The following is a 57,671-nucleotide window of genomic DNA, read 5'->3' on the forward strand; positions in this document are numbered from 1 at the left end:
TTCGCGGAGATGCTTTTATTACCGCAGTTCAGCAAATGACGGAAGCAAACGAATAAAAGATAAGGAGCAGCAATTATGGACAAAGTGATTGACATCGAAGAACGCATCCCGACGCTACGAGAGCGCCGGCAAAAAAGAACCAATCGCAAGTTCGTGGCGCTGCTGTTCATTTTTCTTACTTTGCTTGCCGTACTTTTATACAGCCAGTCGAGGTACAGTGAAATTCAAACCATCACTATTGAAGGAGCTGTCCTTTTTGACCAGGAAAGCTACCAGGCAGCAAGTGGATTAAACATCGGCGACTCGATGTGGTCTTTTGATGCAAGAGCTATTTCGCAACAACTGGAAAACCTGGAGTGGATTGAAGAAGCATCGGTCAAAAAGAACTGGTTGACCGGCGTGGAAATCCACTTAAAGGAATATGTTCAGATGGGCTACCTGGATCGCGGCAACAGCTATCAGGTTGTCCTGTCGAATGGACTGGCTCTGGACCAACCCGTTACCAATGTTGATGGAGCTATTTACTCAAATTTTGAAAACGAAGAAAAACGAGAAAAGCTGATTGAACAATTAATCCAAATCGATTCTGAAGTTCTTCAGTTAATTTCACAAGTGATTCTGGATCCGGAAGAAGAAGATGCGGATTACGTCACTTTGTACATGAATGACGGAAACGAAATTCGTGGGATTTTAAGTACCTTAGCTGAAAAGATGAATTATTACCCATCAGTCATTGCCCAATTGGAAGACGGCCAACAAGGGGTAATTGATATGGAAGTCGGTATCTTTTTCCGTTCCTATGCAGATGTTTATGGTTTTGCAAAGGAAGGTGCTGAAGATGAAGCAATCGAAGAAGAATAGCCGAAAAAGTTTCAGTAAATCCATTGTGTTTTCATTAGTCTTTTTAGTATTGGGCTTTATCATGGCCTATTCCTATAGTTTATCCAGTGCCAACAAAGAGACAGAAGAATTTACTGGAGGCGCATTTTTCGAAGAGGAAGAACAAAATCGAAAAGAATTAATTGAACAACAAGAACGCAATAAAGAGTTGCGAACCGAGCTGCAGAAGAAACAAAGTGAAGTTCAGGAATACGAACGATCTTTTGCTGATGGAGAAAATCGGTATACGGAATACGCTGCCGAAGCAGAAGAGCTGCGAAGATTTTTAGGGCTGGTGCCTGTTCAGGGAAACGGTTTGAAAGTGACGCTGCAGGATGGCGGCTATAACCCTGATTCTGTTAATCCTAATGATTATATTGTTCACGAAAGCCATGTGTTTCAAGTGATCAACGAACTGTATATATCTGGTGCCCAAGCCATCTCAATTAATGGCCAACGAATCCATGGAAATTCGTATATTGTTTGTACGGGGCCGGTTATTACTGTAGATGGTATACAATATCCAGCTCCGTTTGTTATTGAGGCGATTGGGGAGCCAGACGTGCTTACTTCTTCAATGGAGTTGACAGGTGGAATCATGGATCAATTGATCAATGATAATATTATTGTGACCTTGGATGACGGTCAGCTGATCAAGATGCCCGCCTTGCTGACAGAATCATGATTAAGGGGGAATTCATGTGAAGAAAAGGATTCTTACCCGGTTCACGGCAATTATGTTTATCATTGGTTTGATGGCAGCGATCCAATACAATACAATCAATGAACCCAATCTCCGCGATACACGGGATGTATGGGAAATCAGGCAGGAATTGGCCAGAGAAAATCAACTTCACTCTCAACTTTTGTCTGAAATAGCATCACTTGATGATACCTTGGAGAAATACGGAGCGGCTTCAGATGCCAGTCCGGAACAAGCTTTGCGGGAAACTGCTGTCGAACTGAGAAGTGCTGCAGGTTTGTCAGAAACGACGGGTCCAGGAATTGAAATTTCTGTCGAACCTTCTTTGGAAGCGGTTGCGATGGGATTGCAAATTGAAGGGATTTCACCAAGCTTGCTAGTTCGACTCGTCAATGAAATCAACCGCAATAATGCGCTTTATATTTCCATTGACGGCAACCGTGTCATTAATACAACTGCGATTCGGGATATAAACGGCCAAACTACTGTGAATGCGAAGCCGGTGAATACGCCGCCTTTTTCAATAAAAATTGTTTCTGATTCGATGGAAGACACGGAAAAGCTGTATAATCATTTATTAGCGTCTCGTATTCTCGATGACTTTTATATCGACAACTTAACTTTGACGATTTCAGAGCCGACAAACGAGCTGGTGATCGAGGCATACGATGACGTTGTGAACACCAATTATTTACAGGCGTCAGAGGAGGAATAGCGATGTGGCTGTCAATTTTAGGTTTGATTCTCGGAATATCGCTTGGACTTCTTACGGATATCCAAATTCCGCCTGAGTATGCCAATTATTTATCAATTGCAGTACTGGCATCACTCGATACTCTTTTCGGTGGAATACGGGCTCACTTGCAGCAAGTATATGATGACAAAGTATTCGTTTCCGGGTTTTTCTTCAATATTATTTTGGCAGCGGGGCTTGCTTTTCTTGGCGTCCATTTAGGTGTAGATTTGTACTTGGCCGCAATTTTTGCATTCGGTGTTCGTTTGTTTCAGAACATTGCAGTCATCCGCCGCATAATTTTAGTAAAATGGACCGAAAAGAAAGAAGTTAGAGAAACAATTTGAACAATCAAAGGAAATTTTTCTAAGTTTTGCGATTTTCTTAGACAAGGTGCATAATTTACAATAGAATATAAGTACAGCAGTTTAATAAGGAGGTGCCACGAATTGAGTCAATCAGAATTATACGTAAGTCTAGATATCGGTTCGTCATCCGTTAAAGTTTTAATCGGGGAAATGGCCAACAAGTCGCTTAATGTAATTGGCGTCGGGAATGTAAAATCTAATGGGATAAAAAAAGGTGCGATTGTTGACATAGATGCAACGGTGCAGTCCATTAAGAAAGCTGTCGATCAAGCAGAGCGCATGATTGGCAAATCAATCCACGAAGTCGTTCTTGGAATTCCGGCAAACAAAGCTGTGCTTCAACCCGTCAAAGGAATTGTTGCCGTAAACAGCGAAAATCGGGAAATTACCGATGATGATTTGGATCGTGTATTGGAAGCGGCTCAAGTGATGTCAATTCCGCCTGAACGGGAATTGGTCAACATTATTCCAGAACAATACGTAGTTGATCATTTGGGTGAAATCAAAGATCCGCGAGGCATGATTGGTATCCGCCTTGAAATGGATGGTACAATGGTGACAACTTCAAAAACCATTCTGCACAACGTCTTGCGTTGCGTAGAAAGAGCAGGGCTTGAAATTCGTGATATATATGTCCAGCCGCTTGCTGCAGGAAGCTATGCATTAACTGAAGACGAGAAAAATCATGGAACGGCATGTATCGATATCGGTGGAGGTTCTACTTCTATTGCCATCTTCCAAGACGGCCACTTGACCGCTTCTTCTGTTATTCCAGTTGGAGGCGACCACGTTACAAAAGATTTGTCCATCATTTTAAAGACACCGACAGATCAAGCCGAAAAAATTAAACTCGAACATGGCCATGCATTTTTTGAAGATGCTTCAGAAGATGACGTCTTTGAAGTTCCGGTTATTGGATCGGATTCAACTGAACAGTATAACCAAAAATACATATCTGAAATAATCGGGGTTCGCCTGGAAGAACTTTTCGAACTGATTTTAGATGAATTTTATCGCCTCGGTGTCCAAGACCTGCCAGGAGGAGTCGTTTTAACTGGTGGTATGGCTAAATTAGATGGCTTGCCGGAGTTAGCCCGCAACATTCTGCAGACACGTGTCCGTTTGTTCACTCCAGAATTTATTGGAGTACGTGAACCGCAATACACGACAGCTGTTGGGTTAATCCAATATGCGTACATGGAAGACGTTTTCTATGGTCGCGTTGGAAATGGTGGAGCTGTTTCTGGAACTGCAAAAATTGAGCATCAGGAAGTACAGCAGCCTAAGAAACAAAAGCAGCCAAAACAAAATTCCGATGGTGTTGTAACTAAAGCCAAGAAGATGTTTGATCGATTCTTTGAATAAAATCAACATTGTATCTAGCTTGCATAATAAAAGCTAAGCAATTTTAGGAGGAAAAAGAATGTTAGAATTTGATACAAATATTGACGCACTGGCCGTAATAAAAGTTATCGGTGTAGGCGGCGGCGGTAACAATGCTGTTAACCGAATGATAGAGCACGGAGTACAGGGTGTAGAATTTATTGCTGTAAACACAGACGCACAAGCTTTAAACTTATCTAAAGCGGAAGTGCGCCTTCAAATTGGCGGAAAACTTACGCGTGGACTTGGTGCCGGAGCTAACCCTGATGTAGGGAAAAAAGCGGCAGAAGAAAGCAAAGAGCAGATTGAAGAAGCTCTTCGTGGAGCAGATATGGTTTTCGTCACTGCTGGAATGGGCGGCGGTACTGGTACTGGTGCAGCACCTGTTATTGCTGGAATAGCTAAAGAGCTTGGCGCATTAACTGTAGGCGTTGTAACACGTCCATTTACTTTTGAAGGTCGCAAGCGTTCTACACAGGCAATCGGTGGTATTTCAACTATGAAAGAATCTGTCGATACATTGATTGTCATTCCAAATGACCGTCTTCTTGAAATCGTCGATAAAAACACGCCAATGCTTGAAGCATTCCGCGAAGCGGATAACGTGCTTCGCCAAGGTGTATCTGGTATTTCTGATTTGATCGCCGTACCTGGATTGATTAACTTGGATTTTGCCGATGTTAAAACAATTATGTCCAACAAAGGATCTGCATTGATGGGAATCGGAGTTTCTTCAGGAGAAAACCGTGCTTCAGAAGCGGCTAAAAAAGCTGTTTCCAGTCCATTGCTTGAAGTTTCCGTTGATGGAGCTAAAGGTGTCTTAATGAATATCACAGGTGGTTCAAACCTTAGCCTTTATGAAGTGCAGGAAGCAGCGGACATCGTAGCTTCAGCATCTGATGAAGAAGTAAATATGATTTTCGGATCTGTTATCAACGATAACCTAAAAGATGAAATTATCGTGACGGTTATTGCTACTGGTTTTAATGAAGAGCAGTTGCAGCCAAGAACGCCTAGAGGATCTGGATTGAATTCAAGCCGAGTTCAATCGATTCAACAGCAGTCACCGGCACCTTCAATCCGTGATGCACGCCGCGAAGACCAACGCCGCGACGAGCAGCGTCGTGAAGAACAGCCTCCTTATTACAATCAGGAACCGCAAAGACAGGAAAAAAATAATGATGATGCATTAGATATTCCTACGTTCTTACGCAATCGTCAAAAAAGACGTTAATCCGAACAGCTGCCGGTTGGCAGCTGTTTTTTTTTAGGCAATGGGCTCGATTGATAAATTAGCCAAATCTTGTTACAATAGACTGGACTTCTATAGAAAAGTTGTGAATGTATGAAACCAATAAAACCAGTGTTTGAAGAAATAACTGAGCAGCTAAATGCCGTGAGAGATGGTATACAGGTTATTGCTGTTACTAAACAAGTAGGCTTAGAACGTACGAAAGAAGCAATCCAAGCTGGAATTCACCATTTGGGAGAAAATCGCCCCGAAGGTTTGACGCAAAAACATGAAACAATTGTCGAAGATGTGTCATGGCACTATATCGGCAATTTGCAAACAAGAAAAGTAAAAGATGTCATTGATAAAATTGATTACCTGCACTCATTGGACCGTTTAAGTTTAGCTAAAGAAATACAAAAACGGGCAAGCAGTCAAATCAAATGTTTTGTGCAAGTAAATGTGTCAGGTGAAGAGTCGAAAAGTGGACTTTCACCTAGTGAGACTTTGGACTTTATCGAATCCTTAAAACCTTATGATAAAATTCAGGTAGTCGGATTAATGACGATGGCACCAAATACAACGGACGAGCTTGAGATTCGTGAAGCTTTCAAAGGATTAAAATTACTCCAACTCCAAGTATCAGAAAAACAATGGAACCATGCACCATGCACAGAATGCTCCATGGGCATGTCCAATGATTACTTAATTGCTGCACAAGAAGGGGCAAGTTTTGTCCGGATTGGAACAGCGTTAGTCGGCTCGGAAAGTGAGGCAAAACAATGAGCGTTAAAAACAAATTCAAAAATTTCTTTTATTTAGATGAGTATGAAGAAGAACAAGTGCGGGAACAGCCTGCACCTCAACAAAAGCCAGCTCCTAGGTATGAAAAACCGGCCCCCGCAATACAAGAGCCGAAAAAAGCACCGAAAGAACGGCGCCAGAAAGTGGAGGAGACCATTGTGCCTAATTTAGTCAGTTTGCAGAGTGCTTCAAAATCTTCAAAAGTCAGTTTGGCAGAGCCAAGAGTTTATGCAGAAGCACAGGACATTGCAGAGAGCTTAAAAAGCAAGCAGGCTGTGGTTGTTAATCTTCAACGCATCGAAAAAGATCAAGGTCTTCGGATTATTGATTTTTTAAGCGGAACAGTCTATGCCCTTGGCGGAGATATTCAACGCATTGGAACCGACATCTTCTTATGCGTACCAGACACTGTTGAAGTGGACGGCGCCATTTCAGATTATTATTACGATGATCAACAATAAGAGGGGTGCCATAAAATAATATGCTATTTCTTGTAGAGCTATTACTTTCAGCTATTAACATCTATTTCTTTATTCTCATTATCAGTGTCTTTATGAGCTGGGTGCCAAGCATCAAAGAGTCGAGCTTTGGCCAGATGATTTCCAAAATCACGGATCCCTATTTGGATATATTCAGACGTTTTATTCCACCAATCGGCATGATCGATATTTCTCCGATTGTGGCAATTTTTACGCTTAGATTAGCAAGCCAAGGAATTGTTGTCCTGGCTAATTATTTTCTTCTTAATTGACCTCACGTTATGTGAGGTCTTTTTCTTGAAGAATGGACTAAATGCGAAGGAGAATTTACATGGAAGAGATATTTCAGCATTTTAGAAAAGAAGAACAACAGTTTATTGAACAGGCATCCGGATGGCTTCGTGAAGTGGAAGACCGCTATTCACCTAAATTGACCGATTTTCTGGATCCTCGCCAGCGTTTTATCGTAGAGGCCGTGATGGGGTCAAGTGAGGTAAAAATGATGGCTTCGGGAGCTTTCAAAGAGGCTGAAAGACAGCGGGTGCTGCTCTACCCTTCTTATTTTGAACCTCAGCAGGAAGATTTCAATATGACAGTTTTCGAATTAAAATACCCGTCAAAGTTCGTCAATTTACGCCACCCTGATATTTTAGGGTCATTAATGTCGCTCGGACTCGATCGCAGTAAATTTGGAGATATCCGGATCGACAACGAACGTGTCCAGCTTGCGGTCATGAATGAAATCAGTCCGTATTTGCAAAGCAATTTCATCAGTGCTGCGAAAGTGAAAGTTCATTTGAATGAAGTGACTGAAGTCAGCGATTTGATTGAGACGAGCGAAGAATGGACAGAAGAGTCGTATACAGTCAGTTCAATGCGATTGGATACGGTGATGAGTTCGGTTTATAATATTTCCCGTCAAAAAGCGTCTGCACTGATTCACGGCGGAAAAGTGAAAGTCAATTGGACCTTACAGGAACAGCCATCGTTCGAGCTGCACGAATCGGATATGATTTCTTCGAGAGGTTATGGACGAGTCCGCTTAATAATGATCGAGGGCCGCACCAAAAAAGACAAAGTCCGGCTGCAAGTCGGCCGCCTGGAAGCAAAAAAATAGGCGGCTTTTAAAAAATCCGAAATAATACTGAAATTTCGAGTCATGAACGGTATAATAGGAAGATAAGATGACAAGTTAAGGAGAGGTTTACTCAATGCCATTATCCCCGTTAGATATACATAACAAAGAATTCAGCCGAGCATTCCGAGGATATCAGGAAGATGAAGTAAATGAATTCCTGGAACAAATCATGAGAGATTATGAAATTCTGCTGAAAGACAAGTCGACTCTGGAAGAGCGGTTGCGGACAACCGATGAACGGGTTGGACATTTTAATACAATCGAATCAACATTGCAGAAATCGATTTTTGTGGCTCAGGAAGCGTCAGAAGAAGTTCGACGCAACTCACAAAAAGAAGCAGAATTGATCATCAAAGAAGCAGAAAAAAATGCGGACCGCATCGTCAATGAATCATTGACAAAAGCACGCCGCATCGCTCAAGAAATCGAAGAGCTGAAAAAACAATCACGCATTTTCAAAAACCGCTTTAAAATGTTGGTCGAAGCCCAATTGGATTTGATCGAAACAGATGATTGGGAAACCTTGTTGGAATACGACATTGATACACAGAATCTCGAGAAGATTGAGAAGGACAAAGAAGAGTCGAACTCTTGACTCTGAGGCTTTCTGCTTCTATAATTACGACATACAAAAAAACGCGCTGATAGAGACAGTAAGCTATGCTGAACGGTAAAGCGAACCAGGAACAGTGAAAGCCTGGCACGAAGGCATGGATGAAAATCACTCTTGAGCAGAATTGGTGAACGCCAGTATCCAATTCCGTCTACGCCACGTTACGGCGATCGAGTGGCAGCTATCTAGCTGCAACAAGGGTGGTACCGCGAGTCTAAGCTTCTCGTCCCTTTCCAGGGATGGGGGCTTTTTATTATGCCTACAGGAGGAATGGAAATGGAATACAAAGATACGTTATTGATGCCAAAAACAGATTTTCCGATGCGCGGCAATTTGCCGAACCGGGAACCGGAAATGCAACAAAAATGGGAAGAGATGGACATTTACAGGAAAGTATTGGACCGGACAAAAGGCCGCCCATTCTTTATTCTTCATGACGGGCCTCCATATGCGAACGGCGATTTGCATATGGGCCACGCACTGAACAAAGTATTAAAAGACATGATCGTCCGTTCGCGTTCCATGATGGGTTTCCATGCCCCTTACGTTCCGGGCTGGGATACACACGGATTGCCGATTGAGCAGGCTTTGACTAATAAAGGCGTAAACCGCAAAGAAATGTCATTGGCAGAATTCCGCAAACTATGCGAAGAATATGCTTACCAGCAAATCGACAACCAGCGCTCACAATTTAAAAGAATTGGCGTTCGCGGCGATTGGGAAAATCCCTATGTAACATTAAAACCGGCATATGAAGCACGCCAAATCGAAGTGTTCGGCAAAATGGCCAATAAAGGCTATATCTACAAAGGATTAAAACCGGTTTACTGGTCCCCGTCAAGCGAATCATCACTTGCGGAAGCAGAAATCGAATACCATGATAAAAAATCTCCATCGATTTACGTATCTTTCCCTGTCACTGACGGCAAAGCCGTATTGGCAGAAGGCACGAACTTGGTCATCTGGACAACAACTCCATGGACCATCCCGGCAAACCTGGGGATATCTGTGCATGGCAAATTGGACTACGCAGAAGTATCTGTAAATGGTTCTCTTTATATCATCGCGCAGGAACTATTGAAGGAAGTTGCGGAAGAATTGGGCTGGACAGATTACGAAGTTGTCCGGGTATTGAAAGGTGCCGAAATGGAACATATCTTAGCGAAACACCCGCTTTATGACCGGACCTCACTGGTTATGCTTGGCGATCATGTAACCACTGACTCAGGTACAGGCTGCGTCCATACAGCTCCTGGCCACGGGGAAGATGATTTCTTGATCGGTAAGAAATACGGTTTAGATGTTCTTTGTCCGGTCGATGAACGCGGAGTCATGACAGACGAAGCGCCTGGGTTCGAAGGCGAGTTCTATGACAAAGCAAATAAATCAATCACGGAAGCGCTCGACAATGCAGGCGCTCTTGAGAAGCTTTCTTTCATCACCCACTCGTATCCGCATGACTGGCGGACAAAAAAGCCGGTCATCTACCGTGCCACGGCTCAGTGGTTTGTATCAATCGATGCTTTCCGTGATCAAATCTTAAAAGCCATCAAAGAAACGTCATTTACACCGGCATGGGGCGAAACGCGCCTGTTCAATATGCTGCGTGACCGCGGCGATTGGAATATTTCGCGCCAGCGCGTATGGGGCGTTCCGATTCCTGTGTTCTACGCCGAAAATGGCGATCCCGTGATCACGGAAGAAACGATTGCGCACATCGCTGATTTGTTCCGTGAAAAAGGGTCGAATGTTTGGTTTGAGCGTCCAGCTGCAGAACTATTGCCGGCAGGATTCACACATCCAAGCAGCCCGAACGGCTTGTTCACGAAAGAAATGGACATCATGGATGTTTGGTTCGATTCCGGATCATCTCACCAAAGCGTTCTTGATGAACGTGAAGATCTTCAGTATCCGGCTGATTTGTATTTGGAAGGATCTGACCAATACCGCGGTTGGTTCAACTCATCACTCACCACAAGCGTCGCCATCAATGGCATCGCACCTTATAAAGGCATCTTAAGCCATGGCTTCACGCTTGACGGCAATGGCCGCAAGATGAGCAAATCACTTGGAAACGTCATCGTGCCTGCAAAAGTAATGAACCAAATGGGAGCAGATATTTTGCGACTTTGGGTTGCTTCTGTTGATTACACAGCGGATGTTCGGGTTTCAGACGAGAACTTCAAGCAAGTGTCGGAAGTTTACCGCAAAATCCGCAACACGCTGAAATTCCTTCACGGGAACTTGGCTGACTTTAATGAACAAGAGCACCGCGTAGCATTTGAAGATATGCGTGAAATGGATCAGTACATGGCGATGAAATTGCAGAAGATGGTGGAAACTGTGCGTAAAGCATACGAAACCTACGAATTCTCGAGCATCTATCACGCATTGAACAATTACTGCGCTAATGATTTGAGCTCGTTCTACCTGGATGTGGCGAAGGATGTCGTGTATATCGAAAGTGCAGATAACCTGCACCGCCGCGCCATGCAGACGGTTATGTTCGATTCATTGATGGCGATCTTGAAGCTGTCTGCACCGATTATTCCGCATACAGCTGATGAATTGTGGTCATACTTGAACTTTGTTGAAGAAGAAAGTGTCCAGTTGACTGACTTCCCAGAAGCAGTACTAAATCCAGCGTTTGAAGGCTTGAATGAAAAATGGAGCCGCTTTATGGATGTTCGCGACGATGTGTTAAAAGCATTGGAAGAAGCACGTGCTGCTAAAACAATCGGTAAATCCCTTGAAGCAAAAGTGACCGTTTACGGAAACGACGAACTGGCGGCGTTGCTCGCTTCTACGGATGAAAACCTTGCCCAATTGTTTATCGTATCAAAATACGAATACGGCGGTACGCAAGATCAAGCACCAGAACATGCTGTCAAACTGAACGAAGTTTCAGTGACAGTTGAAAAAGCACAAGGCGAAAAATGCGAACGCTGCTGGACGATTTCAGAAGAAATTGGCACAAGCGAAGCACATCCGGCATTATGCCCGCGCTGTGCAAGTGTTGTAGAAAAACAATACGCTTAACACACAGAGCGGTTCATGTAGAGTAGAGGTCTGGAGAACCGGCATTCCGGTTTTTCAGACCTTTACTTTTTTCAATGATATTGTGTTAAAATAGATTGACTGATGAATTGACGGAGGATACGGATGTTTATTTATTATGGAATCGCGTTATTGATAATTGCAGTGGATCAATGGACAAAATGGCTGGTCCTGAAAAATATGGAATTGGGCGAACGAATTCCGGTAATTGAACCTTATCTCGGTTGGCTGTCGCACCGGAACCGCGGCGCCGCTTGGGGAATGCTTGAGGGACAGATGTGGCTGTTTGGCATCATTACCGTGGCAGTCATCATTGGGATTCTTTACTATTTTCATAAACACGCACAAGGGCAGCCGCTGTTCCAGCTAAGCTTGATGATTCTCTTAGGCGGAGCGATCGGCAACTTTATCGATCGGATGCTGCGCGGGGAAGTCGTCGATTTTGTCGATGTGCTGATTCCGGTGATCAATTACGAGTTTCCGATATTTAATGTTGCGGATGCCGCTTTAACAATCGGTGTCGTGTTAATGATTATTTATATTATTTATGACGAAAAACAACAAAAGAAAAAGGTGTCTTAATGGAAGATTTAACGATTGAAATTTCAGAAGAAATGGCCGGCGAACGAGTAGACAAAGCCGTGTCATCGATAGATGAAGAATGGTCGCGTTCGCAGATCGCCAATTGGGTCAAAGAAGGCGCGGTAAAAGTTAACGGCATTACCGTAAAGCCAAACTACAAAGTACGCTTGCAAGATATTATCATTGTCACCCCTCCCGAGCTTGTAGAGCTGGATGTTGTGCCTGAAGACCTGAATTTAGAAATTGTCTATGAAGACGAAGATGTTCTTGTCGTCAACAAACCGAAAGGCATGGTTGTCCACCCTGCTCCGGGACATGCTAATGGAACATTGGTGAATGGCTTAATGCATCATTGCCAGGATCTTTCCGGTATTAATGGCGTAGTACGCCCTGGAATCGTCCATAGAATTGACAAAGATACATCCGGGTTGTTGATGGTCGCGAAAAATGATGCTTCCCATACGTCATTGGTTGACCAATTGGTGAAAAAGACTGTTACCCGTAAATACGTAGCATTGGTACATGGACATATTCCTCATGACAAAGGAACAATTCAAGCACCAATTGCACGCGATCCAAAAGAGCGCCAGAATATGGCCATTGTCGACAAAGGAAAGCATGCGGTTACGCATTTCCGCGTATTGGAACGTTTCGGCAACTTCACGCTTGTGGAATGCCGTCTGGAAACAGGAAGAACCCACCAAATCCGTGTCCACATGAAATACATTGGCTATCCACTTGTTGGCGATCCAAAGTACGGACCGAAAAAAACGATGGACGTTGGCGGACAAGCTCTTCACGCAGAAGTCATCGGATTTGTTCATCCAAAAACGGCAGAATACCTGGAGTTTTCTGCAGAGCCGCCGGCTGAATTTGCAGAACTCCTAGAATCTCTTCGCGACAAGGATTGACAAACCCGAACGTCTTTCTTTATACTTAAAAAAACGAACCGAATAATGAACACCTTTAATAACAGTCCTGAGAGGCTGAGAAGGTATTTACGCAAGCCGGAAGCCTGTCTTCCGTGCTGAATTTTTCTGCGCATCTATCCTCTTGCCTCTTGGGCAAGAGGTTTTTTATTTGTAAAAAAGGAGCGGAACTCATGGTGGAAAAAGCGGATATTTTGGACGAACAAGCAATCAGCCGGGCTATCACCCGAATCGCGCATGAAATTATTGAACGCAACAAAGGCATCGATGAGTGCATACTGGTCGGCATCAAAACGCGGGGAGCTTTCATTGCAAAGCGCCTGGCGGAGAAAATAGAAAAAATCGAAGGACGCCCGATTATGAAAGGCGAACTTGATATCACTCTTTACCGGGACGACCTGAGCATTAAAACAAAAAATCAGGAGCCTTTGGTCCAGCAAGTGGATATCGAACACAGCATACTCAATAAAAAGGTTATTCTTGTGGACGATGTGCTTTATACAGGACGGACAGTCCGTGCGGCGATGGACGCCGTGATGGATCTTGGCAGACCTGCCCAAATTCAACTGGCTGTGCTCATTGACCGGGGCCATCGCGAACTGCCGATCCGGGCAGACTTTGTCGGAAAAAACATTCCGACATCGAGCGATGAACGGATAGTCGTGCAAATGATCGAAAGCGACCGGGTTGACCGGGTAGCCATTCACGAATAGAGAGATAGAGACAGGGGAGAATGGACAGTGAGCGAAGCAATTTTAGATGTACAAGATAAACCGAAAGCAGCCCAATGGATTTCATTAAGTTTGCAGCACATGTTTGCGATGTTTGGCGCGACGATCCTGGTGCCGCAGCTGGTCGGCTTGAGCCCTGCCATTGCGCTGTTGACAAGCGGAATCGCCACGATCATCTTCATCATTATTACGCAGTTTAAAGTACCAGCTTACCTGGGTTCTTCATTCGCCTTTATTGTACCAATCACGATTGCCACTGAAACTGGCGGCATCGGCTCGGCGATGATCGGTGCGATGTTCGTGTCAGCAGTTTACGCCATTGTTGCGCTGATCATTTGGAAAACGGGCTATCAATGGCTGATGAAGCTGCTTCCACCGATTGTGGTAGGACCTGTCATCATTGTTATCGGACTTGCCTTGTCAGGAACGGCAGTAGACATGGCGATGAATATTCCTGTCGGCAACGGATCGGAATACAGCTTGATCCATTTCTCAGCTGCCATTGTCACGTTGTTGACGGCAATCATTTGCAACATCTATTTCAAAAATATCATTTCACTGATGCCCATCTTGATTGGTATCATCGTAGGCTATGTATACTCAGCTGCGATTGGCATTATTGATTTTACGGCCATCGGCGAAGCAAGCTGGTTCGCTGTACCGGAGTTTCTGATTCCGGGAGTGGATTACTCGTTTCAAGTAACGCCGACCTTGCTGTTCGTCATGGTGCCAATTGCCATCGTGACCATTTCTGAACACATCGGCCATCAGCTGGTGCTCGGCAAAATCGTAGACCGCAATTACATAAAAGATCCCGGCCTGCACCGCTCGATACTGGGCGACGGCATCGGAACCTTTATTTCTTCCTTGGTCGGCGGTCCGCCAAAGACCACATACGGCGAGAACATTGGCGTTCTGGCCATAACGAAAGTATTTTCAGTTTATGTAATCTTAGGAGCTGCAGTGTTCGCCATTGCGTTTTCATTTCTGGGCAAACTGATGGCGGTGATCGAGACCATTCCGACAGCAGTGCTTGGCGGAATTTCGATCCTGCTGTTCGGCATTATCGCTTCTTCCGGATTGCGCATGCTGGTGGACAACAACATTGACTTTGGCAACAACCGCAACTTGGTCATTTCCTCTGTCATCCTGGTGATCGGCATCGGCGGAGCCAAGCTGGAATTCAGCGAGTCCTTTGCGATTGAAGGAATGGCACTTGCCGCAATCGTCGGTGTCATCCTTAACCTGGTGCTGCCGGGTCTGAATAAGAACGAGTTAGACGACGGAACTGAATAATTACCTTTTAATGAATGTCCAGAGAGGCATGGAAAGGGTTGAAAATTGGGGTGGACTCTGCCCTTTTTTCCTCACACCTTCCTGCCCCTGGGAAGGTGTTTTTTTATAGCGGATGAAAGGGAGAGATGATTTTGGCAAACTTACTATCGATGAACAACTTAAAAAACCAAACCATCATGAACTTGCTGGAACGTGCGGAAAAATTTCGCAAAGGCGAAAAAGCACCGATAGATGGAACAGTCGTTAACTTGTTTTTCGAACCGAGTACGCGGACCAAAATGAGTTTTGAAATGGCCGAGCACAATATGGGGCTGGCAGTCCTGCCATTTGAAACAGCTTTCTCAAGCATTTTGAAAGGAGAAACACTGTACGATACGGTCAAGACGATGGAAGCGATTGGAGTGAACGCAGTCATCATTCGCCACGAGGAAGAGGAGTACTACCAGCAGCTTGAGGGTTGCAAGGTTGCGGTCATCAACGGTGGGGATGGGTCGGGACAGCATCCAACACAATCGCTGTTGGATTTGCTGACCATCTACCAAGAGTTTGGACGAGTCGAAGGCATTCACGTCACGATCGTCGGAGACATTGCACACAGCCGCGTCGCAAAATCGAATGCCGCGGCACTCAAACAGCTGGGGGCGGAGGTAACATTTATCTGCCCGGAAGAATGGAGCGGAGAGTACGATTCCTCGGAACACTTGGACGACTTTATTGAAAAGACAGATGTCGTCATGATGCTGCGGGTCCAGCATGAACGCCATGCGGTATCGGCCCTGTTTTCAAAAGAAAACTACCACGAGCAATACGGCTTGACGATTGAACGGGAAAAGCGGATGAAAGAGGGGGCTATCATTATGCATCCCGCGCCGATCAACCGCGGTGTGGAAATTGCAGACAGCCTCGTTGAATGTGAACGCTCACGAATTTTCAAACAAATGGCGAACGGAGTATTTGTCCGAATGGCCGTACTTGAATACGCATTGAAAGGGAGAGATTAACTTGAATTTATTCATAAAAAACGTAAACATACTGCAACATGGAGAACTTGCACCAACCAATATTCGCATCACAGATGGCAAAATCGATGAAATCGGCAAAGATTTAAAAGTGAAAGACGAAACGGAAATTGACGGCAAAGGCCGGATGATCGCACCAGGATTTGTTGATATCCACGTTCACTTGCGTGAACCAGGCGGCGAGCAGAAAGAAACAATCGAAAGTGGAACAAAGTCAGCGGCAAAAGGCGGATTCACCACCATTTGCGCGATGCCGAATACGCGTCCTGTTCCCGACACGAAAGAAAATCTGCAGCTGGTCAACGGTTTGATCGAGAAAAATGCGCTTATCCGAGTTTTGCCGTATGCTTCCATCACCATCAGAGAAGCCGGGAAAGAACGCACAAACTTGCAGGAGTTGAAAGACAACGGCGCCTTTGCCTTCACCGATGACGGTGTTGGCATCCAGCAGGCAGGCATGATGTACGAAACGATGCAAGATGCAGCAAAAATTGACATGGCGGTCGTCGCACATTGTGAAGACAACAGCTTGATTTATGACGGCGTCATGCATGAAGGCAAACGCAGCAAAGAGCTAGGGTTAAAAGGCATTCCGTCGATTGCAGAGTCTGTGCACATCGCACGCGACATTTTGCTGGCCGAAGCGGCAGGGGCACATTATCATGTCTGCCACGTCAGCACAAAAGAATCGGTGCGCATGATTCGCGACGCAAAGCGTGCAGGAGTCCGCGTGACGGCTGAAGTGACACCGCACCACTTGTTATTGACAGAAGATGATATTCCAGCAGATGATGCAAACTACAAAATGAATCCGCCGCTCCGTGCCAAAGAAGACTGGGAAGCACTGCACGAAGGCTTGCTTGACGGAACACTGGATTTTATCGCGACGGACCATGCACCGCATACAGCTGCAGAGAAAACCAACGGCATGAACGGATCGATGTTCGGCATCGTAGGATTTGAAACAGCGTTTCCGCTGCTCCACAGCAAATTTGTCAAGACAGGCGTGTGGACGCTTCAGCAACTGATCGACTGGTTGACCATCAAGCCGAGTGAAACCTTCAACTTGCCTTATGGCACGCTGGAACTTGGCCAAACGGCGGACTTAGTGCTCTTGGATCTGAAAAAAGAGCAGCCAATTCAGGCTGAGGCGTTTGTATCAAAAGGCAAAAATACCCCGTTTGACGGCTGGAACTGTACAGGATGGCCGGCAATGACCATTTTTGGAGGAGAAATCGTATGGCAGGAGGAGAAAAATTGATGAAACGCTATTTGATCTTAGAAGACGGTACGGTATTTGAAGGAACAGCATTCGGTGGCGAAGATGCCTCGGTAGGAGAAATTGTTTTTAATACGAGCATGACCGGCTACCAGGAAATTTTGTCCGATCCATCTTACTGTGGGCAGATTATTACCATGACTTACCCGTTGATTGGCAATTACGGCATCAACAGCGATGACTTCGAATCGATTGAACCGGCAGTCAAAGGAATGGTGGTCCGTGAAATCGCTGAGTTCCCCTCCAACTTCCGAAACAATTTAACCTTAGATGAATTGTTCAAGATCAAAGGTATTCCCGGGATTTCGGGGATCGATACACGCAAACTGACTCGCCTGATCCGCTCAAAAGGGTCCATCAAAGGGGTTTTGACGGCAGCAGGCGAAGATATTCAAATAGAAGAAGTGGTCCAGATGCTTCAAGCAACGGTTTTGCCAAGAAACCAAGTGGCACAAGTGTCAACTGCACGCCCTTATCCAAGCCCAGGCCGCGGCAAGCGGGTGGTGCTCATTGATTATGGCATGAAGCACGGCATTTTGCGTGAGCTCAACAACCGCGATTGCGACGTGATTGTCGTACCTTATAATACGCCGTCAAAAGAAATTTTGGCCTGGGGACCGGACGGCGTCATGCTGTCAAACGGCCCTGGAGATCCGAAAGACGTGGAAGAATGTGTAGAAGTCGTGCGGGAACTGCTCGGGGAAGTTCCAATCTTCGGCATCTGCCTGGGTCACCAATTGTTTGCAAGAGCATGCGGAGCGGACACCTTCAAGCTGAAGTTCGGCCATCGCGGCGGCAACCATCCAGTCCGTGACTTGATTACTGGAAAGATCGAAATTACTTCCCAAAACCATGGTTACGCAGTAGATGAAGAAACGCTGCAAGGCACGAGATTGAAAGTGACACACAGCGCATTGAATGATGGAACGAACGAAGGACTGGCGCATCTGGACTTTCCAGCCTTCACTGTCCAATACCACCCAGAATCTTCACCGGGACCAGAAGACTCGAACTACTTGTTCGATCGCTTTATCGATGTAATGAACGCAACTCGAAAGGAGCAACAACATGCCTAAAAGACAAGATATTCAAAGTATACTCGTAATCGGTTCGGGACCTATTGTCATCGGACAAGCAGCAGAGTTCGACTATGCCGGCACACAAGCTTGCCTGGCGTTGCGAGAAGAAGGCTATCGCGTCATCCTGATCAACTCTAATCCAGCGACCATCATGACGGATACCGAAATTGCAGATAAAGTGTATATCGAGCCAATCACCCTGGAATTTGTCAGCCGCATTTTGCGCAAAGAGCGTCCGGACGCACTGCTTCCGACACTGGGCGGCCAAACAGGGCTGAACATGGCCATCGAACTGGACGAATCCGGAATTTTGGACGAGTTGAATATCGAAATCTTAGGGACCAAGCTGGAAGCCATTCATAAAGCGGAAGACCGTGACTTGTTCCGAACTTTGATGAACGAACTGGGAGAACCGGTTCCGGATTCGGACATTATCCACAACATGGCAGAAGCGGAGAACTTTATTGCACGCGTCGGCTATCCTGTTATCGTCCGGCCAGCCTTTACATTAGGGGGCACAGGCGGCGGAATTTGCAATAACTACGAAGAACTGCAGGAAATTGTGGCCAGCGGATTGAAATACAGCCCGGTAACGCAATGCTTGCTTGAAAAATCAATTGCCGGTTTCAAGGAAATCGAATACGAAGTGATGCGCGACAAGAACGATACGGCAATTGTTGTCTGCAATATGGAAAACATCGATCCGGTCGGCATTCATACGGGTGATTCGATTGTTGTGGCCCCTAGCCAAACTTTGTCTGACCGTGAATACCAGATGCTGCGCAACGTGTCGCTGAAAATTATCCGCGCATTGAAAATTGAAGGTGGCTGCAACGTGCAGCTGGCATTGGATCCATTCAGCTTTAATTATTACATCATTGAAGTTAATCCGCGTGTCAGCCGGTCTTCAGCACTGGCTTCAAAAGCCACGGGCTACCCGATTGCCAAACTAGCTGCTAAAATCGCAGTTGGCCTAACATTGGATGAAATGATGAACCCGATCACAGGCCGAACTTATGCCGCTTTTGAACCGGCACTGGATTATGTGGTCACCAAAATTCCGCGCTGGCCGTTTGATAAATTCGAATCGGCAAAACGCAATTTGGGGACACAAATGAAAGCGACAGGCGAAGTGATGGCGATGGGCCGGACGTTTGAAGAGTCGATTTTGAAAGCTGTACGGTCGCTGGAAACAGGCCAATTCCACCTGGAGTTGAAAAATGCGGACGCCATGAGCGACGAATGGATTCAAAAACGCATTTGCCGTGCTGGAGATGAGCGCTTGTTCTTCATTGGCGAAGCGCTGCGACGCGGGGTGACAATTGAAACCATTAACGAGTGGAGCCAAATTGATTTGTTCTTCCTGAAGAAGTTTGAAAACATCGTCCAATACGAAGCAGTATTAAAAAATTCAGCTTTTGATTATGAGACAGCAAAACGCGCAAAACGTCTGGGCTTTGCTGACCGGACGATCGCGAAACTATGGAAGACCACCGAGCAGGAAGTTTACAACTGGCGCAAAGAACAAAAGTTAATGCCGGTTTATAAAATGGTTGATACTTGTGCAGCAGAATTTGAATCCGAAACGCCTTATTTCTACGGCACGTATGAAGATGAAAATGAATCCGTGAAAACAGATAAAGAATCCGTTATCGTTCTTGGATCAGGCCCGATCCGCATTGGCCAAGGCGTAGAATTCGATTACGCAACGGTGCATTCTGTCTGGGCCATCAAAGAAGCGGGCTACGAGGCAATCATCGTCAACAACAACCCGGAAACCGTCTCAACGGACTTCTCAATTTCGGATAAATTATACTTTGAACCGCTGACCATTGAAGATGTTATGCACATTGTCGACTTGGAGCAGCCCAAAGGTGTCGTCGTCCAGTTCGGTGGACAGACAGCTATCAACCTCGCAGAAAAACTGGAACAAAACGGCGTTAAAATACTTGGGACAACTTTGGAAGATACGGACAGAGCGGAAAACCGCAACAAGTTCGAAGCAGCCCTGCACGAAATCGGCATTCCGCAGCCTTTAGGCAAAACGGCAGTCAACGCGGAAGAAGCGATCGTGATCGCCGCGGATATCGGCTACCCGGTATTGGTCCGCCCATCTTATGTTCTTGGCGGACGCGCAATGGAAATTGTCTACAACCAAGAAGACTTGAAGCATTACATGGAACATGCCGTAGAAGCGAGTCCGGAACATCCGGTTCTGGTTGACCGATACTTGACGGGAATTGAAATTGAAGTGGATGCCATTTCAGACGGAAAGCATGTGCTGATTCCGGGCATCATGGAGCATATTGAACGCGCAGGCGTTCACTCGGGTGACTCGATTGCAGTGTATCCGACGCAAAACATCTCAACTCAGTTATTGGATACCTTAGTTGACTACACAACGCGACTGGCAAAAGGGCTGAATATTGTCGGCTTGCTGAACATCCAATATGTCATCTCCAAAGGTGAAGTTTTCGTGATTGAAGTAAACCCGCGTTCAAGCCGGACAGTGCCGTTCATGAGCAAAATTACATCAATCCCGATGGCCAATATTGCAACAAAAGCCATTTTGGGGCAAAGCATTGTGGATCAAGGCTACACACCTGGACTTGCGCCGATTTCAAAAGGTGTATTCGTCAAAGTGCCAGTCTTCTCTTTCGCAAAACTTCGCCGAGTCGACATAACGCTTGGGCCGGAAATGAAATCGACCGGAGAAGTCATGGGCAAAGACACGACTTTGGAAAAAGCACTTTATAAAGGATTGGCGGCCGCCGGCATGGAAGTGAAAGACCATGGCACAGTGCTGCTGACAGTTGCAGATAAAGACAAAGAAGAAGCAATCGGATTAGCGAAGCGCTTTAAAGCGATCGGCTATCAGATTATGGCGACTGGCGGAACAGCTAAAGCCTTTGAAGAAGCAGGAATTTTGGTTGCGCCAATCGGCAAAATCGGGTCAACAGGCAAAACTTTGCTGGATGTGATTCAAAATGGAGACACCCAAATTGTCATCAACACATTGACGAAAGGCAAACAGCCGCAGCGTGATGGTTTCCGCATTCGCCGCGAGTCAGTTGAAAACGGCATACCTTGCCTGACGTCACTGGATACGGCAGAAGCCATGCTGCGTGTCATCGAATCGATGACCTTCTCAGCTGAAGAAATGGGGGCAGGTGTATGATCAAACAAGAGCGCATGCACGTCATCAAGCAGCAGGAAATCGCCAAACACATTTTTGAACTGACGGTACAAGGCGAACTGGCCAATGAAATGGCAGAGCCGGGGCAGTTTGTCCACATTCGTGTGGCAGACAGCTTTGAACCCTTGCTGCGCCGGCCGATTTCGGTCGCTTCCATCAATTTGGAAGCCTCGCAATTCACCATGATCTACCGCGCAGAGGGCCGAGGTACGGGACTGCTGGCAGAAAAAAAACCTGGAGACACGCTGGATGTACTCGGACCTCTAGGGCACGGCTTTCCCGTAGAAGAAGCTCAGAAAAAAGCATATTTGATCGGCGGAGGAATTGGTGTTCCGCCCCTATATGAACTTGCCAAACAATTGAACGCACGAGGCATTGAAACAGTCCATGTCCTTGGGTTTGAAAGCAAACAGGCGGTCTTCTATGAAGACAAGTTCCGCAAACTTGGCGATACCCACATTGCGACAGTCGATGGCTCTCACGGCACCCAAGGGTTTGTGACGCATATCCTTAATGAGTTGCCAATTGATTTTGATACGTACTACAGCTGTGGTCCGACCGCCATGCTGGAAGCAGTGCAATGGGCATACCCGCAGAAAAAAGGCTTCCTGTCTTATGAACAGCGGATGGGCTGCGGCATTGGGGCATGCTTTGCCTGTGTCTGCCGGACAACAAAAAGCGAAACGGATTACATCAAAGTGTGTTCTGATGGACCGGTATTTCCAGCAGGAGTGGTGATTTCATGACAGACTTAACCGTAAAGCTACCAGGACTCGATTTAAAAAACCCGATCATGCCAGCTTCCGGATGCTTTGGCTTTGGCAAAGAATATGCACAGTTGTATGACTTGTCGCAGCTTGGGGCCATCATGATCAAAGCGACGACGGTGGAGACGCGCCTCGGCAATCCGACGCCGCGTGTAGCAGAAACAGCATCGGGTATGCTTAATGCCATCGGTTTGCAGAATCCGGGACTTGAGAAAGTGGCTGGCCAAGAATTGCCTTGGCTCGAACAATACGATGTGCCGATCATTGCCAATGTGGCTGGAACGACGACCGAAGATTATGTGGAGGTTGCGAAAGCCATTTCACAGGCTCCGAATGTCCATGCACTGGAAATTAATATATCCTGTCCAAACGTCAAACTGGGCGGCATCACTTTCGGTACAGATCCGGACGTTGCCCGCGAGTTGACGCGTGCAGTCAAGGAAGTATCTTCAGTGCCTGTTTATATCAAGCTGTCTCCAAATGTCACGGACATTGTTTCGATTGCGAAAGCGGTCGAAGCAGGTGGAGCGGATGGCATCACCATGATCAACACACTGCTTGGCATGCGCATGGACACAAAAACTGGTCGTCCGGTCATTGCCAATATAACCGGTGGTTTGTCTGGTCCTGCCATTAAACCAGTCGCCCTGCGAATGGTTTACGAAGTCAGCAAGCACACCAAGCTGCCAATTATCGGGATGGGCGGCGTTACCAATGTGGATGACGTCATCGACTTCCTGTCTGCGGGTGCAAGCGCTGTTGCAGTTGGAACAGCCAATTTCGTTAATCCATTTGTCTGCCCTGAAATTATCGGCCAATTGCCGGAACGTTTGCATGAACTTGGTTTTGATTCAGTAGAACAGCTTGTCGGAAGGAGCCACCGCCTGTGAACAAACCAATCATCGCGTTGGATTTTGCATCGAAAAAGCAAGTAGAAGAATTTTTGGTACAGTTTTCCGAACCGCTTTTTGTCAAAGTCGGCATGGAGCTCTATTTTCAAGAAGGGCCGGAATTGGTCCGTTCCATAAAAGCGCAGGGTCATGACATTTTTCTGGACTTGAAGCTGCATGACATCCCGAACACTGTTGAATCCGCTATGCGGGGCTTGGCCAAACTGGAAGTGGACATGGTCAATGTCCATGCCGCAGGCGGACTCGAGATGATGAAAGCCGCAAAGCGCGGGCTCGCAGGCAGCAATACGAAACTTATCGCCGTGACGCAATTAACTTCAACGAGTGAAGCAGACATGCACGAAGATCAATTGGTTTATGTCAGCCTTGAAGAGTCGGTGCTGCATTACGCAAAGCGGGCCATGCAGGCAGGCTTGGACGGCGTGGTTTGTTCCGTGCTGGAAGCGGGTCCGATTGGCGAAGCATGCGGCCAGAATTTCCTGCGGGTCACGCCAGGCATCCGGCCAGCAGCGGTTTCCGTTGATGATCAGAAACGGGTGGCGACACCAGCGGAAGCTCAGGCAAAAGGTTCTACCCATATTGTGGTCGGGCGAGCCATTACGAAGTCTGAAAATCCATCAGACAGTTATGCGCAGATTAAAGCAGAATGGAGTGGACAATCTTGAAATACAAAATAGCAAACCATTTACTGGCTGTTGGGGCAGTCGAACTTCGCCCACAAGAACCGTTTACGTGGGCATCTGGTGTTAAGTCGCCGATCTATTGCGACAATCGTTTAACGATGTCTTATCCGGCAGTACGAAAAGACATCGCTGCGGGGTTAGCCGGCACCATCAAAGATTATTATCCAGAATGCCAAGTGGTGGCAGGCACCGCAACGGCAGGAATTCCGCACGCTGCCTGGGTCAGCGATTTGCTTGATTTGCCAATGGTTTATGTGCGGTCTAAAGCTAAAGAACATGGCCAGACGAATATGATTGAAGGCAAAGTCGAGCCAGGCAAAAAAGTGGTTGTGGTGGAAGATTTAATTTCCAAAGGCGGATCGGTGCTGCAGGCAGCTCAGGCATTGGAAGCAGCAGGTTTCGAGGTACTTGGCATCGTCGCAATCTTCACGTACGATTTGCCGCAGTCGATTGAAGCAATCACAGGTTCCGGCTACACGTTCCATACGTTAACAGATTTTCCTGCTTTGGTTGAACAAGCATTGAGTACAGGGGCAATCCATGAAGAAGACATGCCGATGCTTGCGGACTGGCACGAAAAACTGAAAGCAGGTAAGTTATAAAATCGGCCTCTTGGTCGATTTTTTATTTTGGAAGTGTGTTCTGATAACGGTTGACAGAAAGAATGGCATTGACTATAATCAAGTCAACTAGTTGGTTATGCAAGGTAGTTATTTTTTTGGATCACTATCTTGCATCGCCAAGTACCTAAAGGAGGAACGATTATGGCTCTTAGAAGCCAATTGCTAAAAGGGGTTTTGGACGCCTGTGTAATGGCGGTCGTGGAAGAACAGCCGGTTTATGGCTACGAATTGTCGCAAAAACTGCAGGCAATCGGATTGCCGGACATTAGCGATGGCACTATTTACCCAGTGCTGCTGCGGCTGCAGAAAAATGGTTTTATTCGGGGAGAAATGAGGCCGTCTGCATCGGGGCCGAATCGCAAATATTATTTTTTGACAGATAGCGGAAAACTAGAGCTGGAGCAAATTGCTTCCGAATGGCTTCAAATTGCAAAACCTGTCAGCCAATTACTGAAAAGGGGTGGAGAAGATGAGAAAGACGCCTGAACTGATCGAGGAAAACAATCACAAAAGAGAACTGTTAACTTCTGAAAATGAACAAGTATACGAAAATTTGCTGCTGTATATTCGGACAGACCTGCGTGTGGATGAGCATGCAGGAGAGGAAATTTTAATGGATTTGCTTGATCACCTATTAGAGGCGCAAGAGAACGGCAAAAATGCGGCCGATTTATTCGGAAATTCGCCACAAGTCTATGCAGATGAGTTAATTGATCAACTCCCCAACCAAAAGCGCCGGAATGTGTATTGGCTTGCAGCATCAGGAATCGCTGGATTGGTTGGCTGGTTTGCCATCACCTATGGGGTCATAAATGCGGTTCTTTCTTTTTTTACCACCAGGGAAATCGATATTGCGCTCGGCAGCATTTTTTTGATCTTATTGAGCGTTAGTTTGGTCGGAACGATTGGCGTCAAACTATTCTTTAAAATTATCCGCTCATCTGTCTTCAAACCGAAAAGCCAACAATGGAAAATGTATGTGAAAGCCGGACTTTTTGGAATGGCAGGATTTCTTTTAATTTTAGGTGCAGCCTTTTTATTTGATGGAATTGGTCCGGTTGTGCATGTAGAGTGGTGGGTCTTCCTAATAGTCGGCATGGTGCTGCTGGTTCTCAACAAAGGAATCGGAAAACTGTCCGACGAGCAGTGAAAACAGTCCAAGCGAGGATGAATTTTCAGTGGCTGTCCTGTATGATGAAGCTAAAGAGCCAAGTGGATGGAAGGGGATTTGCATGACTATTTTACAGGCGCGACTAGAAAGCTGGATTGAAAAATATCCATTGCTAAAAAAAGTCATTGATTTGGAGCCCGTTATCTGGCTGAATCCAAAACGCCAAAAGATGGCTGACATGCCTGGCTCGCCAGTAGATCTGGAGGACATGAAGCAGGCAGAAGCGCTTTGGCAGCGCTTCGCACCTTATTTGGCATCAGAGTTTCCGGATACGGCTGCTGATAAAGGCATCGTGGAATCGCCGCTTCGCGAGATTCCCAACATGAAACGTCAGCTGCAAGATCGCTGGGGAGAAGAAATTGAAGGCGGACTGTACTTGAAATGCGATAACGCCTTGCCAATTGCCGGATCCATTAAAGCCCGCGGCGGTGTTTACGAAGTCCTGCACCACGCAGAGCAGCTGGCAATCCAAGCTGGACTTTTGGCAACCGAACAATCTTATGAGCAATTTTCATCTGATCGATTCAAGCAGTTTTTCAGTAGCTATTCCATCGGAGTAGGCTCAACTGGGAACTTAGGTTTGAGCATTGGCATCATCAGCGCTAAACTTGGCTTCCAGGTCTCCGTCTACATGTCTGCAGACGCCAAGCAATGGAAAAAAGACTTGCTTCGTGAAAAAGGGGCAACTGTGGTGGAATTTGATGGAGACTTTAGCGAAGCCATCTTGTCCGGGCGAAGAGAGACACTTGCCAAGCGGGATGCCTATTTTGTAGACGACGAAAAGTCCAAACACTTATTTTTAGGCTATAGTGTTGCAGCATTCCGCCTTGAGCACCAATTGGAGAAAGCGAATATCCAGGTGGATGACAATCACCCACTCTTCGTTTATTTGCCTTGCGGTGTAGGCGGTGCACCAGGCGGTATTGCCTTTGGGCTGCGCCAAGTTTTTGGGGATGCAGTTCATTGCTTTTTTGTGGAACCGACTCATTCTCCTGCAGTGCTGAGTGGCTTAATGACGGGTGAAAAAGAAAAGCTTTGTGTGCAGGATCTTGGCATCGACAATTTTACCGAGGGAGACGGATTGGCAGTCGGCAGACCCTCCAGCTTTGCTTCTGGCATTAGTGAAAAAACGGTCAGCGGCATTTATACCTTAGAAGACCAAGAGCTATTTAAATTACTAGCGCTTTTGGCAGACAGTGAAAAAATATTCATCGAACCTTCGGCGACGGCAGGATTGTTGGGTCCATTGAACATTCTCAAAACGGATTATGCTGAAGCCAACGGAATTCAGATGTCCACTGCCAATCATATTGTCTGGTCAACGGGCGGTGCTTTGGTGCCGGAAGAAGAAATGGACATTTTTTATCAGCGCGGAAAATCTTATTTAGGAGGCCAATAGAATGGATATGTCATGGGCATTACTTATCGCGGGAGCCGTTTTGGCAGCTGGTTACTTTTTCTATGCCGCTTCTGAAAAACGCATCGAAGCGCTTGAAAAAAGAATCAGGCAAGTTGAACAACAACTTAAACAAGCAACTACGGGAATGGATTTCACAGAACCTGACGTCAATGAAGAGCTTCGGCAACTTCTTCACCAAGGAAAAACGATTGAAGCAGTCAAACGGACGAGACAGGAATTTGGCTGGTCCTTGTTGGAAGCAAAGCAATATGTGGATGAGCTGAAGGCAGATAGGTAATGCAACAATGTGAAATATGTCATACACCATTTACTTGGAAGCAAGTCAATAAGTCGTTATGGCTAGCCTACAAACCAATTGCCTGCCCAAAATGCGGAAGGCTTTATCGAGTTCAGTTCTTGTCTCGCATTTTAGTTTCTTTACTGATAGTAGGTCCCATCTTTGCTTCTAGTTTCTTACCGCATCCTGCCAATACTCAAGCCCTTCTATTTGCAGTGCTAATCTTATTGCCTGCTATTTGTTTTACATTGCCATATTTGATGCGCTATCGGCTTGTCTAAAAGATCCTCATGAGGATCTTTTTTTGATATGCAGGAAACGTTCATTTTTCGACGAATAATGTAGATAACCAGAAAAAGGAGGCGGAATTGTGGGTATCCAATCAAGCCATATTTTTGTCAATTTGCCGGTGAAGAATGTGGAGCGTTCCAAAACTTTTTTTGAAGAAATTGGATTTGAATTTGAAGAAGAGATGACGGATCAAAATGCGGCTTGTCTGATTATCGGTCCGACAATTTATGTGATGCTGCTTACAGAGGATTATTTCAAAAGTTTCTCAAAAAGAGAAATTACCGATACGGTACACAGTGCAGAAGTCATAACCGCCATCTCTGCCACTAGCAAAGCGGATGTAGATGAACTGGTAAACAATGCATTAAAGGCAGGTGGCCAAAAAGCCAGCGGAAAAATGGACGATGAATCCATGTATGTGCGGAGCTTTAAAGACTTGGATGGCCATATGTGGGAAGTTCTTTATATGCCTGAAGAAATATCCGAATAAAGGAAAAAACATCCGGAAAGATTTTTTCCGGATGTTTTTTATAGATAATCTGCGTAGCGTTTTTCAAGGTAGTTTTGCAAAATGGTCATTGCAGAGCAAATGGCCCAGTAGACCAATGCAACTAAAATCAGCATAGTCAGCAAATCATATTCGCGTGCGCCAACAACGCGCGCTTTTTGGAAAATCTCCGGAACGGTAATCATCGCCGCTAAAGAAGAAGCTTTGATCAAGTCCAGGTAGACATTTGATAAGGGCGGCACTGCAATTCGAACCGATTGAGGGAGAATGATGCGGCGCATGGTCTGCCAATAGGTTAGTCCAAGTGCAGTCGATGATTCCCATTGTCCTTTATCAACAGAAGCCAAGGATGAGCGAAAAACTTCAGCAATATAAGCAGCGCTGTTAATGGTGAACCCGATCAACGCGGCTTGGACAGCAGTGAACTCGATGCCAATGACCGGCAAAGCAAAGTACAGCAGAAAAAGAATAACCAAGATTGGTACGCCGCGCATGAAGGAAATATAGAGGCGTGCTGGAAATTGCAAAATTTGCAATCGGGATGTACGGGCAAGGGATAGGAAAAAGCCTATGATCAACCCCATGACCATACTAAAGACAGATATCAGTAAAGTATAGCCGATGCCTCCCAGTACATAGGGCAAGGATTCGATCGCTAGTGTGGGGTCAAACAGCAGTCCCCATTCAATGTCATTCATTAGACGACCTCCTTAGTTTTCTTCAATATCAGGTTTAATGGAGACATCGGCACCACCAAAAAACTCTTCGGAAATACGAGTGATCGTACCATCTTCAAGCATTTCTTCCAATTCGCTGTTCACATTGTCAGCAAGTTCGGTATTGTCTTTATTCATCACAAGGCCAACCTCTGAAGGTGCATACTTGATATCAGGATGGATGGTGATATTCAGCTCAGGAAAAGCTGCAACACCGAATGTTGATAAATAGTAATCATTCAGAATGACATCGGTGCGTCCGATTGAAACGTCCCGCAAATAAACTTCGTTTGTGGCATTGTCATAAGTCACTTCTTCTGCGCCGTAATCACGTGCGATTTCCATGAAAATAGATGTAGATGCACCAGCTGCTTTTTTACCTTCCAAGTCTTCCAAGGTTGAAATTCCGGACAAGTCATCTTTTCGGACAACCGCTGTGCCGTAAGAATGTTTAATTGGTGTGGAAAAAATAAACTCTTCTGCGCGGTCTTCAGTTATTTCAATATCATTTGCGGCCATGTCAATTTGGCCTGTATTGACGCTGGTCAGCATTTCATCAAATCCAAGTTCTGTAAACTCGATTTCCAACTCTAATCGTTCACCAAGTTCCCGCACCACTTCTACTTCAAAGCCCGTCAGTTCATCAGAATCTTCATCACGGAAAGAAGTTGCGAGCAAAGTTCCTGAAGTGGCAACAGTCATTGAACCTTGTTCTTGAATTTCATCCCAAGCTGTAGTTGTTTCCTCAGTTTCGCTTTCTTCATTGCCGCATCCTGCTAGCAACGCCAGTGCGATAGCTCCGTTAGCTATCATTATTTTGTTCTTTGTAAAATATGTATACATATGTAAATCCCCCTTAAAATAAAGTCCTTTAAGAACATAGCATTTACTGGTGAACAGGGCAATGGGTAGAACTCAACTTGCATGCAAGACTAATTATCTGCATATTAATATTATGTAATCTTCTTGGAGGTATCAGTTTAGGGATCATCATTATCGTATTTTTGGTTTTCTCAATCGCATCTGCTTTATCAACAAAAAACCGGAAAGCTCTTTGCTTTCCGGTTTCTAAAATTATTTCTTCAATTTAATGACAAGTTCTTCATCGGGCGTCACAAATACCGTTTTCTGTTCGAAATAAATAACAAATCCTGGCTTTGAACCATTTGGTTTTTTTACTTGCCGAACTTCGGTGTAGTCAACGGGAACAGAAGACGACTCGCGAGCCTTGCTAAAGTAAGCCGCAATCGTAGCTGCCTCAAGTATGGTCGTTTCGTCGGGATCATTGTCATGAATGATGACGTGGGAGCCTGGAATGTCTTTCGTATGCAGCCACGTATCAGATTTTGCGGCCACTTTAAAGGTCACATAATCGTTCTGTTTGTTGTTTTTGCCGACAGAAATGGGCGTGCCGGTAGAGGAAATATAAGGTTCCACAGAAGGCTTGGTCGGTTTTTTCTTTTTCTTCGACTTCTGTGCTTTCATAAATCCTTGCTCAGCCAGTTCTTCACGGATTTCCTCGATATCGGAAATGCCCGCCTGTTGAACCTGTGACATCAAAGTCTCGAAATACTCGATATCTTCCTCGGTTTTGTCGATTTGTTCTTGGGTTTTTACAACAGCGGTCTTCGCTTTCTGGTAGCGCGAGTAATAGCGCTGCGAGTTGTCAATCGGCGTTTTGCGAGGATCTAATGTGATCGTCACTTTTTCATCGTTGTAATAATTGTCAACTTCAATTTCCTTCATGCCTTTGGTAATGCGGTGAAGGTTGGCCATGATCAATTCGCCATTTAATTGAAGGAGATCGCGTTTTTCTGCCTGATCCTGTTCTTTTTTTAGTTTTTTCAGCTTCAGCTTCAGTTTGGAAATTTCATTTTGCAGCCATCTTTCCAAATCGCCAGCCTGCTGTTTTACACGGTCGCGTTCGGCTTTGGCGTAATACATCCGGTCGAGCAATTCGCCAAGGGTCGAAAACTCCAGTCCTTCTTCTGCAATGTGTGTCAAAGGAGTCGCCGAGAAGAAACTTTTTCCTTCGTGTTCAACATAATAGCCAGTCGGCTGCGCCCTTTGGAAATCTTCTAAAAATGACTGAGCAATTTCAGTTTTTTTATCAGCTGACTCCAGACGGAATGCAAGTTCACGAGCGTTCAATGGAGAAAATCCGGAGAATTCGCCAACGATTTCCTTAGCGTCTGTTTGAGCCAATTCATTGATTGCCTCGAACGGATCCTTTTTCTCCTGGGAAGGCGGGAAGATATAAGGCTGTCCAGGAAGAATTGTTCGGAATGAGTTGACGCTCGGCGGCAAATGCTTGAGGCTGTCGAGAATCATCGTCCGTTCGGCATCAACCAGGATGACATTTGAATGCCGTCCCATCATTTCAACGTGCAGTTCGCGTTCGATGTCATCGCCGATTTCATTTTTTGCTTTGATTTTCAGCATGATGAGGCGGTCCATTCCGTATTGCGAAATCTCGGTGATGACGCCGCCCTCAATATGCTTGCGCAGCAGCATGCAAAACATCGGCGGTTCTGAAGGGTTGACGTTTGCTGCTGCCGTCAAATGAATCCGTGAATACGACGGGTGAATTGAGATTAATAACTTATGGTTTTTTCCTTGAGCACGTATATGGAGAAGCAGTTCAAGCTGGTTGGGCTGATGAACTTTTGAAATCCTGCCGGTGACCAACTGTTGAAGTTCGCCAGTCATCGATTTTGTAAATAATCCATCAAATGCCATTAAATATCCCTCTTTCAAATCGTTTTGTTCCATCTTATCATTTTCTCGGTGTATTATGATATAATAAGACAGTTAGTTAGAAAACGAAGAATACGAATCAGTAGTAAATGACTGGTAAGAGTTTGGTGGAAACAGTTCGATTTACGTTTAGGGCTAGCAAATGTGATTTTGTTCAGCCGGATAACGGCAGCCGCTATACCGAATTCTGCACCAGCAGAGCAGCTGATTGGGAAATGTTCAGCCAGGGGTGCCGGCCGATGCATCGGAAGAAACGTTCAGCCAAATCGAGTTAAAGTCCGGTTTGTTCTGCGTTCTTATGCAAAAGCGCAGCTCTTTGAGTTGGAAGAAAATGATGACGAGGCAAATGAGGGATAAAATGAGAAACCAACGTGGACTGCTGATAGTCCTATCAGGGCCTTCGGGTGTTGGAAAAGGCACGGTACGAAAAGAGCTGTTCTCACAGCCGGATACAAATTACGAATACTCCATCTCGATGACGACCCGGTCGCCGCGGGAAGGGGAAGTTGATGAAGTGGATTATTTCTTCAAAACCCGGAACGAATTTGAGGAGCTGATCGAACAGGATCAGCTGCTTGAATACGCGGAATTTGTCGGGAATTACTACGGCACGCCGCTTGCGTATGTCAACAAAATGCGCGATGCAGGACGCGATGTGTTCCTGGAAATTGAGGTGCAGGGCGCTGCACAGGTCCGTTCGAAAGTTCCGGATGGCCTGTTCATTTTCTTGGCACCACCAAGTTTATCGGAGTTGGAAGAGCGGCTGGTCGGCCGTGGGACTGAGTCGGACGAAGTAATTGCTTCCCGTCTGCAAGCCGCACGCCAAGAGCTGGAAATGATGAACTTGTACGATTATGTAGTTGAAAACGATGAAGTTGAAAATGCCTGTGACCGAATCAATGCCATTATCATTGCAGAACATTGCAAGCGTGAACGTGTTGAAAAACGATATTTTGATATGCTAAAGGAGAATGTCTGATGTTATACCCATCCGTTGATAAACTAAAAAGCCGAATTGATTCAAAATACTCGCTGGTGGCACTTGCTTCTAAACGTGCCCGCCAACTGCACGAACATGGTGATGAAAAATTGGATTCATACGTTTCCACTAAATCAGTCGGAAAAGCGCTTGAAGAAGTAGCAGCCGGCGCATTGACTCAGGAAAAACAAGATGAATTTGCCGTATACGAAGACGAAATTTAACCATTAATCGCAACAGACGACTCCCAGAGCAAATTTGTTCTTTGGGAGTTTGTTGTTTAGAAAGGGTGTTTGAGTTGTTGGAGAATCGTAAAATTCTACTATGTGTCAGCGGAGGAATCGCCGTCTATAAAGCGGTTGCACTTGTCAGCAAGCTATCTCAGGCTGGCGCCACTGTAAAAGTGATCATGACGCAATCGGCGCAGCAATTTGTGCAGCCCTTGACGTTTCAAGTCATGTCCAGAAACGATGTTTACACAGATACTTTTGATGAAAAGGATTCTTCTGTCATCGCCCATATCGACCTTGCAGATTGGGCAGACCTGATTATTGTTGCGCCGGGAACTGCCAATGTCATCGGCAAACTGGCAGGTGGCATCGGCGATGATATGGTGACCACAACTTTGCTTGCAGCGACTGCCCCTATTTGGATTGCGCCGGCAATGAATGTCCATATGTATGACCATCCAGCAGTGAAACGCAATATTCAACAGCTCCATGAAGATGGCATTCGCTTTATTGAACCGTCTGAGGGCTTCCTGGCTTGCGGCTATGTTGGCAAAGGCCGATTGGAAGAACCGGAGAAGATCACGGAGCTGGTTAAAGATTATTTTTCTCGTGAGCACAAACTGGCAGGGAAAAAAGTTGTGGTCACAGCTGGCCCCACACGCGAACGAATTGACCCGGTCCGTTTCTTGACTAATTTCTCAAGCGGCAAAATGGGCTACGCGATGGCGGGTGCAGCAGCCGAGATGGGCGCTGAAACAATTTTGATTAGCGGTCCCGTGTCGCTGCCGGTTCCAAGCGGTGTTACCCGAATTGTTGTGGAAAGCGCAGAAGACATGCTGCGAGCGGTCGAAGCACATTATGATACAGCAAATTATGTCATCAAAACGGCAGCCGTTGCCGACTATAGACCCAAAACGGTAGCTGACAAGAAAATGAAAAAACAAGAAGGTGGATCGACCATTGTTCTCGAACGGACAGTCGATATCTTACAGCATTTAGGCGAACAGAAAAAAGGCCAAGTATTGATCGGTTTTGCGGCTGAAACCAATGATGTCGGACAATACGCCAAAGAAAAGCTGGAACGCAAAAACGCGGATTACATTATCGCCAATGATGTAACTGAAGCACAAGCAGGCTTTGAATCGGATACCAACCGGGTGACTGTTTTCGGGAAAAACGGCTTTGAGCAGGCTTTTGAGATGATGCCCAAACAGCAACTCGCCCGCCAATTGCTCGAATTGATTACGGATAAGGAAGAGCCGCATGATAGCTGAAGTAATTGTGGACGTTGCAGCACACCCGATTGACCGCCCTTTTGATTACGCCATTCCAAAAAATGTGGAAGTACTGGCTGGACCAGGGATGCGTGTAAAAGTACCGTTTGGAAACCGTAAAGTGCTTGGTTTTATTACCAAAATCAAAGAAACTTCAGAGTTTGACCCAAAACGCCTGAAGCCGATTCACGAATTGATGGATGTTGTTCCGGTATTAAATGAAGAATTGTTGAAAATGGCCCAATGGATGAAACAGCAAACCGTTTGCTTTGAAATTGATGCACTGCAGGTTATGGTCCCGGCCGCATTGCGTGCAAAATATGAAAAACGCTTTGTGCTGAATGCAGGACTTGATGAAATTGCTGCCCCATTGCGCCCTTATTTTGAAAATCGTCCATTTATCCGCCTACAGGAAGCAGTTGATGTATACGCTCTGTTGAAGAAGGAAATGGAAAAAGGCACAATCTTGGCTGATACTGATATTCAGCAGCAGACATCTGTAAAAAAAGTGCGGATGATTCATATTGCTGACAGCACGGAGCAGTTGGAATCCTTAGATATCCGTGCTAATGCCAAACAACAGCTAAAATTGATGGAGTATTTCCTGAAACATGCAGGACGTTCAATTGAGTCTTCCCAACTTCAAAAAGAAGCAAATGTGTCACTGCCCACCATCTACAGTTTGGTGGAAAAAGGAGCAGCTGAGATTTCCAACATGGAATCTTACCGGGATCCGAAGCTATTGACAGCAATTGAACAAAAATCTTCCCTGCAACTGACAGGTGCGCAGCAACTTGCTTTTGATTCGATTGAAAATGCGTTAAATACACCGAAAACTTTCTTGCTGCACGGCATAACAGGGAGCGGAAAAACGGAAATTTACTTGCAGACAATCGATCGAGTTCTGAAACAAGGCAAAGAAGCAATCATGCTGGTGCCGGAAATTTCACTGACACCGCAAATGACCATTCGTTTTAAAGAACGTTTTGGCGATCAGGTTGCCGTTTTGCATAGCGGATTGTCGGCTGGCGAGAAATACGACGAATGGCGAAAAATCCAACGGGCAGAAGTAAAAGTTGTCGTTGGTGCGCGTTCAGCCATCTTTGCCCCATTTCAGAATTTGGGCTTAATCATCCTAGATGAGGAGCATGAATCGAGCTATAAGCAAGACGATTCGCCGCGCTATCACGCCCGCGATATGGCGATATGGCGCAGCGAATACCACAATTGCCCAGTGATTTTGGGCAGCGCGACGCCATCACTCGAATCCTATGCACGAGCTCAAAAAGGCGTCTACGAATTGCTGGTGCTGGAAAAACGCGCGAAAAATCAGCCCTTACCGGATGTTCAGATTGTTGACATGCGGGAAGAGTTGCGGAATGGCAATCGGTCCATGTTCTCGGTGCAATTGGCGGATGCCATCCGCGACCGCTTGGAGAAAAAACAGCAAACCGTGCTGTTTCTCAACAAGCGGGGCTATTCATCGTTTGTTTTGTGCCGTGATTGTGGAACGGTCATGCAATGTCCAAACTGTGATATTTCACTGACCTACCACCGCTCCAGCGAAACAATGAAATGCCATTATTGCGGCTATGACGAACGTGTCCCGACTACTTGTCCGGAATGTGAAAGTGAGCATATCCGCTTTTTCGGAACCGGTACACAAAAAGTCGAAGAAGAATTAGCGAAAGTGGTGCCGGAAGCTCGCGTGTTGCGAATGGACGTCGACACGACACGCAACAAAGGCGCACATGAAAAAATCCTTTCCGCTTTTGGTGAAGGCAAGGCCGATATCCTGTTGGGTACTCAAATGATCGCCAAAGGCCTGGATTTCCCGAACATCACCTTGGTGGGCGTCTTGTCAGCAGATACGACGCTTCATCTGCCTGATTTTCGAGCCGCAGAAAAAACCTATCAGCTCCTAACGCAAGTCAGCGGGCGTGCAGGAAGAGACGTTCTTCCAGGGATGGTATTTGTTCAGTCGTATACACCGGAACATTACGCCATTACACTAGCCAAAGACCAATTGTATGAGCCATTTTATGAACAGGAAATGGCTATGCGCAGAGCAAGCGGCTATCCGCCGTACTATTACGTTGTCAATATTCAATTTACGCATGAAGATTTGATGACAGTTGCCGAATACGCGGATCAAACAGTCCGTTATTTGAAAAGCCAATTGTCTCCAAACACCTTGATTATCGGGCCTTCAGCTTCGCTCATTGCCCGTGTCAACAATAGATATCGCTATCAATGTTTGATAAAATACAAAAAAGAACCGAAACTGACCGATACGATGCAGCAACTGATCAAAATCCATCGCACGGAGTGGCTGAAAAAAGGCGCGACGCTGTCGATTGATATGAATCCGACATCGGTCATGTAACAGAAAAGAGGAAACGAATATGTCAATTCGAACAGTAGTAAAGCACCCGAACGAAGTATTGGAGAAAAAATGTTTGCCCGTCACGACTTTTGATAAGAACTTAGCGGTTCTTTTGGACGATATGCATGACACAATGGTTGAATCAGATGGCGTCGGCATTGCCGCGCCCCAAGTGGGGGTTGCTGTCCGTGCAGCCATCGTCGATTTCCGGGAAGGCCAAGATCCGATTGAACTGATCAATCCGGAATTGGTGCTTTTTGAAGGCGCTGAAACCGATATTGAAGGCTGCTTGAGCTTCCCTGGAATTTTTGGTGAAGTGGAGCGCTGGGACCACATCAAGATCAAAGCGCAAGAACGCGACGGTTCCTGGTATGAATTGGAAGCGGAAGGCTACGAAGCCCGCGCCATTCAACATGAAATGGATCATTTGGACGGCATCTTGTTTACCAGCAAAATCACGAAATATGTGACGCAGGAAGAATTGGACGAAATGATCCGCCAGCAGGAAGAAGAGGAGGAACAGGTTTGACCAAAATTGTATTTATGGGAACACCTGCCTTTTCGGCACCAATCTTGCGCATGCTTGTCGAAGAAGGCTATAACGTCATTTCCGTTGTGACGCAGCCAGACCGCCCAGTGGGCCGCAAAAAAATACTGACGCCGACGCCGGTCAAAGAAGAGGCGATGCGCCTCGGCTTGCCAGTGTACCAGCCGGAAAAACTGAAAAACCCGGAAGAGCTTCAGCACGTCCTTGATTTGGAAGCCGATTTGATTGTCACGGCAGCTTTTGGACAAATTTTGCCAAGTGAAGTACTGGAATCACCTAAACTGGGCGCCATCAACGTCCACGCTTCGCTCTTGCCGGATTACCGTGGAGGCGCACCGATCCATCAAGCCATTATCGATGGCAAAACGGAAACGGGTGTCACCATTATGTATATGGTGGACCGGTTGGATGCAGGGGATATCATCTCGCAAGTCACGGTGCCGATCGAAGAGCAAGACCACACCGGCAGCATGTTTGAGAAATTGAGCATTGCTGGACGCGACCTTTTGAAAACAACTTTGCCTCTTATTATTGCAGGTACGAACGAACGCATGCCACAAGACGAAGAGGCTGTTACTTATGCTCGAAATATCTCGCGTGAACAAGAACGCATTGATTGGTCAAAGCCAGCCGCCGCAATTTACAATCAAGTGCGCGGGTTGCATCCGTGGCCTGTTGCGTACACGACGTTCAACGGCGCCAATATGAAAGTTTGGTGGACCGAAAAAACTTCGTCGAATGCCAAGAGCAAGTCCGGCCAAGTGGTCGGACTGACGGATGATTCGATTTTGGTGCAGACCGGCGATGGCGTTTTGGCCATCACCGAACTGCAGCCATCCGGCAAAAAGCGCATGACCGCAAAAGAGTATTTAAAAGGACCTAAAATCCAGGCAGGAGATTTATTCGAATGAAAAACAAAAAACTTCAAGGCAATGTCCGCGATGCCGCATTCTCCATTTTGTGGGCAGTGGAAAACAAACAAGCTTATAGCAACCTCTTGCTTCACCAAACGATTGAAAGCTATGGCATCGCAGCAAAAAATAGAGGCTTGTTGACAGAAATCACCTACGGCACATTGCAGCATCAAATGACGCTGGATTATTATTTAGAACCTTATTTGAAAGGCAAAATCGAGCCATGGGTTAAAACCTTGCTGAGATTGTCGCTGTATCAGATCGTCTACCTGGACCGGATTCCCGCGCATGCAGTTGTTCACGAAGCGGTAGAAATCGCTAAGCGCCGCGGCCACGGAGGAGTAGCTTCTGTCGTCAACGGCGTATTGCGTTCCGTTCAGCGAAATGGGGTACGCTCTTTTAACACAATCAGCGATCCATATGAAAAAATCTCCATTGAAACCAGCCATCCGATCTGGATGATCAAACGATGGGCAGAACAGTTCGGTTTGGAAAAAACGCGTGAAATGGCGTTGGAAAACAACAAGACGCCGTCACAGACAGTACGCGTCAACACAGCCCGGGCAACAGTTGAAGAAGTCATTGAAATGCTCGAGTCCGAAGAGCTGGAAGCTGTACCAAGTAAATTGATTCCTGAATGTTTGATTGTCACAAATGGCCAGCCTGCAAGAACAGCAACGTTTGAAAAAGGTTTTATTACCATTCAAGACGAGAGCTCGATGCTTCCTGCCTACGCACTGCAAGTCGAGCCGGAAATGACGGTACTGGACATGTGCGCAGCACCAGGTGGAAAAACCACGCACATTGCTGAAAAAATGAACAATAGCGGAACTTTGTATGCGCTTGATTTGCATCAGCATAAAGTCAAGTTGATTGATGAAACAGCGAAGCGGCTTGGTCATACAGTTATTGAAACGGTAGTTGGAGACGGCAAGCAAAGCGTCGAACGCTTTGGTGAAGAGAAATTTGACCGCATTCTAGTGGATGCGCCTTGCAGCGGACTGGGTGTTATCAAGCGAAAGCCCGACATTAAATACACCAAAAAAGAAGAGGATTTCGCCCGCTTGCAGGAAATTCAAATTGAATTGTTAGACCAAGCCGCTCGTTTACTGAAGCAAGATGGCATTTTGGTCTACAGCACCTGTACAGTGGATGCTGTCGAAAACCGCGGCACAGCAGAGCGGTTCCTCAAAGAACATCCAGAGATGGAGAAAATTCAAGCCGCATTGCCGCAAGCGATGGGCATTAAACATACAGGTTTTGTCCAAGTATTTCCGCAGGATTATGGAAGCGACGGCTTTTTCATCGCTGCTTTTAGAAAATCCGAAAAGACCGCAACAGTTTGATGCAGGCAAAGACGAGAATCGGGGTGTCATGATTTGTTCCAATACGTAGTAGAAAGTGATACAGGCAAAATCCGTGAAGTGAACGAAGATAGCGTAGCTGTTTTAAAGCGTCCAGACGGACTGATTCTGGCCCTCGTAGCAGATGGAATGGGCGGCCATAAAGCTGGGGATGTTGCCAGCAAAATGACCACCGATCAGCTGAGCCGCTATTTTTTGGAAGACGGGGAAGAGGCCTTTTCAACACTCGACAATAAGAAAAAATGGCTTTCTGATCGTGTTCAGCTGATCAACCGGTCAGTATACGACCATTCCATGGCACATTTGGAATGCAAAGGGATGGGCACTACCTTAATCGCGGCATTGCTTGAAGGCGATGAAGGCATTTTATGCCATATCGGCGATAGCCGTGCATACCTGATAAACGAGAGCATCGAACAGATTACACGCGATCATTCCTACGTCAATGTGCTGGTGGACAGCGGAGAAATCAGCCAGGAAGAAGCGGAAGAGCATCCAAAGAAAAACTGGATCGTCCGTGCGCTTGGCACTGAAGCCGATATCGAAAGAGAGTTGATCCACTTTTCAATTGCGGGTTCTTCTTATCTGCTGATTTGTTCAGATGGCTTAAGCAATAAAATTCCGAAAGAAGAACTCGCTTCCATCGTTCGCGCCACTGCCCCTTTGTCTCAAAAAGGCCAGGAGCTGGTAACCTTGGCCAACGATCGTGGAGGAGAAGACAATATTTCATTCGTTCTTCTGTCCTCTATGGATGAGGAGGTGTAACCATGCTGATTGGCAAAAGCATCAATGGCCGCTACAAGATCAAGAAGTTGATTGGCGGCGGCGGAATGTCCAATGTGTATTTGGCGCATGACATGATTTTGGATCGGGATATCGCCATCAAAATTTTGCGCTACGACTTTTCTAATGAGGAAGAGCTGCGCAGGCGCTTTCAACGAGAAGCATTGTCTACGACCAGTCTGGCGCATCCGAACATTGTCAATATCTTTGATGTGGGCGAAGACGGATCTGTACATTATTTGGTCATGGAATACGTGGCAGGAAAAACCTTAAAGGATTACATAATCGAACATTCACCGGTATCTCCTGAACGAGCGGTTGAGATTATGAAACAATTGGCATCGGCTTTGGCTCATGCCCACCACAATCAAATTGTTCACCGTGACATCAAACCGCAAAACATTTTGATGGATCCGGAAGGCAATGTGAAAATATCCGATTTTGGCATTGCGATGGCATTAAGCGCAACATCTTATACCCAAACCAACTCGGTACTTGGAACCGTCCATTACTTATCGCCTGAACAAGCACGCGGCGGGATGGCCAATAAAAAATCCGATATTTATTCCCTTGGCATTGTTATGTACGAATTGATTACAGGAAAGTTGCCGTTTTCAGGTGAATCGGCGGTATCAATTGCCTTAAAACATCTGCAGACAGAAACACCTTCTTTGCGTGAAACCGTTCCCGATTTGCCGCAAAGCCTGGAGAATGTTGTGTTAAAAGCGACGGCCAAAAACATTCAGCACCGCTACCAGTCTGCTGATGAAATGGAGGCAGACCTAGAGACGGTGTTATTGCCGGAACGGTTGAATGAACCCAAATTCGTGGTGCCAGTTGACCAGGATGAAACACGTGCTATGCCGGCTATCAAAGATGCGGCTGCATACACGAGCGCTGCAGAGACAAAAACCATGCCATTGCCCCTGAACAAGGAGAAAAAAGAAACGAAAAAAACTCCTGAAAAAAAGAAAAAGAAGTGGCCATGGATTCTGGGTATACTGGCATTTTTGCTGATTGGCGGACTGATTCTCGCAATTGCATTTCCAGGTCTGTTCGAACCGAGGCAAATTGCTGTACCGGATGTTTCGGAAATGGAGCACAACGAAGCGCTTGAAGAGCTTCAGGCAGCTGGTTTTGTGGCAGGTGAAGAAACTGAAGAATACTCGGAGCAGGTCGAGGCAGACCATATTATCCGGACCATTCCGGAAGCTGGGAAAATGAGGGACCGTGAAACGGAAATTCAACTATTTGTCAGTCTAGGCAAGGAAATGGCTGAGATGGATGATTTTGTCGGGAGCACGATTGAAGAAGCAACAGAAGCATTAGCAGAAGAGAATTTTGCTTCGGTGACGCCAACTGAAGAGTTTTCTGAAGAACCGGTTGGTACGATTCTCAGCCAGGAACCGTTAGCTGGAGAAAATGTGATTATCAGTGAAACGGATGTAGAATTTATCGTCAGTAAAGGTGAAGATCTGCGCGAAGTAGAAGATTTGGCTGGCTTTACAGAAGAAAATCTCAACGATTATGCTCGCTCTTCTGGTTTTAATATCCGCATTGTTTCAGAACAGGCGTCCGATGAAGTCGAGTCCGGCAAGGTCTTGTCTCAAACCCCTGCTGCAGGAGAACAGCTTGTAGCTGGCAGTACTATTGAAGTCACTTTGTCAGCTGGCGTTGCAGAGCAGCCGATGAAGACGTATATTCATACGGTAGAAATTCCGTATGAACCTGCAGAACCTGCTGCAGAAGGTGAAGAACCTGTTGAACAGACAGTCCAAGTCTACATTCAGGATGATTCCCGGACAATGGTCGATCCGACTGAGGAGTTTACAATTACTGAAGATCGGTCTCAGCGTATCGAACTGCAAATTGCAGAAGGTGAAAGTGCATCCTATCGCATAGTCCGTGATTCCACAATTATACTGGAAGAAACTTTTGAGTACTCAAACGTAGAATAAACAATGACAGAAGGAGTGAAAAGATGCCGAAAGGTCAAATCAGAAAAGCGTTGAGTGGATTTTATTATGTACTGGATGAAGATGGCAAGCGCTATATCCAGTGCCGCGGGCGTGGAGTTTTCCGCAATCGCCAAATAACGCCGCTGGTTGGCGATTATGTCGATTACAAAGCAGATAATGATCTGGAAGGAACAATTCTGCATGTCTACGAACGCAAAAACGAATTGGTGCGTCCACCGATTACCAATGTGGACCAGGCAATTCTTGTGTTTTCAGCCAAGCAGCCGGACTTTCACCCCTTACTACTGGATCGTTTTTTAACCGCCATCGAATCCAACTCGATTCAACCGATCATTTGCCTGACGAAAATGGATCTGTTAAAAGAATCGGAAAAAGAAAAAATTCAACACTTTATTGCGGATTATGAAAAAATCGGCTATGAAGTGATTCCAACCTACATTGACGATCCTGCTTTAAAAGATCGTTTGATGCCTGTGCTTGAAGGCAAAATCAGCGTTTTGGCAGGGCAGTCTGGTGTTGGGAAATCAACATTGCTGAATACTATCTTGCCATCACTGGAGTTAAAGACAGACGATATTTCCAAAGCGCTGAACCGAGGCAAGCATACGACGCGGCATGTTGAACTGATCGCCGTCAACAACGGACTGCTGGCGGACACGCCAGGATTTAGTTCGTTTGATTTCGAGACCATGGAACGCGAAGAGTTGTCCGCGTGTTTCCCAGAATTTGCTGCGCGTTCCAACGCCTGTAAATTCCGAGAATGCCTGCACATGAACGAACCTAAATGTGCCATTAAAGCGGCCGTTGAGGCAAAAGAAATACCAGATTATCGCTACAAAAACTATTTGAAGTTTTTGGAAGAAATCATGAGCCGAAAGCCGAGGTATTCAAATGATTAAAATTGCACCGTCTATTCTTGCAGCAGATTTTGCAAAGCTTGGAGAAGAAGTGTTAGAAGTGGAAAAAGCAGGGGCTGATTGGATTCATGTAGATATTATGGACGGCCATTTCGTTCCGAATATTTCCTTTGGACCGATTGTCTTGAATGCAATCCGGCCCTTGACCAAATTGCCAATGGATATCCATTTGATGATCGAGAATCCAGATCAGTACATTGAAGAATTTTCCAAAGCAGGCGCTGATTACATTACTGTGCATGTAGAAGCTTGTCCACACCTTCATCGTACCATTCAGTTAATCAGATCATTTGGCGTCAAGCCGGGTGTTGTCTTGAATCCACATACGCCGATCGAAACCATCCAGCACATATTGGAAGATATCGATTTGGTATTGTTCATGACGGTCAATCCTGGATTTGGCGGTCAGAAATTTATTCATTCCGTGGTGCCGAAAGTCAAACAGCTTGCTGGCATCATCAAAGAAAAAGGGCTGTCCATTGAAATTGAAATTGATGGAGGCATTAACGAAGAAACGATCGTTGCATGTGCAGAAGCAGGAGCGACAGTCTTTGTCGCCGGTTCAGCCATCTACAGCAAACAAGATCGGGCGCAAGCTCTTCAGGCAATCAGGAAAGCGGGAGAAGAGGCGATTTCGTGAACGTCATTTTAATCGCAGGAGGCCCGGCAGGCGAACTGCCGGATTTCTCTCACTTTCCGGAAGCTTTGTATATTGGCATTGATGCCGGAACGCTGGTATTGCTTGAAAAGGGCATTCAGCCTGCCGCCGCTGTGGGGGACTTTGATTCGGTGACAGAAGAGGATTATAAGAAAATTCGTGCAGCATTGCCTGGCTTGGAACGTTCGCCATCTGAAAAAGACCAGTCTGATACGGAGTTGGGGCTTGAGAGCGCAATGGCGCATCGGCCCGATCTGGTCATACTCACCGGTGTCACAGGCGGAAGACTGGACCACTACATGAGTGCTTTGCACACCATGTTCACGTATCAGCAAAACTTTCCAGCAACAGGCTTCCTGTTACTGAATAGCCAAAATCGGATCCGTTTTTTAAAGCCTGGTACGCATCAACTGGTTAAGGATGAACAGTACCGCTATGTATCGTTTTACCCGTTTGCGGAAGAAATCAGCGGCTTAACGCTGACTGGCTTTAAATACCCCGTAACAAATGAAGCTGTTCCATTCGGCACGACCCGGTTCATCAGCAACGAGCTAATGGGCCGAGGAAGTGTGACAATCCAAAGCGGCTATTGCCTGATGGTGGAAAGCTCGGATGCATAAAGTTTTAGAAAATCAAACAGGCAGCGAAAAGGAGATCCTTTTCGCTGCCTGTTTTAATTGTTGCGGAGTAAAGCTGTTTAGGCTTTAACCAGTTTTAATGAAAGAGCGAGCGTTAAAAATAGCTTACACAACGAAAAAATGCCAGGCTGATTAGATCAGCACCGGCATTATCGATGAGCGATTATACGCGCTCAACTTTTCCTGATTTCATTGCTCTTGCAGAAACCCATACACGTTTCGGTTTACCGTCTACAAGGATGCGAACTTTTTGAAGGTTTGCTCCCCATGTACGTTTTGACGAATTCATTGCGTGCGAACGGGCATTTCCGGCGCGAGCTTTACGTCCACTAACTGCACATACTTTAGGCATGTAAGTCCCTCCTCACAAGTGAAGCTGAAAATTATGATAGAATTTCAGTTCGTTTTTCGTTTCACATACTTTAATAATTTACCACAGACATATCACGTTTGCAACTAAATTTAGAGGTCTTTAAAGAAAAAAACCTTTACACCCCAAAACGGTTGCTTTTCTTCTATAAGCCTTTAAGGTAGAATGATAAGAGTGAAATAGGACTCGAGGAGGAATTTCAATGTCGATTGAATTAAAGAACGAATACGGTCAAATCGATATTTCCAATGATGTAATTGCCCAAATAGCAGGCGGTGCAGCCATTGAATGTTACGGCATTGTAGGTATGGCAACAAAACATCAAATACGTGACGGCTTAACAGATATACTTCGCAAAGAAAATTTTGCTAAAGGAGTTCTTGTGCGTCAGGAAGATGATGATTTGGTTGTGGATATGTATGTCATCATCAGCTATGGAACAAAAATTTCCGAAGTGGCTTATCAGGTCCAGTCCAAAGTAAAATACACGATTAACAAAACATTAGGCATGTCAGTAAAAGCGGTAAATATTTTTGTCCAAGGAGTTCGTGTAACGAACCCGTAGGAGGAGGAAGAGTCAGTTATGAAGTCATTAAATGGAGTAAAGTTCGCGGAAATGGTAGAGATGGGATCTCATCACCTTTTTCAAAATGCGGATTATGTTGATGCATTAAATGTTTTCCCGGTGCCGGATGGCGATACGGGAACGAATATGAATTTATCGATGACTTCTGGAGCAAAAGAAACAACAGCTCAGGCAGAAGAGCATATCGGTAAAACAGCGAGTGCTTTATCGAAAGGGCTATTGATGGGCGCGCGCGGAAATTCCGGTGTTATTCTTTCACAGCTTTTCCGGGGCTTTGGCAAATACATTGCATCAGAATCGGAATTGACAGCGCTTAAGTTTGCGGAAGCACTTCAGCACGGTGTTGAAACAGCTTACAAGGCCGTTATGAAACCAGTAGAAGGAACGATTTTGACCGTTGCAAAAGATGCGGCGGCTAAAGGCATGGAAGTTTCAAAAACTGAAAAAGATATTATTGTTTGGTTTGAAGCTGTTGTCACGGAAGCTCAAGCTTCTTTGGAACGGACACCAGACTTATTGCCTGTCTTGAAAGAAGTAGGCGTTGTCGACAGCGGTGGACAAGGTCTCGTTTACGTTTACGAGGGATTCCTGGCTTCGCTGAAAGGCGAAGAATTGCCTGCAAAACACGCACATAACACAATGACCGATCTTGTCAGCGCTGAGCACCATAAAAATATTGCCAGCTTTATGGATACGGCTGATATTGAGTTTGGCTATTGCACCGAATTCATGGTGAAGTTTGAAAAAGACAAAAAAGAGTTTAACGAGGCTTTGTTCCGTTCTGATTTGAGTGCTTACGGCGATTCGCTATTGGTCATCTCAGATGATGAAATTGCGAAAATCCATATCCATTCGGAAGATCCGGGAAAAGTACTTACATACGGTCAGGAGTACGGAAGCTTGATCAGCATGAAAATAGAAAATATGCGCCAGCAGCACATTGATATTGTAGGCGAAGATTTCCAGAAAAATGCGCCAAAACAGGAAACTGTACATCCTTATGCCGTAGTGACAGTGGCAATGGGTGAGGGAATTGCAGAGTTGCTCCGCAGCATCGGTGCTTCTTACGTCATTGAAGGCGGACAAACAATGAACCCGTCGACAGAAGACATTGTCAACGCGGTGAAATCAATTGGCGCCGAACGCGTGCTAATTTTGCCAAATAACAAAAACATCATCATGGCAGCCGAACAGGCAGCTGAACTGTTGGATATTGAAGCGGCAGTCGTTCCGACAAAAGATGTGCCTCAAGGTATGTCGGCATTGCTTGCCTTTAATCCAAGTGCTTCTTTGGAAGACAATCAGTCAGCGATGGCGAATGCATCCAAACACGTGAAATCAGGATCTGTGACATTTGCGGTTCGTGACACATCGATTGATGGCGTAACCATCAAGAAAGACGATTTCATGGGCATTTCTGAAGGGAAGATTATTGTTTCCGATAGCAGTTTAGATGCAGTTACAGAAGAGCTGGCTAAAAAACTGGTCGACAGCGAAGCTGAAATCGTTACGATCCTTTTCGGAGAAGACGTGACCGCGGCAGATGCTGAAAAACTGGGTAAGTTTATCGAATCGCTGAATAGTGAAGTTGAAGTTGAAATCCACAATGGCAAACAGCCTTTGTATCCATATATAATCGCCGTCGAATAGGAAGTTTATTTCACTCAGGAAGAGGATAGTAAACCGGAGCGCATACGGATGTATGCGCTTTTTTTATTTTTGTTTAATATGCCAAAGTCATGTAAACTAAAGCTATATACAACCGAAAGTGAGGGGTTTGAGCCATGAAGTTCAAATCTGTTTTTGATATAATTGGTCCGGTCATGATTGGGCCATCTTCTTCGCATACTGCGGGAGCAGCCCGCATCGGAAGAGTGGCGAGGGATTTGTTTGGCAGACAGCCGCAATGGGCAAAGGTCCATCTCTATGGATCGTTTGCCGAAACTTATAAAGGGCACAGTACGGATGTGGCCATTATTGGTGGGTTATTAGATTATGACACCTTTGACGAACGCATCAAAACCTCGTTTGAAGAAGCAGAAAAAGCAGGAATGTCTTATGAATTTATTCCGGAGACAGGCCATGTCGATCATCCAAATACAGCACGTATCGTCATTGGAGACCAAGAATCTGAAATGTCGATGATGGGCATCTCGATTGGCGGCGGCAAAATTGAAATTACAGAGTTGAATGGCTTTCCGCTTCGTTTATCGGGGAACCACCCAGCGATTTTAGTTGTCCATGAAGACCGTTCAGGCTGCATCGCGAATGTTGCGAACTGCTTGTACAAATACGATATTAATATTGGCCACATGGAAGTATCCCGAAAAGAACGCGGACATATGGCATTGATGGTCATCGAAGTAGATCAAAATGTGGACAAAGAAGTGATGGACGAATTGAAAAACCTTCCGAATATCACGCAGGTGACAAGAATCGCCGATTAAATTGGAGGCTATAACAATGGAACCTTTATTCCGTAACGTAAGAGAATTAGTTGAACGGGCTGAGAAAGAGCAGAAATTAGTTTCCGAAATTATGATCGAGCAGGAAATGCTTATGACGGACCGTTCACGTGAAGATATTATGATTCAGATGGACCGCAATTTGACAGTCATGGAAGAAGCCGTAGAAAAAGGGTTGAAAGGCGTTCATTCCGTATCGGGCCTAACTGGCGGTGATGCTGTGCTGTTGCAAGCTTACCGTGAAAAAGGCAATACCTTGTCAGGCGATTTATTGCTTGACGCAGTCAGCAAAGCAGTAGCGACCAACGAAGTTAACGCAGCAATGGGTACCATTTGTGCGACGCCGACCGCAGGATCTGCAGGGGTCGTACCGGGCACATTGTTCGCGGTGAAAAATAAACTGAATCCGACACGGGAGCAAATGATTCGTTATTTATTTACGGCAGGCGCTTTTGGATTTGTTGTAGCCAATAACGCCTCGATTTCAGGCGCAGCAGGCGGTTGCCAGGCCGAGGTTGGATCGGCAGCTGGAATGGCGTCAGCGGCTATTATTGAAATGGCTGGTGGAACCCCACAACAAAGTTCGGAAGCTTTCGCAATCACGATGAAAAATATGCTTGGCTTGGTCTGCGATCCAGTGGCGGGATTAGTGGAAGTGCCTTGCGTAAAGCGCAATGCGATGGGAGCGGCCAATGCCGTAGTGGCTGCAGATATGGCATTAGCTGGTGTCACGAGCCGCATTCCATGCGACGAAGTCATCGGTGCGATGTTTGAAATTGGCCAATCCATGCCGAGTGCGCTAAGAGAAACCGCAAAAGGCGGACTTGCCGCAACTCCTACCGGGAAATGGCTGGAGTCAAAAATTTTCGGTGGAGCAGTTGTTGGCAGTGGGCAGTAAAGATCTAGTCGCCACGTTAAAAGGGGTAGGCAAGCAAGCGACTGAAACCCTTCAAGAAATGAAAATTGAAACCATACAGGACCTGATCATGACATTTCCGTATCGCCATGAAGATTTTCAATTGAAGGACCTGGCGGATACGCCCCATAATGAGCGTGTTACTGTGGAGGGAAGGGTCGAAAGTGAGCCTTCCGTCCTTTTTTTAGGCAAGAAAAAATCGCGGACCCAAGTGCAGGTGCTGGTGGGCCGCCATTTAGTCAAAGCCATTTTCTTTAATCAGCCTTATGTTAAGGCGAAATTGCATTTGGGCGAAATCATTACCTTAACAGGAAAATGGGACCGCGGGCGGCAGGTCATCACGGTATCAAACCATTCGATTGGTCCACGGACAGATGGAGCCGACTTTGAGCCTATCTACAGCCTGAAAGGCAGCATCCATCAAAAAACGTTTCGCAAGCTGATGAGGCAGGCGCTTGATTTGGCAAAAGATGAGATGGAAGACTGTCTGCCAAAAAGTCTGGTTGGTGCATACCAATTGGCCCCGATTCAGGATGCCTTGGAATGGGTTCACTTCCCTCCAGACGGTGAGGCCGTCAAGCAGGCACGCCGGCGATTTGTCTACGAAGAATTATTGGTTTTTCAATTGAAGATGCAGGCGCTGCGCAAAAAGAACCGCGAAGAAGAAGGCGGCTCGTTTATTGATTATGACTTGGAGCGCTTAAAAGAATTTATTGAGAGCCTGCCTTTTGATTTGACGGCTGCGCAAAAGCGGGTGGTCAATGAAATTTGCAAGGACATGAAAGAACCGTTCCGCATGAATCGCCTGCTGCAAGGAGATGTGGGTTCCGGCAAAACGGTCGTGTCGGCAATTGCGCTTTATGCAGCCCATACGGCTGGATTGCAGGGTGCGTTAATGGCGCCGACCGAGATTTTGGCGGAGCAGCATGCCAATACACTGGAGCAGTGGTTCCGTCCGTTTTCCATGAATATCGCTCTGTTAACCGGTTCAGTTAAAGGCAAAAAACGCCAATTGATCCTGCAGCAGCTTGCTGCTGGAGAAATTGATATTTTAATTGGTACGCATGCGTTGATTCAGCCCGAAGTGAAATTCCATAAACTTGGGCTCGTTATCACAGACGAACAGCATCGCTTTGGGGTGGACCAGCGGCGTGTGTTGAAAGACAAAGGGTACAATCCGGATGTGCTGTTTATGACGGCCACGCCGATTCCAAGGACGCTTGCGATTTCGGCTTTTGGGGAAATGGACGTATCGGTCATTGACGAAATGCCTGTGGGCCGAAAAGAAATTGAAACCTATTGGATGAAAAAAGACATGTTTGGCAAAATCGTCGGCCGGATGGAAAAAGAACTGTCCGCCGGACGCCAAGCCTACGTTATTTGCCCGCTGATTGAAGAGTCGGATAAACTTGATTACCAAAACGCAGTGGACTTGTTTCAACAGCTGTCCATGTATTTCAAAGATCGCTTTACAGTCGGCTTGATGCATGGCCGTTTGCATTCAGAGGAAAAAGAGCAAACAATGCGCGAGTTTACAGAAGGTAAAGTCGACGTGTTGGTATCGACGACTGTAGTAGAGGTAGGAGTCAATGTACCGAATGCTTCGTTCATGCTTATCTATGATGCAGAGCGTTTCGGCTTGTCTCAGCTGCACCAATTGCGGGGACGCGTCGGCCGCGGCAGTGAACAATCGTATTGCGTCCTTCTGGCAGATCCGAAAACAGAGATTGGCAAAGAGCGCATGGCGACGATGACCGAAACCAACGATGGCTTTGTACTGGCAGAAAAAGATCTGCAGCTGAGAGGGCCAGGTGACTTTTTTGGACGTAAGCAAAGCGGCATCCCAGAATTTAAAATGGCTGACTTGGTCCACGATTATCGGGCGCTTGAGACGGCCAGAAAAGACGCGGAAAAGCTGATTAGCAGCGACGAGTTTTGGCATGCGGATGACATGCGTTGCCTGCGCCAGCAAATCGAAGAGTCGGGTATATTATCAGGCGGCAGACTGGATTAAGAATGCGGGGGCATGATTTTCCTTGCATTCTTTTTTTGTTATTTATATACTCATATTAGTACCAAGTGCTAATAGCGGGCGGTGACACAGTGAAAAGACCAAAAAAACAGCGGCAACAGGCATTAAAAGACTCTATAAAAGAAAATCCATTTGTGACGGATGAAGAACTGTCCGTTGAATTTGATGTCAGTGTGCAAACCATTCGTTTGGATCGGATGGAGCTTGCCATACCGGAACTGCGGGAACGCATTAAACACGTAGCCGTGAAAACGTTTGAAGATGAAGTGAAATCTTTGCCGATCGATGAAGTGATCGGTGAGATTATCGATATTGAACTCGACAACAAAGCCATTTCGATATTCGATGTAAAACCGGAACACGTATTTCAGCGAAACAAGATCGCGAGGGGTCATCATTTATTTGCACAGGCCAATTCCTTGGCAGTTGCAGTAATGAATGAAGAACTGGCATTGACAGTGAAATCGGAACTGCAATTTCTGCGGCCGGTCACAGCTGGACAGCGCGTAGTTGCAAAAGCAGAAGTGATGGAAAGCCATCCCGAAAAAAACAGGGCGTTTGTCAAAGTGGTATCATCTGTTGAACAACAAACGGTTTTTATCGGCACATTTGAAATGTATCGCATGACAGAGCAAAGTGAAGGTGAAGAAACATGAAAATTGCAGTAGATGCAATGGGTGGAGACAACGCTCCAAAAGAAATCATTGCTGGCGTTTATAAAGCACTGGATGAATTTGCAGATATTGAAATTCAGCTTTTTGGTCATCAAGACAAAATGCAGGAATTTCTGAAGGAACATGAACGCTTATCAATCGTCCATTGTGAAGAAGTCATTGAGTCGGAAGACGATCCCGTACGGTCGGTCAAACGGAAAAAGGATGCATCCATGGTCCGCATGGCGCAAGCTGTAAAAGATGGAGAAGCGGATGCTTGTGTATCGGCGGGCAATACGGGAGCGCTTATGTCTGCCGGCTTGTTCATCGTGGGCCGCATTGATGGTGTGGACCGTCCGGCACTGGCTCCAACGTTGCCGACTATTGACGGCAAAGGATTTGTGATGCTGGATATGGGAGCAAACGCGGAAGCACGTCCGGAACATCTGGTTCAATATGCCATCATGGGAAGCATTTATGCCGAAAAAGTGCGCGGCATTCAAAACCCGACAGTCGGATTGCTGAACATTGGAACCGAAGAGAAAAAAGGCAATGACTTGACGAAAGCTGCTTTTCCCTTGTTAAAAGAAGCGCCGGTCAATTTTATTGGCAATGTAGAGTCGCGTGATTTGCTGAATGGTGTGGCGGATGTAGTCGTAACCGACGGATTTACCGGAAATATGGTTCTAAAAACAATTGAAGGCACAGCGATGAATGTTTTTGCCATGATCAAAGACGTCTTTATGACTTCCGCCAAAACAAAAGTTGCGGCATTTCTGGTCAAAGATGATATCAAAGGCCTCAAAGGCATGCTCGATTACAGCGAGTATGGCGGTGCAGGACTGTTTGGATTAAAGGCCCCTGTCATAAAAGCACATGGTTCATCAAATGCTACGGCTTTGTTTAATGCCATACGCCAAACACGTACCATGGTTGAATACGACGTAACCGGAACAATTTACAGTACGCTGAAAAAGGAGACCTCACATGAAGACTAAGATTGCCTTTATTTATCCTGGCCAAGGGTCGCAGACAGTCGGCATGGGCGAAAGCTTTTTAGCGGACGACACAAGCCGCAAGTTCTTCGAAAGCGCAGACCAATCACTTGGTCTCGAATTGTCCAAGCTGATGCTCGAAGGCCCACAGGAAGACTTGACGCTGACGTATCACGCCCAACCGGCATTGTTGACAGTCAGTTCAATGATTACGGAACGCTTGACTCGTGCGGGCATCCGGCCAGACTACACAGCCGGACACAGCTTAGGCGAGTACAGCGCATTGGTTACTTCCAATGTGTTGGATTTTCCGACAGGGGTCAATATCGTACATAAACGTGGATTGTTCATGAACACGGCATTTCCCGCCGGAGAAGGCACGATGGCAGCCATTCTTGGCATGGAAAGCGAAGAATTGGAAAAAGTGACGAATGAAGTAACGGATACAACCGGCGTTGTCCAACTCGCCAATTTAAACTGTCCGGGGCAGATCGTTATCTCCGGCACAAAAGCAGGCGTGGAACAAGCATGTGCGGTTGCCAAAGAGCGCGGCGCGAAATGGGCAATTCCGCTGGATGTCAGCGGCCCTTTCCACTCTGAATTAATGCGTTCGGCGTCACAGGATTTAGCAAAAGAGTTGAGCACCTCTTTCCTTCTCGACGCTAAAGTGCCAGTGGTTTCAAATGTAACAGCCAAAGCTGAAACCAATGCCGCGCAAATTCAGGATCTTCTCGTTCGCCAACTGTATTCACCGGTTTTATGGGAGCAGTCCGTTCGCGAAATGATCAATCTTGGTGTGACAGTATTTATTGAAATCGGGCCAGGAAAAGTGTTGAGCGGTCTGGTGAAAAAAATTGACCGCTCAGTTAAAACTTTGCCGGTCTATGACTTAGAATCGTTTGAAAAAGCGGTAGAGGAGTTGGCGAAATGAGCAAACTTGCAGGGAAAACAGCTATCATTACGGGCGCATCGCGCGGAATTGGTGCAGAAATCGCCCGTAAATTTGCAGCAGACGGCGCCAAGGTAGTCGTTAATTACAGTGGCAGCCAGGAAAAAGCAGAAGCAGTTGTGGCAGACATCCAGGCAAACGGCGGAGAAGCAATTGCAGTCAAAGCCAATGTGGCGGATGCAGAATCTGTCAAAGCGATGGTCGATGAGACGATGAAAGCGTTTGGTTCAGTAGATATTTTAGTAAACAACGCAGGCATCACCCGTGACAATCTAATGATGCGCATGAAAGATGATGAGTGGGACGACGTGATCAACATCAACTTAAAAGGTGTCTTTATTTGTACGAAGGCAGTTACACGCCAAATGATGAAGCAACGCGCTGGACGCATTGTCAATATCGCGTCAATCGTCGGGGTCATGGGCAATGCCGGGCAGGCAAACTATGTGGCTTCTAAAGCGGGTGTCATTGGCTTGACCAAAACCACGGCCCGTGAACTGGCAAGCCGCGGCATTACGGCAAACGCAGTAGCGCCCGGATTTATTACAACGGACATGACAGACCAATTGACCGAGGAAGTCCAAAAAACCATGCTCGGACAAATTCCGTTGAACCGCTTTGGTGCGCCGGAAGATGTCGCAAAAGCGGCGTTGTTCCTGGCTTCTGACGATGCTTCTTATATGACAGGCCAGACGCTTCATCTTGATGGCGGCATGGTTATGTAGCAAAGATTTTTGTATACTGATTTGAGGGGAGGTGACGACATTGTCAACAGTATTAGAGAGAGTAACTAAAGTAATCGTAGATCGTCTAGGTGTAGAAGAAAACGAAGTGAAACTTGAAGCTTCATTTACCGGTGACCTAGGTGCAGATTCATTGGACGTAGTGGAATTGGTTATGGAACTTGAAGATGAATTCGATATGGAAATTTCTGACGAAGACGCTGAGAACATGGCGACAGTAGGCGACGCAGTAACATATATCGAAAAGAAACAAGCTTAAGTACCGAAAAGCGGAAGCGGCCGTGTAGATTCGACGGGCATAAGACGCTCCGGCGAAGTGGCATTTCTTCAGCCGCATAGCCGGGTTGGCTTATGACCCAAAGAGCTGGGCGCTGAAGCTGGCCACCACGAAAAGCGGAAGCGATCGTCAAGACCCGACAGGCATAAGGCGCGTTGACGAAGCGGCGTGTTTTGCCGCATAGTCGACGTGACTTATGACCCCGAGGGTCTGATCGCTGAAGCTAGCCACCACGAAAAGCGGAAGCGGTCTTTTAAACCCTTCCGCGAAACACCAATACTTATACACACATTGACGCACAATTGCTGTTATACTAAGCAGTTGTGCGTCAATTCTCTTTTTGCACAAAAGCTGAAAAAAAGGTAAAATTGATGGTAGTACACAAAGGAAGGCAGATAAAAATGGCAATGAATAAAAAATCAAATCACCAAAAGCCGGGCACCATAAAAGAAAACGCCAAAGCGGCATTTGAACAACTGCAAAAAGAGCTAAATGTTTCGTTCAACAAGCCTGCATTGCTGTATCAAGCTTTCACGCATTCATCTTATGTGAATGAGCATCGAAGAAAACAATTTACCGACAACGAACGTTTGGAATTTTTGGGAGATGCGGTATTGGAATTGTCTGTATCGCATTACTTATACATGAAATATCCAGAAATGAGCGAAGGCGAATTGACGAAGCTGCGCGCAGCGATTGTCTGCGAGCCGTCACTGGTTTTATTTGCTAATGAACTGGGTTTCGGCAAATACATCTTGTTGGGCAAAGGGGAAGAGCTGACGGGTGGACGAACACGGCCGGCACTTTTGGCAGATGTTTTCGAATCATACATCGGCGCCCTATACCTTGATCAGGGGCTGGAACCTGTTGTCGCATTTTTGGAAATGGTGTTGTTTCCAAAAGTGGAAATCGGTGCTTTTTCGCATGTGATGGATTATAAGAGCCAATTGCAGGAGTTGGTTCAGCAGAAAAATAATGGAACATTGAGTTATGAAATCATTGATGAAATCGGTCCGGCCCATAGCCGTGTATTTGTGACCCGAGTATCGCTTGCGGAGCAGGAACTGGGTGTTGGCAATGGGCGATCGAAAAAAGAAGCGGAACAGCAGGCAGCTCAGCTGGCCATCCGTAAATTGCAGGAAGCAGCGGAGGAGTAACAATGTTTTTAAAAAGATTGGAAGTTATGGGCTTCAAATCATTTGCCGATCGCATCGGCATTGACTTTGTACCTGGAGTAACAGCGGTTGTCGGACCGAATGGCAGCGGCAAAAGCAACGTCACCGATGCCATCCGTTGGGTGCTCGGAGAACAATCGGCCAAATCACTGCGCGGCGCTAAAATGGAAGATGTTATTTTTGCCGGCAGTGATTCCCGGAAGCCGCTGAATTTTGCGGAAGTCACTTTGATTTTAGACAATACAGATGGTCGAGTCCCTCTTGATTACAGCGAAGTCAGCGTAACAAGAAGGGTTTTTCGCAGTGGCGAAAGTGCCTATCTATTAAACAAGCAAAATTGCCGATTAAAAGACATCACAGACTTGTTTATGGATTCAGGACTGGGCAAAGAAGCATTTTCAATCATTTCTCAAGGACGTGTAGACGAAATTCTGAATTCGAAAGCCGAAGAACGCCGGTCGATTTTTGAAGAAGCTGCAGGGGTCCTGAAATACAAGCAACGCAAGAAAAAAGCAGAAATCAAGTTGAATGAAACCGATGAAAACTTGAACCGCGTACTTGATATCCTTCACGAATTGGATGGACGGATGGAGCCGCTTCAAATTCAAGCTTCCACTGCACGGGATTATTTGGACATGAACGAACAGCTAAAAGATGCCGACATCGCCTTATTGGCTTATGATGCTGGTAATCTGGAGCAGGAGTTGGACCAGCTAAAGCACGAAGCTGCCGGTCATTCTGAGAAAGAATGGCAGTTGTCTGGAGAGATTAATGAAAAAGAACAGACAGTAGGCAGCATTCGCCGCACGCTGGCTGAGTTGGACAATAAAATAGACCAGGCACAAAATGCTTTAGTAGAAGCCAGTGCGGAGACCGAGAAATGGCAAGGACGCAAATTGTTGATGTCCGAGAAAAAAAGCAATGCGCACCGGCAGGCACAACAGCTGCAGGACACCCTTGGTGCAGAAAAGCTGGAAAACGATTTTCTAATGCAAAAGCATCGCGAACAACTGGCTTTGCTCGAGGAACGCAAGGCTGAGCAACAGGCGATCCGAACAGCCATTAAAGGGCTGGAAGAGCAACTCAACAGGACGCCAGCTGATATCGACAACGAAATTGAAAATGGCAAGTCGGTTTATATCGACTTGATGAACGAACAGGCGACCGTGAAAAACGAACTTAAAAATATCGACTTGCAGGCACAGCAGTTGTCTGAATCGACCGGCCGCATTGCATCGCAGCGGACAGACTTTACAGCGGAATTGTCGAAGCTGGAAAAAGAAAAAACGCAGGCTAAGCAAAATGTTCAAGAAATTCGCACCTTGTTGGAAAACAAGCGCCAGCAATACAAAGACAGTGATGCTTCCTATCAGCTTCAGAAGCAGACTTTTGACCAGAAACAATCCATGTTGTTCCAAGCATACCAATCGCAAAAACAACTGGGTGCACGAATTGACACGCTGCAGGAATTAGAAGCGGATTTTTCAGGCTTTTTCCAGGGCGTTCGAGAAGTGCTGGTGGCACGTGAAAAAGGCCATTTATCAGGAATCAGAGGAGCAGTCGCTGAAATTGCCCAAGTGAAGAAAAATTACGCCAAAGCGATTGAAACGGCATTAGGAGCTTCAAGCCAGCACATTGTGACGGAGAATGAGCAGCATGCCCGGGAAGCCATTGATTTCCTGCGCAAAAAAAGAGCGGGCCGCTCGACATTCCTGCCTATGACGGTCATGAAGCCGCGGAAAATTCCAGAACAGACATTGGCAACGGTGAACCAGCATCCTGCCTACATCAAGATGGCGTTTGAACTGGTCCAGTACGATCCGCAATACGCGATGATTATCGAAAATCTTTTGGGCAATGTCATTATTGCCGAAGATTTAAAAGGCGCAACGGCAATTTCAAAGGCAACCGGCAATCGGTTCCGTGTGGTGACGCTTGAAGGCGATATTGTCAATGCCGGTGGATCAATGACTGGCGGCGCGAATAAAACACAAGCCTCCTTCTTTTCTCGAAAAGCCGAACTTGAACAATTGCTTGTGCAAGCAGGTGAACTGAAAGACACGATTTTGAATGCCGAAAAAACAGTTCAGAAAGAACAAGCCGAAGTTAAAAAAGCTGAAGAATCGATCCAGATTTTGCGGGCTGAGGGCGAAAAATACCGGGAGATGGAAGCGGAAAGCGCCATTATTTTGCGGGAAATTGAAGCCGTATTGAAAAC

60 protein-coding genes and 1 other annotated feature (2 of these 61 only partly in view) are annotated in these 57,671 nt (G+C 46.1%); of the genes, 56 read left to right on the forward strand and 4 right to left on the reverse strand.

From position 1 onward, the window contains the following. The 31 genes from murD to AC4EHK_RS05980 all read left to right on the forward strand — a co-directional run. Positions 1–56: the 3' end of a UDP-N-acetylmuramoyl-L-alanine--D-glutamate ligase gene (gene murD, locus AC4EHK_RS05830; protein WP_490977839.1), read on the forward strand. The gene continues 1,309 nt to the left of window position 1, outside the view; the window shows 56 of its 1,365 coding nt (coding positions 1,310–1,365); its start codon lies beyond the left edge, outside the window; the stop codon is at positions 54–56. A 19-nt stretch (positions 57–75) separates the two neighbouring features. After that, a complete protein-coding gene (locus AC4EHK_RS05835; RefSeq protein ID WP_490977840.1) occupies positions 76–861 on the forward strand; it encodes a cell division protein FtsQ/DivIB in 786 nt (261 codons plus the stop codon). Beyond that, a complete protein-coding gene (locus tag AC4EHK_RS05840) occupies positions 839–1,564 on the forward strand; it encodes a DUF881 domain-containing protein (protein ID WP_490977841.1) in 726 nt (241 codons plus the stop codon). The genes AC4EHK_RS05835 and AC4EHK_RS05840 overlap by 23 nt, the downstream gene beginning before the upstream one ends. A 16-nt stretch (positions 1,565–1,580) precedes the next feature. Then, the gene (locus AC4EHK_RS05845; protein ID WP_490977842.1) at positions 1,581–2,297 is read left to right on the forward strand and encodes a DUF881 domain-containing protein; all 717 of its coding nucleotides are present in this window, start codon (positions 1,581–1,583) and stop codon (positions 2,295–2,297) included. A 2-nt stretch (positions 2,298–2,299) separates the two neighbouring features. Then, positions 2,300–2,662 (forward strand): small basic family protein, encoded by a 363-nt coding sequence (locus tag AC4EHK_RS05850; protein WP_490977843.1) that lies wholly within the window; start codon positions 2,300–2,302, stop codon positions 2,660–2,662. A gap of 102 nt (positions 2,663–2,764) precedes the next feature. After that, on the forward strand, positions 2,765–4,048 hold the full coding sequence (gene ftsA / locus AC4EHK_RS05855; RefSeq protein ID WP_490977844.1) for a cell division protein FtsA: 1,284 nt from the start codon (positions 2,765–2,767) through the stop codon (positions 4,046–4,048). Positions 4,049–4,106: 58 nt separating this feature from the next. Continuing rightward, the gene (ftsZ, locus tag AC4EHK_RS05860) at positions 4,107–5,300 is read left to right on the forward strand and encodes a cell division protein FtsZ (RefSeq protein ID WP_006828828.1); all 1,194 of its coding nucleotides are present in this window, start codon (positions 4,107–4,109) and stop codon (positions 5,298–5,300) included. A gap of 111 nt (positions 5,301–5,411) precedes the next feature. Further along, positions 5,412–6,083 (forward strand): YggS family pyridoxal phosphate-dependent enzyme, encoded by a 672-nt coding sequence (locus tag AC4EHK_RS05865; RefSeq protein WP_490977845.1) that lies wholly within the window; start codon positions 5,412–5,414, stop codon positions 6,081–6,083. Beyond that, the gene (locus tag AC4EHK_RS05870) at positions 6,080–6,562 is read left to right on the forward strand and encodes a cell division protein SepF (protein WP_490977846.1); all 483 of its coding nucleotides are present in this window, start codon (positions 6,080–6,082) and stop codon (positions 6,560–6,562) included. Before AC4EHK_RS05865 ends, AC4EHK_RS05870 begins: the two co-directional genes overlap by 4 nt. Before the next feature lie 20 nt (positions 6,563–6,582). Beyond that, the gene (locus tag AC4EHK_RS05875; protein ID WP_490977847.1) at positions 6,583–6,852 is read left to right on the forward strand and encodes a YggT family protein; all 270 of its coding nucleotides are present in this window, start codon (positions 6,583–6,585) and stop codon (positions 6,850–6,852) included. A gap of 59 nt (positions 6,853–6,911) precedes the next feature. Next, entirely contained in the window at positions 6,912–7,697 is a 786-nt protein-coding gene (locus AC4EHK_RS05880) for a YlmH family RNA-binding protein (protein WP_490977848.1), read from the forward strand. A 94-nt stretch (positions 7,698–7,791) separates the two neighbouring features. Then, complete coding sequence (locus AC4EHK_RS05885) at positions 7,792–8,313, forward strand: DivIVA domain-containing protein (protein WP_142826622.1); 522 nt, start codon at positions 7,792–7,794, stop codon at positions 8,311–8,313. 37 nt (positions 8,314–8,350) lie between these two features. Then, positions 8,351–8,565 (forward strand) — a binding site (T-box leader). A 42-nt stretch (positions 8,566–8,607) separates the two neighbouring features. After that, on the forward strand, positions 8,608–11,370 hold the full coding sequence (gene ileS, locus AC4EHK_RS05890; RefSeq protein ID WP_490977849.1) for an isoleucine--tRNA ligase: 2,763 nt from the start codon (positions 8,608–8,610) through the stop codon (positions 11,368–11,370). A gap of 123 nt (positions 11,371–11,493) precedes the next feature. After that, positions 11,494–11,970 carry a signal peptidase II gene (gene lspA, locus AC4EHK_RS05895; protein ID WP_142826620.1) on the forward strand — a complete coding sequence of 159 codons (477 nt, stop codon included), beginning with the start codon at positions 11,494–11,496 and terminating at the stop codon, positions 11,968–11,970. Then, positions 11,970–12,881: an RluA family pseudouridine synthase gene (locus AC4EHK_RS05900; protein WP_490977850.1), complete on the forward strand. Its 912-nt coding sequence runs from the start codon at positions 11,970–11,972 to the stop codon at positions 12,879–12,881. The genes lspA and AC4EHK_RS05900 overlap by 1 nt, the downstream gene beginning before the upstream one ends. Before the next feature lie 194 nt (positions 12,882–13,075). After that, on the forward strand, positions 13,076–13,612 hold the full coding sequence (gene pyrR / locus AC4EHK_RS05905) for a bifunctional pyr operon transcriptional regulator/uracil phosphoribosyltransferase PyrR (RefSeq protein WP_490977932.1): 537 nt from the start codon (positions 13,076–13,078) through the stop codon (positions 13,610–13,612). A gap of 27 nt (positions 13,613–13,639) precedes the next feature. Next, positions 13,640–14,926 (forward strand): solute carrier family 23 protein, encoded by a 1,287-nt coding sequence (locus AC4EHK_RS05910; protein WP_490977851.1) that lies wholly within the window; start codon positions 13,640–13,642, stop codon positions 14,924–14,926. A gap of 131 nt (positions 14,927–15,057) precedes the next feature. Beyond that, on the forward strand, positions 15,058–15,927 hold the full coding sequence (locus tag AC4EHK_RS05915; protein ID WP_490977852.1) for an aspartate carbamoyltransferase catalytic subunit: 870 nt from the start codon (positions 15,058–15,060) through the stop codon (positions 15,925–15,927). A gap of 1 nt (position 15,928) precedes the next feature. Continuing rightward, complete coding sequence (pyrC, locus tag AC4EHK_RS05920) at positions 15,929–17,206, forward strand: dihydroorotase (protein WP_490977853.1); 1,278 nt, start codon at positions 15,929–15,931, stop codon at positions 17,204–17,206. Beyond that, a complete protein-coding gene (locus AC4EHK_RS05925; protein ID WP_490977933.1) occupies positions 17,203–18,300 on the forward strand; it encodes a carbamoyl phosphate synthase small subunit in 1,098 nt (365 codons plus the stop codon). Before pyrC ends, AC4EHK_RS05925 begins: the two co-directional genes overlap by 4 nt. Beyond that, positions 18,293–21,481: a carbamoyl-phosphate synthase large subunit gene (carB, locus tag AC4EHK_RS05930; RefSeq protein WP_490977854.1), complete on the forward strand. Its 3,189-nt coding sequence runs from the start codon at positions 18,293–18,295 to the stop codon at positions 21,479–21,481. Before AC4EHK_RS05925 ends, carB begins: the two co-directional genes overlap by 8 nt. Further along, on the forward strand, positions 21,478–22,245 hold the full coding sequence (locus tag AC4EHK_RS05935) for a dihydroorotate dehydrogenase electron transfer subunit (protein ID WP_490977855.1): 768 nt from the start codon (positions 21,478–21,480) through the stop codon (positions 22,243–22,245). The genes carB and AC4EHK_RS05935 overlap by 4 nt, the downstream gene beginning before the upstream one ends. Then, positions 22,242–23,156, forward strand: a complete 915-nt coding sequence (locus tag AC4EHK_RS05940; RefSeq protein WP_490977856.1) for a dihydroorotate dehydrogenase — start codon at positions 22,242–22,244, stop codon at positions 23,154–23,156. The genes AC4EHK_RS05935 and AC4EHK_RS05940 overlap by 4 nt, the downstream gene beginning before the upstream one ends. Continuing rightward, positions 23,153–23,842, forward strand: a complete 690-nt coding sequence (gene pyrF, locus AC4EHK_RS05945; RefSeq protein ID WP_490977857.1) for an orotidine-5'-phosphate decarboxylase — start codon at positions 23,153–23,155, stop codon at positions 23,840–23,842. The genes AC4EHK_RS05940 and pyrF overlap by 4 nt, the downstream gene beginning before the upstream one ends. Continuing rightward, the gene (gene pyrE / locus AC4EHK_RS05950; protein ID WP_490977858.1) at positions 23,839–24,462 is read left to right on the forward strand and encodes an orotate phosphoribosyltransferase; all 624 of its coding nucleotides are present in this window, start codon (positions 23,839–23,841) and stop codon (positions 24,460–24,462) included. The genes pyrF and pyrE overlap by 4 nt, the downstream gene beginning before the upstream one ends. A 162-nt stretch (positions 24,463–24,624) precedes the next feature. Further along, positions 24,625–24,969: a PadR family transcriptional regulator gene (locus AC4EHK_RS05955; protein WP_490977859.1), complete on the forward strand. Its 345-nt coding sequence runs from the start codon at positions 24,625–24,627 to the stop codon at positions 24,967–24,969. Beyond that, positions 24,953–25,633, forward strand: a complete 681-nt coding sequence (locus AC4EHK_RS05960) for a DUF1129 family protein (RefSeq protein WP_490977860.1) — start codon at positions 24,953–24,955, stop codon at positions 25,631–25,633. Before AC4EHK_RS05955 ends, AC4EHK_RS05960 begins: the two co-directional genes overlap by 17 nt. Positions 25,634–25,715: 82 nt before the next feature. Continuing rightward, the gene (gene dsdA, locus AC4EHK_RS05965; RefSeq protein ID WP_490977861.1) at positions 25,716–27,053 is read left to right on the forward strand and encodes a D-serine ammonia-lyase; all 1,338 of its coding nucleotides are present in this window, start codon (positions 25,716–25,718) and stop codon (positions 27,051–27,053) included. 1 nt (position 27,054) lies between these two features. Then, a complete protein-coding gene (locus AC4EHK_RS05970; protein ID WP_490977938.1) occupies positions 27,055–27,351 on the forward strand; it encodes a hypothetical protein in 297 nt (98 codons plus the stop codon). Then, a complete protein-coding gene (locus AC4EHK_RS05975) occupies positions 27,351–27,632 on the forward strand; it encodes a TIGR04104 family putative zinc finger protein (RefSeq protein WP_490977862.1) in 282 nt (93 codons plus the stop codon). Before AC4EHK_RS05970 ends, AC4EHK_RS05975 begins: the two co-directional genes overlap by 1 nt. 89 nt (positions 27,633–27,721) lie before the next feature. Next, positions 27,722–28,132 carry a VOC family protein gene (locus AC4EHK_RS05980; RefSeq protein WP_490977863.1) on the forward strand — a complete coding sequence of 137 codons (411 nt, stop codon included), beginning with the start codon at positions 27,722–27,724 and terminating at the stop codon, positions 28,130–28,132. A 38-nt stretch (positions 28,133–28,170) separates the two neighbouring features. On the opposite strand, the gene AC4EHK_RS05985 is transcribed toward AC4EHK_RS05980, so the two are convergent. From AC4EHK_RS05985 to AC4EHK_RS05995, 3 genes are all read right to left on the reverse strand, one after another. Beyond that, positions 28,171–28,848: an amino acid ABC transporter permease gene (locus tag AC4EHK_RS05985; protein ID WP_490977864.1), complete on the reverse strand. Its 678-nt coding sequence runs from the start codon at positions 28,846–28,848 to the stop codon at positions 28,171–28,173. Between the two features lie 12 nt (positions 28,849–28,860). Beyond that, on the reverse strand, positions 28,861–29,709 hold the full coding sequence (locus AC4EHK_RS05990) for a transporter substrate-binding domain-containing protein (RefSeq protein ID WP_490977865.1): 849 nt from the start codon (positions 29,707–29,709) through the stop codon (positions 28,861–28,863). Between the two features lie 231 nt (positions 29,710–29,940). Next, positions 29,941–31,605: an Rqc2 family fibronectin-binding protein gene (locus AC4EHK_RS05995; RefSeq protein ID WP_490977866.1), complete on the reverse strand. Its 1,665-nt coding sequence runs from the start codon at positions 31,603–31,605 to the stop codon at positions 29,941–29,943. Between the two features lie 162 nt (positions 31,606–31,767). Between AC4EHK_RS05995 and AC4EHK_RS06000 the strand changes: the two genes are divergently transcribed. From AC4EHK_RS06000 to AC4EHK_RS06060, 13 genes are all read left to right on the forward strand, one after another. After that, positions 31,768–31,980: a hypothetical protein gene (locus AC4EHK_RS06000; RefSeq protein WP_490977867.1), complete on the forward strand. Its 213-nt coding sequence runs from the start codon at positions 31,768–31,770 to the stop codon at positions 31,978–31,980. 1 nt (position 31,981) lies between these two features. Continuing rightward, positions 31,982–32,602 (forward strand): guanylate kinase, encoded by a 621-nt coding sequence (gmk, locus tag AC4EHK_RS06005; protein ID WP_490977868.1) that lies wholly within the window; start codon positions 31,982–31,984, stop codon positions 32,600–32,602. Beyond that, positions 32,602–32,826: a DNA-directed RNA polymerase subunit omega gene (rpoZ, locus tag AC4EHK_RS06010; protein ID WP_142826599.1), complete on the forward strand. Its 225-nt coding sequence runs from the start codon at positions 32,602–32,604 to the stop codon at positions 32,824–32,826. The genes gmk and rpoZ overlap by 1 nt, the downstream gene beginning before the upstream one ends. 74 nt (positions 32,827–32,900) lie before the next feature. Then, the gene (coaBC, locus tag AC4EHK_RS06015) at positions 32,901–34,106 is read left to right on the forward strand and encodes a bifunctional phosphopantothenoylcysteine decarboxylase/phosphopantothenate--cysteine ligase CoaBC (RefSeq protein ID WP_490977869.1); all 1,206 of its coding nucleotides are present in this window, start codon (positions 32,901–32,903) and stop codon (positions 34,104–34,106) included. Beyond that, complete coding sequence (gene priA / locus AC4EHK_RS06020) at positions 34,096–36,492, forward strand: primosomal protein N' (RefSeq protein ID WP_490977870.1); 2,397 nt, start codon at positions 34,096–34,098, stop codon at positions 36,490–36,492. Before coaBC ends, priA begins: the two co-directional genes overlap by 11 nt. A 19-nt stretch (positions 36,493–36,511) precedes the next feature. Beyond that, entirely contained in the window at positions 36,512–37,021 is a 510-nt protein-coding gene (gene def, locus AC4EHK_RS06025) for a peptide deformylase (protein WP_490977871.1), read from the forward strand. Then, on the forward strand, positions 37,018–37,950 hold the full coding sequence (gene fmt, locus AC4EHK_RS06030; protein ID WP_490977872.1) for a methionyl-tRNA formyltransferase: 933 nt from the start codon (positions 37,018–37,020) through the stop codon (positions 37,948–37,950). The genes def and fmt overlap by 4 nt, the downstream gene beginning before the upstream one ends. After that, positions 37,947–39,299, forward strand: coding sequence for a 16S rRNA (cytosine(967)-C(5))-methyltransferase RsmB (rsmB, locus tag AC4EHK_RS06035; protein WP_490977873.1), 1,353 nt, complete (start codon positions 37,947–37,949; stop codon positions 39,297–39,299). Before fmt ends, rsmB begins: the two co-directional genes overlap by 4 nt. A gap of 33 nt (positions 39,300–39,332) precedes the next feature. Further along, positions 39,333–40,082 (forward strand): Stp1/IreP family PP2C-type Ser/Thr phosphatase, encoded by a 750-nt coding sequence (locus AC4EHK_RS06040; protein ID WP_490977874.1) that lies wholly within the window; start codon positions 39,333–39,335, stop codon positions 40,080–40,082. Positions 40,083–40,084: 2 nt separating this feature from the next. Then, a complete protein-coding gene (gene pknB / locus AC4EHK_RS06045) occupies positions 40,085–42,058 on the forward strand; it encodes a Stk1 family PASTA domain-containing Ser/Thr kinase (protein ID WP_490977875.1) in 1,974 nt (657 codons plus the stop codon). A gap of 23 nt (positions 42,059–42,081) precedes the next feature. Beyond that, on the forward strand, positions 42,082–42,978 hold the full coding sequence (rsgA, locus tag AC4EHK_RS06050; RefSeq protein ID WP_490977876.1) for a ribosome small subunit-dependent GTPase A: 897 nt from the start codon (positions 42,082–42,084) through the stop codon (positions 42,976–42,978). Beyond that, the gene (rpe, locus tag AC4EHK_RS06055) at positions 42,971–43,636 is read left to right on the forward strand and encodes a ribulose-phosphate 3-epimerase (protein WP_490977877.1); all 666 of its coding nucleotides are present in this window, start codon (positions 42,971–42,973) and stop codon (positions 43,634–43,636) included. Before rsgA ends, rpe begins: the two co-directional genes overlap by 8 nt. Then, the gene (locus AC4EHK_RS06060; RefSeq protein ID WP_490977878.1) at positions 43,633–44,274 is read left to right on the forward strand and encodes a thiamine diphosphokinase; all 642 of its coding nucleotides are present in this window, start codon (positions 43,633–43,635) and stop codon (positions 44,272–44,274) included. The genes rpe and AC4EHK_RS06060 overlap by 4 nt, the downstream gene beginning before the upstream one ends. Before the next feature lie 181 nt (positions 44,275–44,455). Here the strand turns inward: AC4EHK_RS06060 and rpmB are convergent, their stop codons facing one another. Beyond that, on the reverse strand, positions 44,456–44,644 hold the full coding sequence (gene rpmB, locus AC4EHK_RS06065) for a 50S ribosomal protein L28 (RefSeq protein WP_490977879.1): 189 nt from the start codon (positions 44,642–44,644) through the stop codon (positions 44,456–44,458). A gap of 220 nt (positions 44,645–44,864) precedes the next feature. Between rpmB and AC4EHK_RS06070 the strand changes: the two genes are divergently transcribed. From AC4EHK_RS06070 to smc, 12 genes are all read left to right on the forward strand, one after another. Continuing rightward, on the forward strand, positions 44,865–45,227 hold the full coding sequence (locus AC4EHK_RS06070; protein ID WP_142826588.1) for an Asp23/Gls24 family envelope stress response protein: 363 nt from the start codon (positions 44,865–44,867) through the stop codon (positions 45,225–45,227). Positions 45,228–45,245: 18 nt separating this feature from the next. After that, on the forward strand, positions 45,246–46,898 hold the full coding sequence (locus AC4EHK_RS06075; protein WP_490977880.1) for a DAK2 domain-containing protein: 1,653 nt from the start codon (positions 45,246–45,248) through the stop codon (positions 46,896–46,898). 134 nt (positions 46,899–47,032) lie between these two features. Then, complete coding sequence (gene sdaAB, locus AC4EHK_RS06080) at positions 47,033–47,695, forward strand: L-serine ammonia-lyase, iron-sulfur-dependent subunit beta (RefSeq protein WP_490977881.1); 663 nt, start codon at positions 47,033–47,035, stop codon at positions 47,693–47,695. Positions 47,696–47,711: 16 nt separating this feature from the next. Then, a complete protein-coding gene (sdaAA, locus tag AC4EHK_RS06085) occupies positions 47,712–48,611 on the forward strand; it encodes an L-serine ammonia-lyase, iron-sulfur-dependent, subunit alpha (RefSeq protein ID WP_490977882.1) in 900 nt (299 codons plus the stop codon). Continuing rightward, a complete protein-coding gene (gene recG / locus AC4EHK_RS06090; protein WP_490977934.1) occupies positions 48,601–50,643 on the forward strand; it encodes an ATP-dependent DNA helicase RecG in 2,043 nt (680 codons plus the stop codon). Before sdaAA ends, recG begins: the two co-directional genes overlap by 11 nt. Positions 50,644–50,732: 89 nt before the next feature. Further along, the gene (fapR, locus tag AC4EHK_RS06095) at positions 50,733–51,317 is read left to right on the forward strand and encodes a transcription factor FapR (RefSeq protein ID WP_490977883.1); all 585 of its coding nucleotides are present in this window, start codon (positions 50,733–50,735) and stop codon (positions 51,315–51,317) included. Next, the gene (gene plsX, locus AC4EHK_RS06100; protein ID WP_490977884.1) at positions 51,314–52,312 is read left to right on the forward strand and encodes a phosphate acyltransferase PlsX; all 999 of its coding nucleotides are present in this window, start codon (positions 51,314–51,316) and stop codon (positions 52,310–52,312) included. The genes fapR and plsX overlap by 4 nt, the downstream gene beginning before the upstream one ends. Next, on the forward strand, positions 52,302–53,240 hold the full coding sequence (gene fabD, locus AC4EHK_RS06105; protein ID WP_490977885.1) for an ACP S-malonyltransferase: 939 nt from the start codon (positions 52,302–52,304) through the stop codon (positions 53,238–53,240). The genes plsX and fabD overlap by 11 nt, the downstream gene beginning before the upstream one ends. Further along, positions 53,237–53,983, forward strand: coding sequence for a 3-oxoacyl-[acyl-carrier-protein] reductase (fabG, locus tag AC4EHK_RS06110; RefSeq protein WP_490977886.1), 747 nt, complete (start codon positions 53,237–53,239; stop codon positions 53,981–53,983). The genes fabD and fabG overlap by 4 nt, the downstream gene beginning before the upstream one ends. Positions 53,984–54,023: 40 nt before the next feature. Continuing rightward, entirely contained in the window at positions 54,024–54,260 is a 237-nt protein-coding gene (locus tag AC4EHK_RS06115; protein WP_490977887.1) for an acyl carrier protein, read from the forward strand. A 419-nt stretch (positions 54,261–54,679) separates the two neighbouring features. Then, positions 54,680–55,435, forward strand: coding sequence for a ribonuclease III (gene rnc / locus AC4EHK_RS06120; protein WP_490977888.1), 756 nt, complete (start codon positions 54,680–54,682; stop codon positions 55,433–55,435). 2 nt (positions 55,436–55,437) lie between these two features. Further along, positions 55,438–57,671 carry the 5' portion of a chromosome segregation protein SMC gene (smc, locus tag AC4EHK_RS06125; RefSeq protein ID WP_490977889.1) on the forward strand. It continues 1,315 nt past the right edge of the window, so only the first 2,234 of its 3,549 coding nucleotides appear in the window; it begins with the start codon at positions 55,438–55,440; the stop codon falls past the right edge of the window.

The sequence above is a fragment of the Planococcus sp. TJ-307 genome (assembly GCF_058268435.1).

Bases quoted from the DNA above. Each gene is read 5' to 3' on its own strand.
- AC4EHK_RS05835 (WP_490977840.1), top strand. From the start codon at position 76: ATGGACAAAGTGATTGACATCGAAGAACGCATCCCGACGCTACGAGAG.
- AC4EHK_RS05840 (WP_490977841.1), top strand. From the start codon at position 839: ATGAAGCAATCGAAGAAGAATAGCCGAAAAAGTTTCAGTAAATCCATT.
- AC4EHK_RS05850 (WP_490977843.1), top strand. From the start codon at position 2,300: ATGTGGCTGTCAATTTTAGGTTTGATTCTCGGAATATCGCTTGGACTT.
- ftsZ (WP_006828828.1), top strand. From the start codon at position 4,107: ATGTTAGAATTTGATACAAATATTGACGCACTGGCCGTAATAAAAGTT.
- AC4EHK_RS05865 (WP_490977845.1), top strand. From the start codon at position 5,412: ATGAAACCAATAAAACCAGTGTTTGAAGAAATAACTGAGCAGCTAAAT.
- AC4EHK_RS05870 (WP_490977846.1), top strand. From the start codon at position 6,080: ATGAGCGTTAAAAACAAATTCAAAAATTTCTTTTATTTAGATGAGTAT.
- AC4EHK_RS05875 (WP_490977847.1), top strand. From the start codon at position 6,583: ATGCTATTTCTTGTAGAGCTATTACTTTCAGCTATTAACATCTATTTC.
- AC4EHK_RS05880 (WP_490977848.1), top strand. From the start codon at position 6,912: ATGGAAGAGATATTTCAGCATTTTAGAAAAGAAGAACAACAGTTTATT.
- AC4EHK_RS05885 (WP_142826622.1), top strand. From the start codon at position 7,792: ATGCCATTATCCCCGTTAGATATACATAACAAAGAATTCAGCCGAGCA.
- ileS (WP_490977849.1), top strand. From the start codon at position 8,608: ATGGAATACAAAGATACGTTATTGATGCCAAAAACAGATTTTCCGATG.
- lspA (WP_142826620.1), top strand. From the start codon at position 11,494: ATGTTTATTTATTATGGAATCGCGTTATTGATAATTGCAGTGGATCAA.
- AC4EHK_RS05900 (WP_490977850.1), top strand. From the start codon at position 11,970: ATGGAAGATTTAACGATTGAAATTTCAGAAGAAATGGCCGGCGAACGA.
- carB (WP_490977854.1), top strand. From the start codon at position 18,293: ATGCCTAAAAGACAAGATATTCAAAGTATACTCGTAATCGGTTCGGGA.
- AC4EHK_RS05935 (WP_490977855.1), top strand. From the start codon at position 21,478: ATGATCAAACAAGAGCGCATGCACGTCATCAAGCAGCAGGAAATCGCC.
- AC4EHK_RS05940 (WP_490977856.1), top strand. From the start codon at position 22,242: ATGACAGACTTAACCGTAAAGCTACCAGGACTCGATTTAAAAAACCCG.
- AC4EHK_RS05955 (WP_490977859.1), top strand. From the start codon at position 24,625: ATGGCTCTTAGAAGCCAATTGCTAAAAGGGGTTTTGGACGCCTGTGTA.
- AC4EHK_RS05960 (WP_490977860.1), top strand. From the start codon at position 24,953: ATGAGAAAGACGCCTGAACTGATCGAGGAAAACAATCACAAAAGAGAA.
- dsdA (WP_490977861.1), top strand. From the start codon at position 25,716: ATGACTATTTTACAGGCGCGACTAGAAAGCTGGATTGAAAAATATCCA.
- AC4EHK_RS05970 (WP_490977938.1), top strand. From the start codon at position 27,055: ATGGATATGTCATGGGCATTACTTATCGCGGGAGCCGTTTTGGCAGCT.
- AC4EHK_RS05975 (WP_490977862.1), top strand. From the start codon at position 27,351: ATGCAACAATGTGAAATATGTCATACACCATTTACTTGGAAGCAAGTC.
- AC4EHK_RS05985 (WP_490977864.1), bottom strand. From the start codon at position 28,848: ATGAATGACATTGAATGGGGACTGCTGTTTGACCCCACACTAGCGATC.
- AC4EHK_RS05990 (WP_490977865.1), bottom strand. From the start codon at position 29,709: ATGTATACATATTTTACAAAGAACAAAATAATGATAGCTAACGGAGCT.
- AC4EHK_RS05995 (WP_490977866.1), bottom strand. From the start codon at position 31,605: ATGGCATTTGATGGATTATTTACAAAATCGATGACTGGCGAACTTCAA.
- gmk (WP_490977868.1), top strand. From the start codon at position 31,982: ATGAGAAACCAACGTGGACTGCTGATAGTCCTATCAGGGCCTTCGGGT.
- rpoZ (WP_142826599.1), top strand. From the start codon at position 32,602: ATGTTATACCCATCCGTTGATAAACTAAAAAGCCGAATTGATTCAAAA.
- priA (WP_490977870.1), top strand. From the start codon at position 34,096: ATGATAGCTGAAGTAATTGTGGACGTTGCAGCACACCCGATTGACCGC.
- def (WP_490977871.1), top strand. From the start codon at position 36,512: ATGTCAATTCGAACAGTAGTAAAGCACCCGAACGAAGTATTGGAGAAA.
- rsmB (WP_490977873.1), top strand. From the start codon at position 37,947: ATGAAAAACAAAAAACTTCAAGGCAATGTCCGCGATGCCGCATTCTCC.
- pknB (WP_490977875.1), top strand. From the start codon at position 40,085: ATGCTGATTGGCAAAAGCATCAATGGCCGCTACAAGATCAAGAAGTTG.
- rsgA (WP_490977876.1), top strand. From the start codon at position 42,082: ATGCCGAAAGGTCAAATCAGAAAAGCGTTGAGTGGATTTTATTATGTA.
- rpe (WP_490977877.1), top strand. From the start codon at position 42,971: ATGATTAAAATTGCACCGTCTATTCTTGCAGCAGATTTTGCAAAGCTT.
- rpmB (WP_490977879.1), bottom strand. From the start codon at position 44,644: ATGCCTAAAGTATGTGCAGTTAGTGGACGTAAAGCTCGCGCCGGAAAT.
- AC4EHK_RS06070 (WP_142826588.1), top strand. From the start codon at position 44,865: ATGTCGATTGAATTAAAGAACGAATACGGTCAAATCGATATTTCCAAT.
- AC4EHK_RS06075 (WP_490977880.1), top strand. From the start codon at position 45,246: ATGAAGTCATTAAATGGAGTAAAGTTCGCGGAAATGGTAGAGATGGGA.
- sdaAB (WP_490977881.1), top strand. From the start codon at position 47,033: ATGAAGTTCAAATCTGTTTTTGATATAATTGGTCCGGTCATGATTGGG.
- sdaAA (WP_490977882.1), top strand. From the start codon at position 47,712: ATGGAACCTTTATTCCGTAACGTAAGAGAATTAGTTGAACGGGCTGAG.
- plsX (WP_490977884.1), top strand. From the start codon at position 51,314: ATGAAAATTGCAGTAGATGCAATGGGTGGAGACAACGCTCCAAAAGAA.
- fabD (WP_490977885.1), top strand. From the start codon at position 52,302: ATGAAGACTAAGATTGCCTTTATTTATCCTGGCCAAGGGTCGCAGACA.
- fabG (WP_490977886.1), top strand. From the start codon at position 53,237: ATGAGCAAACTTGCAGGGAAAACAGCTATCATTACGGGCGCATCGCGC.
- rnc (WP_490977888.1), top strand. From the start codon at position 54,680: ATGGCAATGAATAAAAAATCAAATCACCAAAAGCCGGGCACCATAAAA.